Below are 47,034 nucleotides of genomic sequence, written 5' to 3'. Positions count from 1 at the left end.
TAATGGCATCTAACTTTTCTTCTAAAGTAAATTTAGACATAGAAAAACTGCACCTCCAATTATTAGATTTTGTCTAACAATTGGGGTGCAGTTCATTTTTTGAGAAGTGGTTTTTATTATGAGCATATGAGGCAAGTGAGGATTTTTCTAGTAAATAATTGACCAAAATAGTAAAAGGTGAGAATTGACGCCCACCTTTTTAGAATTATTTTGCATCTTTTTTATTCGATTTTTGGTTTTTATCGTGATTCGTTGCATTGTTTTTATTTTTCACTTTTGAGTCAAATTCTTCTGCAATTTCTGCCGTGTTGTCTTCTGGATTATCTCGATGACTTGTCGTGTTTCTGTGTAAATGTGCGTATGTTTCAAACGGATTATGAGTGCGCGCGTTCATCGTTTCTTTGCTATTTTTACTCATGGCCATTCACCTCCTAAAATGTAATGTGTGCAGGTGTTGGAGAATTATGCTTTTAAGGTAAATGAAATATTAGATAAAATAGGCATTTACATAATCTTGGGGATTTGTTATAGTTATCCTCAAGAATAAAACTATATATTGTGTTTGTTTTTATTGGTACTACTACATGTAGTTTAATAGGGAAGTTCGGTGTAAATCCGGCGCTGTCCCCGCAACTGTAAAGCTGACGAAGATTCATGTCCACTGTGTCGATGCATGGGAAGGGAATCAGAGAATGAAGCAAAGCCAGGAGACCTGCCAAGTAAAAACAGATCCAACATTTCTTCGGGGATTGAGAGATGGAGACGTATCCATTTTCAATCCTCACGTTTCCATTTTTAGGCTATCTCTTTTTTGAAGAGGTAGCCTTTTTATTATGTATGTGAAGTGCCAGGCACCAAAAAGGAGGAAAAAACATGAAACTTTATACAAAAACAGTGTGTCCAAAATGTCTATGGGTAAAATCAGAGCTAGAACGAGCTGGAATTCAATATGAGATGATTAATATCGACCAAAATGAACAAGCAAAAGAACAAATAATTGAGGCAGGTTATTTTTCAGTCCCAGTACTTGAAATAAATCACCAGCTTATTGGCGAGGTTGAACAGATCTTAGCAAAAATTGAGTTGGTTGCCCAATGATTGCGTATGCAAGCCGAACAGGAAACGTTCAATATATTGTTTCCCAATTACAAGCAGATAACATTGAAATAACGGAAAATTTGATGCTATGTCAACCATTTTTACTCATTACGTATACTGATCAATTAGGTGAAGTGCCAATTAAAGTATCTCAATTTTTAAAAAACAATTATTCATGGTGCCAAGGGGTAGTGGCAAGTGGAAATCTCAATTTTGGCTCCCAATATTTCGGAGGTGCTGGAGATAAGATTGCAAACACGTATAACATTCCCCTAGTACGCAAAGTAGATTTACGCGGGTTCAAAGCAGATTATAAGGCAATCCAACAGTTTTATGAAACGAGGGTAATACATGAAAACGTACTTGAAATTAAATAATGATGTGTTAAATCGTTATAGTACAACAGGTCAATTAGATTTAGATAAGGATCGTGAAGCGACAAGACGGTATTTTTTAGAATATGTGAATGTGCGCCTTCGCTATTTTATTGATATAGAAGAAAAGATTCGTTATTTAGTCGATGAAGGCTATTACGAAAAAGAATTTATTGAGCTTTATGATATGGAATTTATAAAACAACTATACAAAAAGGCATATGATTATCATTTTCGATTTCCGTCCTTTATGAGTGCGAGTAAATTTTACGACAGCTATGCCATGAAAAGCCGTGACGGACAAGAAATTTTAGAAAAATATGAAGACCGCGTTGTGATTATTGCATTATATCTTGCGAGAGGGAATCAAGAGCTTGCAAAACGAGCAGTAGAGGCAATTATGGAAGCGTATCAACCTGCAACGCCAACCGCATTAAATAGTGGAAAGAAAGCGCGCGGTGAGCTCGTTTCATGTTTTAAATTATCAATGGAGGACACGATGAATTCGATTGCAGAGAACATTGGCTATTGTTTAGAGCTATCACGGCTTGGTGGGGGAGTCGGTGTCAATTTAACAGACTTACGACCACTAGGCGACCCGATTAAAGGAATTTTAAATCGTGCAAGTGGTGTGATGCCTGTTGCAAAACTTTTAGAGAATTCTTTTTCTTACAGCAATCAGTTAGGCCAGCGAAATGGTTCTGGCGTTGTTTACTTAAATATCTTCCATGCGGATATTGAAAACTTTATTTCCAGTAAAAAGCCAAACGCAGACGATAAAATTCGCCTTGCCACGTTATCAACAGGAATTATCATACCGAGTATTTTCTTTGAGCTAATGAAGCGAGATAAGGACATTGTATTATTTAGTCCATATGACATTTATAAAGAGTATGGGCAACGAATGTCGGAAATGTCCATTTCAGAAATGTATTATGAGTTATTAGATAATCGGAACATCCGCAAAATTAAACGATTAAATGCACGGAAACTGTACACAGAAATTAAGAAAGCCCAATTTGAATCGGGTTATCCATTCGAAATCTTTGATGATAATGTGAATGACGTCCATCCATTAAAAGGATTGGGGCGTGTTAGTATGTCAAACCTGTGTTAATTACTAGCACCTTCTACAGGAAATTGTAGTCGAATAACCTCGTTAAACGGGAAAACTCTTGAATAATTCAAGACAATCTACCGTGCTAAAAATTGTAAATTATTATAAACTGGGAACAAAACATTAAAGGAGGTGGCAATATGATGGTTGATATTGAAAATAAGTATTTTGGATTTATATATGAAACAACTAATACAATAGATTCCAAAAAATATATTGGTAAGTGTATTTTTGGAAGAATAAATAATTGGAAAACATATCTAGGTTCAGGTGTATATTTAAAAAGAGCAATTAAAAAATATAGGAAAGAAAATTTCAAAAGAGAAATACTATTCCTAGCGTTAGATAACGAAGAACTAAACGAACTCGAAGAATTGGTTATTGATCTTAGCAATGCAGTTAGCTCTAATAAATATTACAATCTTAAAAAGACAGCTATAGGCGGAGATATCTTTACAGATCATCCTGAAAAAGAGCGAATTAGAAAAATGAGAAGAGAGCAAATGTCAGGAAAAGGTAATCATCAATATGGAAAAACAAAAACAAAAAAGATGATTAATAGCGTAAAGGAAGCCAATTCTAAAAAAGTAATTGTAAATCAGATAGTTTATGATAGCGTAACTGCTTATTCGAATGAGTTTAACATATCAATAACAACAGTTTGCTATCGATTAAACAGTCCCTACTACGAAGACTACCTATACTTAGATGAAGCCATGAATCCAATATCAAAAAAAACAAAAAGAATAGAGGATAAAAAACATTCCAGAGCAAGAAAAAGATTTGTTGTTAATGGCGTAGAATTCAATACTATAAGAGAAGGGATAAAACTATTAAAAATTGGCACCAAAACTTTAAGAGATAGGTTGAATAGTGATGACTACCCAGAATATTACTATTTATAATAATTTACGACTAAAGCCTAACGACTATCGAAAGCACATTAAGTAAATTAATGGAAGCGAGTAGAGTACACTGCAAGCGATTGGCAGTGGAAAAGCGAGGTATCCTAACAGTTTAAGCTGAGGATAATGATATAGTCTATCCTATATGGTGACATATAGCAGTTCATTAGAGAACGCATATAAGAGTAGCGTCTTGTGTGGAATATGAGAGACAGAGATCATGCAATATCAGAAGAAAAGCATCATTACCGATATGGATCAACCAAATGAATATGGGTTTGATGTGTCATGTAATTTAGGTTCCATTGATATTCATAACGCAACCAAAACAGAAAACTTTGAAGGATTAATTGATACAGCGATGCGTCTATTAACAAATGTCTCGATTATGACGCACATTACCAATGTTCCTTCTGTTGCCAAAGCAAATGACTCCATGCACTCTGTTGGCTTAGGGGTGATGAACGCACATGGCCACTTAGTAACACAAGGTATTGAATACGGCTCAGAGGAATCAATACAGTTTATTGACCATTTTATGGAAGCCTTAAACTACTTCTCACTAAAAGCTTCAATGTTAATAGCAAAAGAAAAAGGTGAAAGTTTCTATGGCTTTAAGAAGAGTGAATATGCAAATGGTCACTATTTTGATCGCTATATCACAAAAGAAGATGTTGGACCAAGTGAGATCGTTCGTAAAGCATTAGGTAATGTGCCGATCATCACGCAAACGATGTGGCAAAAATTAAAACTCGATGTTATGAAACACGGTATCTTTTCGGCATATCGTTTAGCAGTTGCGCCGACGGGATCAATTAGCTACACAAGATCATGCACAGCGAGTTTGTCCGCAATCACTGAAAAGGTAGAAGTACGTGACTACGCGGACAGCCGCACCATTTACCCAATGCCGTTTTTAACAAATGAAAATAAGCATCTTTATACAGAAGCTTACGATATGGATATATTTAAAATGATTGATTTCTATGCAGCGGCACAAAAACATGTGGACCAAGGCATCTCGATGACACTTTACGTAACCGACCAATGGACAACCGAACAACTTGCAAAGGTCTATATCTATGCATGGATGAAAGGGATTAAATCGGTTTATTACGTACGCCAACGATTACAAACGCTTGAGGAGTGTGTCGCATGTTCAATTTAGAAAAAACGTATGAAGCCATTAACTGGAATCGTCCAACAAGCGATTTAGCGAACGTTTTTTGGGAGCAACAATGGAAACAGATATGGTTTCCAGAAGAGATTGCCGTATCAAAAGACTTAAAACAATGGAAAGACTTCGAGCATCAAGATACGTATAAGAAAGTATTTGGTGGCCTGACGCTTTTAGATACAGTACAAACCAATATCGGGATGAATGAAATTGCAAAATTCACACCAGATCTACAAGAGAAAGCCGTTTTGACAGTCTTTGGTGCATTTGAAGCCATTCACGCCAAATCGTACTCGTATATCTTTACAACATTGTGTACAAACGAAGAGATTGATGGGATTTTTGAGTGGGTCAAGAAGAATGAGTTCTTGCAATATAAAGCGAATAAAATTGGTGAAGTCTATTCTTCTATTAAAGAAGATGATCCAGAGACACTTTGGAAAGCGATGTTTGCGTCTGTTATGCTCGAATCGTTCTTGTTCTATTCAGGATTTTTCTATCCACTTTATTTAGGGGGACAAGGCACGCTTCGAAACAGTTCAGAAGTGATATCTCTTATACTTCGTGATGAAGCAATTCACGGAGTAGCAGTCGGGTTTTTTGCGCAAAATCTTTTTAAGAACTTCTCTACAGAAAAACAAGACGAATTAAAAGTATGGGGCTATGAATTACTGCTAGATTTATATCAAAATGAAATGAAATATACAGATGATTTATATGCGGAGACAGGATTAAGTCCCGAAGTAAAGGCCTATATTCGATATAATGCGAATAAAGCACTGATGAATCTTGGGCTTGATATGATGTTCCCGGAAGAAGAAATCAATCCAATCGTGATGAATGGTATTCGTAACGAGGGATCGACACATGATTTCTTTTCTACTAAAGGCTCCTCCTATTCTTTGGCAAAAGTAGCCCCAATCACGGATGAGACATTTAAATTTAATTTCTAAATCGATGAGGGTGATTTCAAAGTGAAATCGCCCTTATTTCATTATGCGCCATTGTAGGCTAATATAGTAAGAAAACAATAGAGAGGGTGCAGTAAATGATTGAGCTGAAAAATTTTTCGATTGGATTACCGAAAAGTATAAAATATGACGACAATAAGGAAGTCACTACGGCTATTTGTAAAGATTCGGTTGAGCAAGCCTTTTTAGCAAAAGAAGGCTTTGTCGGGGATGGCGTTGCGGACCTAAAACATCACGGTGGACCGGATCGTGCAGTATGTGTATACCCATACGAACATTACGCACTCTGGGAAAAAGAGTTTGGGCATCCGCTACCTTCTTCCACATTTGGTGAAAATATTACCGTAACCAATATGTTAGAATCGGATGTTTGTGTAGGAGATATTTATCAATTAGGTGATGCTGTTATTCAAATTACACAAGCGCGTGTCCCGTGCAGTACAATCACGAAGCGTACAGGTATAAAAAACTTAATGAAACGAATGATAGAGACAGGGTATACAGGTTACTTGTGTCGAGTAATACAAGAAGGCATGGTACAAAAAGACGTAAAAATCTCTTTAATAAAAAAACATCCTGCCCAAGTTTCTATTTCCTACTGCAATGAAATCTACTATCGTCATCCTAAAGATAGTGAGGGATTAAAGAAAATCTTATCTGTCGATGAACTAGCAGACGAATGGAAAGAGGATTTATCGAAACGATTAGGAAAATTAGAAAGTGAGCAGCGATGATCCGACTAACGAAAGAACAACAACAAAAAATGATTCAAGACATTCAACAATTTTTTCAAAACGAATTTGATCAAGAGTATTCCGAATTTGACGGACAAAGAGTATTACATTTTATAAAAGAAGCACTGGCGCCTCATATTTATAACGCAGCCATTGCGGATGTGAAATACGTATTTGAGCAACAATTCGCCAATTTTGAAGAGGAAATTAGTAGTCTAGAACGCCCGATAAGAAGATAAAATTTTGTGAAGCATTACTTGTTTGGTAATGCTTTTATTAATTTCTCCCCCTTACTTTCTCTCTAAGATTGTTTGATTGTCTTCAAATAAACTTAAAAAAACGTCAACGATTTCAGGATCGAACTGAGTGCCTTTATTTTTTCGTATTTCATTTAACGTATAATTTAAATCTAATTCGTTTCGATAAACCCGTTTAGACGTCATTGCGTCAAAAGTATCCGCAACAGCGACTATACGGGCAAATAATGGGATATCTGTTCCTTTAAGACCTTTTGGATAGCCCTTTCCATCAAATCTTTCGTGATGGTATAACACGATATCTAAAACCCCATTTTTATGAAACGTAGCAATATGTTGAATCATCTTATGACCGATCACTGGATGACTTTTAATGATGTGATATTCTTCATCTGTTAATTTCTCATTTTTCGTTAATATATGTTCAGGTATTCCGATTTTGCCGATATCATGTAGCAATGCACCTTTCCGAATTATATCGCAATAATCTTTTGGTAAATTCATTTTTTGGGCAATCAGAACAGAGTATTTCGCTACATTTTCGGAATGATGCCTTGTATAAGGATCTCTTGAATCTAGTGCATTGGCCAGCGTTGTCGTTAGTTCTAAATGATGTTCTCTAACTTTTTGGATGTATTTCATAAGTCCAGCTGAAATGAATGTGATGAAAAGGTAAGTAAATACATGGATTAAATAAATACTAATTCTTGAATGTGAATCAGGGATAAGAATATATCTGCATGTTACCACAAGGATTGTGAGGACAATTAACAAAAGTGGTTTATTATAAAATCCAATTCCTAGCAATATGACAGATAAAATATATAAAGTGTAAAGTTTACCATCTCCATTTAGAATGAACTGATTTATGATCGAGCTAAATAGTAATATAACAACAAAAGCAATACGGAAATAGATTGGCTTATCTAACCACCTAGTAAATAGTTGGTCCACTCTCGAACCTCCATTTCGTTTAAAACAATCAGATTATAATACGTTCGGATCAATCATTCTGCTATAAGAGGAAAAACTAATAAAGAAACTAGCGATAGTATTAACAAAAATGAGTGAAAAAACAGCACAAATAGGGGATTTATTTAGAAAAAGTGTAGATAATGAGTGGGAAAAGTAATAGGAAATAGGTAGAACTAGGAAAGGGGCGTTATGATTTGAAAATTGAGATCGGTAATGGAATCGACTTTATCGGTGACATTCATGCTTGCTACGATGAATTTATGATATTACTTGAAAAGCTTGGCTATCAAAAAAATGCGAATGGATTATATGCGCATCCAAAGGGACGGAAACTCGTTTCTTTAGGGGATGTGATGAGCCGTGGACCACAATCTATTCAATGTATGGAATTTTTCTATGCCCATGTAGAGGCGGGGCTTGCTTATATGATTGATAGTAATCATGGATGGAAAATTGCGCGGTGGTTAGACGGTCGAAAAGTACAACTACGCCATGGCGACGAAAATGTCGAGCGAGAGTTTAAAGACTACGAAAAGCAGCATGGAAAAAAAGAAACGAACACTTTAAAAGAAAAGTTGAAAAATTTATTACTGCATGCACCGTCCCATTATATTTTTACGATGGATGGGGAAGATCAAGTTGTTTGTGCCCATGCAGGTATACGAGATGATTATGTTGGAAAAGAAAATAACAAAATTAAAGATTTTTGCCGCTATGGAGACGTGGCGGGAATGGACGAAAGGGGGAAACCGATTCGAAGAGAATGGTATAAACAACATGAAGGAGACTTGCTCATTGTATGGGGGCATGATCCAAAACCGGAACCACTCATAATCAATAATACCATTAATATAGATCAAGGATTGGTATTCGGTGGAAAGTTAACGTGTTATCGATATCCAGAAAATGAATTTGTTTTTGTTAAGGCAAACAAAAATTATTCTGGTAAAATCGGAGCAGACAATCCGATACAAAAATAAGCAAAGGGTCAACGGAATCCGTCATTGGATACTTGACCCTTTCATTTTTATACTTCTTTCACAATAGTACGAGCAACACGGTCGTGGGGAAGTAGAGCCCCATCTTCTTGTTCAAAATCTTGTCGTTTTAATAGATAGTCAAAAGTACTTACAATATCTCGGTAAACCATTCGTTTTGTAATTTGTTGACAAGTAAGTGGAGAGCCATCCTCATTTTGTAGAGCGAGTTTAGCTGCTTTATATCCAATGGTTTGTCCACCTTTACGTATTTGCGCATATTCTAGTCCCCATAACACAGCAGTAGGAGTTACTAGATGATGAAAGGCTTCATTTTTAATTTTTTTCCGTAATACATATTCCACGCCAGCAGTAACAACTCCTGATATAGCTAAATCAATTATAAAAGCTTTTGTTCTTTTTTTTGTGATGGATTTCATTGTGACGCCTCCTCTCTCATTTTTACGTAGTATCCTGAAAAAAAGTTTCATAAAATGAACAAGCTCTTGTAACCTTTTTCCTTCCAAGCGAGTCTAATAAATGGGATAAATTCTATTATTGTTTTATACTGTAAAAATTTAATTACGGTACGATATAAAAAGAGTATTTTTGGGGGGGAGATGAATGGATCGAGACTTAATTATCCAAATTGCATCTGAAAACTTAAAATTAATCCGCATTGAACAACAGTTTACACAAAATAAAATGGCAGAAATTTTAGGGATATCGAAAAAATGCCTTGTTCAAATTGAAAAGGGAAAAGCACTTGCGAATTGGACAACAGCAATCGCAATATGTGCATTGTTCCAACAAAGTCCAACTTTGCAATCACAAATGGGTGGTGACCCTTTAGAAAACGTAGAACTTACCATACATGACGTTATTATTCGACCTAATGAAAAAACCTTTGGCGGTGTGATTTGGTGGAGAAATGTAAATAAGCACTGTGGCTTTAAGTTGCAACAAAATTTACTTAGTAAACATTTTCGAATTTTAGATGATGAAAACTATCGACTGTTAAGTACCTTTGATTCAAAAGTGGCGAAGGAAAAGTGGCAAGACATAGTAAGAAAACTATAACGATACATAATTTTTAGTTTAGGGGTGAGGTTTGTGTTGAAAAACTTTACTGATGATCAAATCCAATTTATCTTAGGTGAGATTCAAAATTATTATTTAAATGAACGTAATGAAAAAATTTCAACAAACGAAGCAAATAAGGTCCTTGAGTTTTTTAACTATTCCATTGCACCCTTTTTTTATAATGCCATTTTAAACGATGTCATTGAACTTGTAGAAAGACAATATAGTCAGTTAAGTGGAGAAATTGTCAATTTGCAAAAAATGAGTATGAAAGAAACCATTAAAAATTAATAGGAAAGAAACTTCCTTTCAAGTGCTAAGAAAGGAAGTTTTTTATTGCAATGCGATAGAAAATCATTTTGGAATGGTATTAACTTTCTGACTCCTTTTCAAATTGAAATGAAAAGAAGAGGCCGATGAGTAAAATGATGCTTACAGTCGAAAAGGCAATAAATGCATTTCCATAATCCATTAATTTCGTTGTTAGTATGGGCCCAATACTTGCTCCGACGAATAATATAAACGCATTGAATAGGATCGCAGTTCCTCTTTGCGTTGCGGCCCGTTCGTTAATGAGTGACATATTAATCGGAATGACAAGAGCAATACTCGCAACGAAAAATAAGCTAAACATTATAACCAAAAGGGGACTATTACTTAATCCCATAATAAATAATGAAAGGGCGGCCAGCAACATACTCGCCTTTACACTTCGAATGGTACCAAAACGATTTGTTATTTGTTTAGAAAAAATACTCGCCACAATGGCAAGTAATCCAACAGCACGAACGGTCAAAATTTGATTTTCTGTAAAGTAAAAGGGGGCATTCGATAAAATTTGACCTAAAATGGTATACATACCAATCAGAGAGAAGAGTAATGTAAACGTGATAAAGAAGGATATGCATAGTTGTTTATTAAAAAATAATTTTTTTATGTTAAAAAAGTTTAAAATTATCGAATTTTGATGTTTAGTGGAAGTTTCTTTGGGTAAATAAAGAATGGTAAGGATGGCGGTCGCGAGATAGAGTATTGCTAAAATAATATAAATCCATTTATGACCATAATAATAGTAAATAATCGATCCAAATACTTGGGCGACTATATTCGAAATTAAAAAACCGGACGTGATAAAACTAATTGCGCGCAATCGCTGATCAGGTGGAAAAACTTCGCCAACATAGACGAGAGAAATCGGTACAAATGCGGCAGCACCAATTGCTTGTAAAATACGAAAAACGATTAAGACTTCATATTGAACAAGAAAAGCGCAAATAAATGTTGCGATTGTCAGTATACATATCCCGATGATGAGGAAAATCTTTCTTCCGAATTGATCAGACAAAGGACCGTAGAGTAAACAACAAATACCGTAACAAAGAGCAAAAGAACTCCCAATCCAAATCGCTTTGGTTTCGCTAATGTGATAGGTTGTCATCCATTCTTCAGTTAATGGTATAGGAAAATACATACTCATTAAGATGATAAAACCAGCCCAAGTTAAAATGAACGTTAGTAGTGGATAAGAGGGTGAATTTTTTTTAAGAATCGACATGTACAGATCAATCCTTTTAATTTATTCACGTACATATCAGTTTATTAAATATAAATTATAGCTATGACAAAAATTAGCTAAGCAAAGAAGATTGCTTAGCTGAATGTATAATGAAAGAAAATAAGTTCAGGATTAGGCAGCTTGTAGAGAATATATATTTAATAAAGCATCTAGTTCTTGGCTACAATTAACTGTTTCAGGATGGGTGAATCCAAGATTGTGCGCTTTCTTGTACATGTCTTTTCTTTTCATCTCGATTAATAATTTTAGTACATGTTTATAAAATTTACTTTTCATTATTTTCTCCTCCAAGATTTTGTATAATAGTAAATTTTTTGTTTGGTATTTGTTGTGACTGATGTAATTTTAAATCATTAGAACTAAAAAAAATGTCGGTTCGTGGTCAAAAAATGGAAATTCACAAATTTGTCACAAATTAAAATACCAAAATGACCAATATTACAAAACGATTACAAATGAAAATATATTAGGTCTAAAAATATAGGTGCATCAAGGTTTTTGTGAATTTAAAATTAATCAAGACTTGTTTTTTATTGAAACAATTTAAGATGAATGTATGTTAACGGTTGCGGTGGTGATGTCGAACCGCTATCGAAAAATGACGAATTTTCCCAGTTGTTAAAATACTTTAAGTCGACAAGGTGGAATTAATAAGAGTCTGAATATTCGATTTTAACCACCTCTACTTGATATATTGATATAATTTTTAAATGCAAAAAAGTGCGTTGCTGTGATGCAAACACACTTTTTTTTACTTTATATAAATAATGTGGTTAAAATTAATGAAAGATAAAGGCAGTGAAACGAAGGCTAATCGCCTAAAAAAGCATGGCGATTAGTAAATGTTTTTCTTAACGAAAGAAAACTTCAATAATTTTTATGATCGATTAACGCAGTTCGATTCGTGATGTTAATCCTAAGCAGTGGTTTATGATGTAAATGACAGAATTGCTGGACATGAAAATTGAGATAAAGCAACCGTTGCCTCATTTTTGTTTTCAAATTGAAACATGCGATAAGAATTTTGTTCAAACACAGTTATAACCCACATTATAGGATCTCCTCCAAAATTTTGTTAATTGTTACAAAACACATTAGTACTATATAAACTGTGTTTATGTGTTATGTACCAACTGTGAATTCATTGTACCTCTAAAGAAATGGAAATAAAAGACCAAATTTGTCAATTCACACATTGTTCATTTTGACGACGTTTTCATAAAATTTTACAAAAAATTATGGAACCTACACATTGTAGATTCCATTTAGATAGTTACTTTATAGTTGGCTCGTTATTTTTTAAAGACATCATCGGATGACATCCAGTTAATAAATTGTCGATAATTATAATAGATTTTCCCATTTAATTCGATTTTTGGCGCATCTGGATATTTTGTAATTAAATCTTGAAATGCCTCTTTACTTAAATTTACATAAGTATGTAATTCTTTTTCCTCGATTAAGAAAAAATCGTATGAACTTTCTTTCGGATGATGCATGTGTTTTAAACCATTGCCAATAAAATAACCCATTATAGCGATTCCAACCGCTAGCCAAAAAAGGTCACTATCCATACAGATCACCTCCATCAATTGTCTTTCAATATTCTACGGGGATAAGTAGTACAAAGTTTCATTCCTGAAAAAATAGGGCAATTCATTTGTTAAAACAAGTTCCATAGATTCCTTGTTCCGCTTGACATCGTCGTCTCGCGTCTTGAAATCAAAACGGGTTGTACACTTATTTTAATCTTGTTCAATTCATAAACTGTAATGTGCTCTGGAGCAGGGATTTCATAATTCATTCTAGGAATAATGGATATTCCTACTCCTCGACTTACTAAGGATACGACCATCGTAATATCTTTACATTCTATGATCGTTTCAGGCGTAACATTATGCAGATTAAAAGATTTTAAAGTGTTTTCAAATGTCGAATAAATGTTATGATTATGATTAATAGATTAAGAGAGAAGGAAAATTATGAATCATATAGATATTACAATGAAGCGAATCGTTTTATATGTAATCGGTTTGTTTTTTTTAGCGCTAGGTGTAGGGTTTTCAATTCAAGCAGCACTTGGTGTATCCCCAGTATCTTCTTTAGCGTATGCCTTCGCACTTACCACTGGATTATCTGTTGGTATCATGACTATTGTAGCAAATATTTTATTTATCATTTTGCAAGCCATCTTAAAAAAACGAATTCAATATAAAGAATATGGCATTCAATTACTCGTTACGTTTTTATTTGGATTTTACATGGACTTATCTTTATATCTCGTACGATTATTACCAATACCAGAAACTTTATGGGCACGTTGGATCTTTTTAATTATTAGTTTATTCGTCGTATCAATTGGGTTATTAGGGTACTTCAATGCAAAATTGCCGTTAATGCCCTATGATGCATTGACGTTTGTGATTAGTGAAAGATTTCAACTACAATTTACGAAGGCGAAAATTACAAGCGATTTAGTAAATGTTTGTGTCGCCGGGTTAATCTGTTTAATTTTTATTCATGCCTTTGGATCAATTGGAATTGGAACACTTGTGGCAGCCTATTTTATCGGAAAAATATTGGGCTTTTTCATGGCACGATTCCAGGAGCCACTAAAAAATTGGGTCAATAAATCAAAACAAGAAGAAAGCACAAATCTTTTATAAGGTTTGTGTTTTTATATTAAGAGAAATCTTGTGAACTTATATATCAGTGGGGGATGAAGAAGCCCCACTGATTGAAGTTCCTTTTTATTTTTCACCATACTGTTCGATTATTTCTTCCATTTTTTCTCCCAGTATCGTCAATTCATCCACTTTCTTTGTGAAATTAAGTTTTAGTTGTGAAAAATCAGTATCTTCCTTATTTGAGGGGGAATTATATAATAAGTTAAATGTATCATCAAAAAGTATTAATTGTTCTATTATATTGTCTTTTAATAGAAGAGCTGGCTCGTAATGTAATTCCTCTAAGAGCAGATCCTCCTGAGCATCTTCAATTTTCCCTTGTAAAGTTATATTTTCTTCTCGACCTCCTTCCGAAAAATACCACTGTGTAAATGTTTGGTTATCCAACGCATCCACTACTTCATTAAAATGATGAAACGAGTCTTCGGAAAGTTGGAAAAATGTATCATCAAGATCTTCTATAAATGCCTTAAACTCCTGTTGTTCTTGATTAAATTGCGAAAAATCCCCAAAAAATATGAGATACACAACAATTACAAAAATAATGCCAATTGCAAAGATTCTTTTCATATGATTGCTCCCTTAAACGTGCATATTAAAAAGAATGTGTAATCCACCGCATATCATTCATCACATAAAACTACCAATTTCCAATCTGTTAAAAAGTTATGTGGTTAGGAAATTCATTTAAATAATCATATGTTTTTCATTTTTGGACAATCTAATAGGTACAAAATGGAGGTGACGTCATTGATTATTGAAAGGTCGTTTAATTGGAGAGAAGATTTTATTGAACGCTTTAACAATGATGGTCCATGGGATAGCTGGACTCTATATAAAATGAGTTACGATATTGAGAAAATGAATTTAATTCCTGAGTTTTCAGGACTTCAAGCTCCGAAATTTTTAACAAATTTAACCATTTTACCTCATCAAATTGAAGCGGCTCAAACGGTCATTGAAAAAATGAATGGGAAAGCTATTTTAGCCGATGAGGTTGGTCTAGGGAAAACAATCGAAGCTGGTTTAATAATGAAAGAATACATGATTCGAGGACTTGTGAAAAAAGCGTTAATACTAGTTCCTGCATCACTGCAAAATCAATGGGTAACGGAGCTAAATATGCGCTTTTTCATCCCAGCCATAGCTTACAGAAAAAATACACCGATTGAACAATATGATGTGGTTGTTATGAGTATGGATACGGCCAAGAAAAACCCACATCGAGAAAAAATTTATGAGCAAGATTATGACATGATCATCATTGATGAAGCGCACAAATTAAAAAACCATAAAACCCAAATCTATGAATTTGTTCAAAGCTTGAAGAAAAAGTTTTGTCTATTATTAACGGCAACACCGATTCAAAATGATGTGTTTGAAATTTTTTATCTCGTCTCCTTATTAAAACCTGGCCATTTAGGCAATTACGAATCGTTCCAAGAATCTTTTGCAGCTACGAAACGAAGCATAGAAGGAGAAAAATATTTAAAAGAGCTTGTCAATCAAGTAATGGTCAGAAATCGTAGACAAGATACGGGAATTGAATGGACAAATCGGAAAGTACAAACTATCCCGATTCAATTTACGAAAGAAGAACGGGAAATTTATGATATGCTCTGCGACTTAAAAGAGGTTTCTTCAGTGTTTTCTAGCTCCTTCACTATGGTGACTCTACTAAAAGAAATGTGTAGTAGTAAGGAAGCGACTTTTTTAACATTAAATAAAATGCTTCAAAAATGCATTACAAAAGAAGAAATAGACTATATCGAACTGATTATTGATAAATTAATGAAGCTAGAAATTAATGCGAAAGCGGAAAAAGCACTTGAGATTATCGAAAAAGCAAATGATAAAGTAATCATTTTTACAGAATATCGAGCAACACAAGCCTACTTGCAATGGTACTTATATACAAAAGGGATCACAAGTGTGTTGTTTAACGGGAAATTCAGTAAAAGTAAACGAGACTGGATGAAACAACTGTTTAAAGAACAGGCGCAAGTATTAATTGCCACAGAGTCGGGTGGGGAGGGGATTAACCTTCAATTTTGTCATCATGTCATCAACTACGATTTACCATGGAATCCGATGAAGCTTGAACAACGAATTGGGCGTGTTCACCGTCTAGGTCAGGAAGAAGACGTTCACATTTATAATTTGGCCATTGAAAATACGATCGAACAAAAGATATTAGATTTATTAAACGAGAAAATTGATGTATTTGAAAAAGTCGTTGGGGATTTAGATGACATCCTAACAAATCGAGCACAAGCTTAAATAGGCGTGTTGAAAGGAGGAATAAAGAATGTATGCAACACAAATTCATGACTATTTGCGAACTTTTTTCAACGAGACGAATTGTCAAATTGTTGCAGATGAAGGACATCAACTCACAGTGCAATTAACGATTGATATGGACAAAAAAATTATGAGTCGTCCTTTTTACTGGCAGTATATTGAGGCAACAAACAGCGAACCAAATCCTGCGCAGCTAACGTTAATTACCGACCGAACTAAAATACAAAATCAATTTATTGGAGAAGTGATTCATTTTGGTTCAGGTAGGTTGTCACAAATTTTTAAAGCAACAAAAGAGCTAGGTTCGTTCGTTCAAATGTATGAACAAGTTGAACCGAGAGAAGGCGTACAATCGACTTTAACGCCATACTTTTGTGTCAATTACAAAGTTTCTTATTATTGTGACCGGACAAAGGAGAAAATCTATTCTTTAGGCGTTAACTTAATGAATGGCGACATAGAAGATCATTTCCATGAATCTATTTGCCAGCTAAAATTAGCAGATAAAAAGCCGGAACAAGCATTTTGCATACCCTATATTATTAAACCAAATCGAGCATTAGAGCGTTTAGACTTAATGATTCAAAATATTATAAATCAAGACGATCATTCATGGGCTGAAGAGGCCAATAAACGATTGGAAAAAGAAGTAGAAATACTAAATTACTTTTATGAAGATAATGAAGATCGACCAGAAAGCTATGAAATCGAGATGAGAGGGTTACAAGAACGATTTAATCCAAAAATAAAAGTGGAGATTATTAACGGTGGCTTGTTTTATTTGCAATAGAGATAAAAATGGGTGGTTTATGGGAGTGTCTCGTTTACTGAGATACTCCCTTTATTATCCTATACATAGTAGCAATTGATCATTCATTTTTTGTGAATTATATGAGGGGATTGGTATTGAAAGTGATACTAAAATAACAAAATTGATTTCTTTTATGACAATAAAATGATAAATTAATACAACATCATCTGAATTTTTAATATTAGAAGGGTAGATAAACAATGCCTAAGCATAAAGGGATCAAACTTCGATATATCATTAGCATTTTAGTGTTATTTGCAATAATATCTACTACTTTTGTTAATATGTATACCTCGAATTTACTATTTCAAGAAACTTTATCGGAAAAGTATTTAAATAAAAATTATGAATATGCCCAAAAAATTGCCTATGATACTACTTTGTTAATTGATGAGTTAGAAAAAAATATTAAAAATTTAGCCTCAACAATTGGCAGTGAAGATTTTGATCAAGCTTATATGGATCAATGGCTTTTAGCGAACGGCAACTCATTCAATTCAATTTTTTCCACAGATGAAAAAGGAGTACTCCTTTGGTTAAGTCCTATAGAGGCTGGAGGTGACTTGATTAAACCTGGGACAAATCTATCTTCAGATAAATTAATTGAGAAAGCATTATTGCAAAAAAGGCCATTTGTTTCTCATCCCTACTTATCTCAGACAGGAAGATTATTACTATTAATCTCCTATCCGATTTTTAATGGGGAAGGACAATATAAAGGGACAGCCAATGGGACAATTTATATGGAAGATTCTAGTTCGTTAAATGAACTATTAAAAAGTCATGCTATTCAGGATAATTCTTCAAGCTTTGTTGTAGATAATTCTGGGAAAATTATTTTTCACACGGATCCATCAAATATTAATGTGAATGTTTCTGAATATCCAATCATGGATATTATTATGTCCGAAGAAAGTGGAAGTACAAAATTTGTTGGAAATTTAGGAATAGAGTACTTTACGGGCTATGCTTATATGCCATCTACAGATTGGGTTGTAGTCTCACAAACTCCTGCGTCTATAATGGATCAACCATTGCAAGATTTATTTAAAAAAATGATATTCCATACACTACCATTAATTATTATTATATTAGTGATATCCTTTTTCATTACCAATCGTTTATCTAATTCCATTACGAAGCTAGCTGAATACTCCCGTAATTCCATAAAAGATGGAAAGGTACACGAAGTACGACAAAAGATTACACTGAATTCCTATGTAAAAGAGGTAATTCAGCTTTACCATGATATTCAAGAACATATTCTATTTCTGACAGAACAAAACCAAAAAGACGGTTTAACAGGCATTGGAAATCGTCGTATGTTTGATTCACAAATAAAGGATTGGGTTGATTCCAAAACGACCTTTGCATTAATCATACTCGATATCGATTTCTTTAAAAAAGTAAATGATACGTATGGTCATTTAGTCGGGGATGATGTCATTAAATATCTCGCTCATTTCTTACAAGAACAATGTGGAAAAGAAGATCGCAGTTTCCGTTACGGAGGGGAAGAGTTTATCCTGTTATTAAAGGATATAACACTTGATCAAGCCTATGAAAGAGCAGAGAATATACGTAAATATATAGCCGAAACAAACAGCCCAACTGGTAAGCCAATTAATATTTCACTTGGAATTACAGTTTTAAATGAAAATGATACCCATCCTAAACAGATTATTGAGCGGGCAGATACGGCTTTATACTATTCAAAGCAACACGGACGAAATCAAGCTACACTCTATGAAAATATATAGGATGTAAAATTAAACCGTATCTTTTTAATAAGAGATGCGGTTTTTCGCCGTATAACAAATCTACTTTTTATTAGAGATATTAACAAAAAAATAGTATATTCCAAAGGGAAAAAATGTTAAATTATGTCTAATAACATAAAAAGGAAGATTACTGTGTTCAAACAAAATGGAATGAAGCTTCGTTATGTAATCAGTCTATTAGTCCTCATCGTAATTTTACTGACGACATTTGTTAATTGGTATTCGTCTAATCTACTTTTTCAAGAAACATTAGCCGAAAAATATTTAAATAAAAATTACGAATATGCTCAAAAAATGTCCCTGGATACAAGTGTTCTAATAGACGATATGAGAATTAGTTTACTGAACTTAGCAAAAACCATTGGTACAGAAAACTTTACACAAGAAGATATGGATAAATGGATTAGAGCGAACAGTAGTTATTTTAATTCTATTTTTTCAGCAGATGATATGGGTGTCGTCCAAATGATGAGTCCACTCGATGCAGGAAAATCAATCATGATCGGGATGGAAATTGAAGATGACATGATGAAACAATTCTTGAAAGAAAAGAAGCCAATTGTTTCAAATCCTTACATATCACAAGCCGGTAATTATCTCATCCTAATAAGCCACCCGATATTTGATGAAACAGGAACGTACAAAGGTCTTGTTGCAGGTACGGTGTATATTCATGGTGATAATTCCCTTATGAGACTTTTAGCCAAACATGATTTACTTGATGATTCCTCTAGCTTTGTAGTAGATCAAAATGGGATGATTATTTTCCATAAAGATCCCTCCAAAGTAAATACGCAATTAGATAATCAAGTCATTCTAAACAAATTAACAAATAAAAAAGGTGGTTCCATTCAGAGTTCAGATAACGCGGGGAATGACTATTTCACAGGATATGCGTATATGCCAAATACCGGATGGGGAATTGTTTCACAAACACCCGTCACAATAATGAACCAACCATTAAAAGAGTTATCCATTAAAATGATCGTAAATTCATTGCCATTACTAATTATTTTACTTGTCCTTACAGTGTTAGTAGCGAACCGAATCGCATCCCCCTTAACAAGATTGGCAGAATTTTCACGACAGTCGATTACAAAAGGAAATACACATGAAACAACGAATAAAATTCATATCAAATCGAAAATAACTGAAGTGAAACAACTCTATTACGATATTCAAGAACACTTACAAATCCTAACCGACCAAAATCAAAAAGATGGTCTAACTGGATTAGCAAACAGAAGAACTTTTGATTCACAAATAAAAGAATGGGTGGATCATCAAATACCGTTTTCTTTAATTATGTTAGATATCGATCGTTTTAAAAAAGTGAATGATACATATGGTCATTTAGTAGGAGACGATGTACTGAAATTTTTAGCAAAGCTGTTACAAGAAAGTTGTCGTACGAATGATCGTTGTTTCCGCTATGGTGGCGAAGAGTTCATCATTTTATTAAAAAATATTGATGCTAATCAAGCTTACGATATAGCTGAAAGATTAAGAATTAAAATCGAACAAACAGTTAGTCCGACAGGCGAACCGATTAACATTTCGCTTGGAATCACGTCCTTTAAAGAGAACGACATCCATCCAACGCCAATTATCGAACGAGCCGATACCGCGTTATACCATTCAAAAGAAACTGGGCGAAATAAAACAACTGTATATGAGCAAATCAAAAGCTTAAAATAACTGATCCAAACCGTATCCATTGTGATGCGGTTTTTATTTTTTAAATAGTGAATGAACCGAAGAACATTTGGCTAATTTGATAAAAAAGAGTATTTAAAGGAGAAGGCACTATGAGAAAAAACTACATCTATGCGTATGTAACGCTCGCTGTTGTTCTTGCACTTGTTGTTTATTATACAATGGATACAACAGAACAAGCACCGGTTGAGAATGAAGAACAACTGACAGTTAAAGACGTTTATTGGTCATATGATGGAGAAAGCGGACCAAATGAATGGGTGAATGTAGATGCAGCCTATGAAGCTTGTGGTCGTGGAGAATTACAATCGCCTATTAATATTGAAATTTCCAATGTTGTAGAGGAAAAAGTTGGTGAAGATATCCAGTTGAAATATGAGGAAGAGTTATTTTCAATTGAAAACAACGGTCATACAATTGAAGCCAATTCAACATCTACGGATAATTCCATGATTATTAATAATAAAGAATATAAATTAACAGGAATTCATTTCCACTCACCAAGTGAGCACCAATTAAACGGTCAATATTTTGATATGGAAGCACATCTATTCCATGAATCAGAAAAAGGTGAATTGGCTGTTATTGGCTTGTTTATTGAAAGTGGAGAAGAGAATGAAGTGCTAGCAGAAATTTGGGATAAAATGCCGGTAGATGGGAAAAAAGCGGTTCAAGTATTAAATAACCCAATTAATTTACAACAACTTCTTCCTGAAGATAAAAGTGTATACCAATATGTAGGCTCCCTGACAACACCACCGTGTACAGAAGGGGTGAATTGGTTTGTATTAGAAGATCCAATTACGATGTCCAATGAGCAAATTAATCAGTTTAGCTCAATTTTCTTACAAAACAACCGTCCTATTCAAAACATTAATAATCGTGACGTATTTAAGATTGATTTAAATTAAATTAAAGCGATTAAGGTGCAAATGACACCTTAATCGCTTTTCTTAAATATAAATATAAATTATTGGATTTTGACCAGTGTCTAGCTACAGGCGCTAGCTCCTCGGAAACTTCGACTTCCTCCTACGCATGCAAGCATGCTTGTCGGAAGTCTCCAGTTTCTTTCGGAGCTGGGCGAGCGCCTTTCGCTTTTCTTAATGAAAAGCATCTTTATTAAAAACTTCGATATCAATTAAACGAGCACCCGCTTTATGAAGTAATTGCTCTATATCCTTTATCGTGTTCGAATTTGCGCCTTTTGCTAAAGTAACGATTACTCTTCGTAAATAGTAGTTGTCATCATCAATCGCAAACACACCATGAATAGCAGATTTTTTCTTAATCATTGATAATATTTTTGCTAAAATGCCTTCTGTATCAGGTAGCGCGATGGTTAACGCACAACTACCCGTCTTATACCCCCATGCCTCTTCAAGTAATTCAAATACTTTGGAATGGGTTAAGATTCCTACGAGATTTCGCTCTTCGTCAAGGACAGCAAGATAGGGGAGTCGTTTGATGGAGAAGAATATTTCAAAAAATGAACTCTCTTCATTAATTGTTCCATCTTCATCTAGTTTTAGCTCTGAAATGGGTAAATCATCTGATCCATGCTCTAACTTATGTTCAAGTATTGTCACTTTGTATGCATTGCCAATAAACTTCTTCTCCGCTTCATCGAGAATAGGAATACATCGAAAACCGGATGTATTTAATTTGTCAAGCACTGTTGCTATGCTATCGGTTTCCTTACACCAGACAACATCATTTTTCTTTACATAGCGCTGTTTCACAATCATAAATTTTCGTCCCTTCCAACTTCGACCCATTTCACATTCAAAGGATATGTATGAGGATTTGTGAAAATGGACACATGATTTTTAGTCTACTTATAGAATATGACTGATTCCGATTAGTTATGCCTAAGTCTGACAGTATAATTTAAAACAAAATGCGAAAAATAAGCTGACACATGAAAGTCAATTTTTCGTGTTCACGTCATGATAAATAAAAGGAGGTAATTCTTAATGGGACTTGTTTATAGATTGGCATTGGTGCTCGTTATTATCGGCGCCATTAACTGGGGGTTAATTGGTTTATTCCAATTTAACTTAGTAGCCGCGTTATTTGGGGAAAATTCAGCGCTTTCACGTATTGTTTATAGTCTTGTTGGATTAAGCGGACTTCTAACTATTCCTTTATTATTTAAAGCGTTTGAAGAGGAAGACGTGGTTGTAGAAGAAACTCGTCATAGCAATGCCTTTACTAATACAAATTACCAAACAGAATTTGGTGAGGAAGCGGATTTCTCTGAAGTACAAAAAGAGCATTCACAGGAAACAAATAGTGAAGACAAAAATAACATGGTTTAAAAAAGCGTGAAAAAAGGCGACAAATTGTTCGCCTTTTTTCATGTTATATTTTTGATAATTTTAATAATCCGCTGAACTTCTTCATTTGCTAATGTTGGATAAATTGGCAAGGAAACGGTTTGCTGTGTCCATTGATAAGCATTCGGAAACAATGTCGGTAAGCCAAGTAAATGTTCTTCTTTTAAAGGAATAACAGCGTTTACATGTTGACTTTTTAGTGCATTTATTACTTTCGATTGCTGCTGTGTTAGCATGATGGCGCGGTATGGTACTTGTTGGGAGTTCTCAGCGGATTGCAACAAAGATAAATTTGCATCTTCATATTGTTGGAAAATTTCTTGCCGTCTTTTAATAAAATAAGGTAACTGTTTTAATTGTATAAGGCCGATTGCACCTTGTACATCGGTCATTTGAAAGTTAAAACGAATTTTTGCGTCATGTCTTTGATCGAAAAGTAAATAATCTCGGATAAATTGGATGATGGAATGATTTTTCGAAACAACCATTCCGCCTTGGCCACCCGAAGTAATGAGCTTTGTCGCATAAAAGGAAAAGATCCCGATATCGCCTTGTAGTCCAACTGGAACACCGTTCACGCTTGCACCTAGAGCTTGAGCACAATCCTCAATGATTTGAATAGAAGATGGTCGATTTGAAAGGTTGACAGGTAAACCGTACATATGTGGAATGATGGCGATATCAATTGCTTCTGTGGAAAGGTGATTGATGTCGATGTTTGGGGACTTTTCTTCACTATCAATGAGTATCGAGTTGCCACCAGCTAGTGCGGTTGCATTACGTAAGGCAGCACATGTATGAGCAGGATAGGCGACATTTTTCCCCTGCGCTTCAAGTGCCAATAGAGAAAGAAAAAGGGCGGCGCTTCCACTTGAAACAGCAACAGCACAACCCATTGGTAAACCTAATACACGACACATTTCATTTTCAAAAGCTTCGACTGCTTTTCCTTGTGCTACCCAACCAGAGCGTAATACTTGAAGGGCAGCTTTTTCTTCTTTTTTTCCTAGAGTCGGTCGATTATGTGGAGTCATACGTTGCTCTCCACTTTGCATTATAATCACTTCCTCCTCGTATTTTATAAAATATGGGACCGTAGAATGTAAAATTTTTCAGCATAGGGGACTCCGATTTCAAGACCACGCATTTCTGCCCACTTTTTAACGCTTTCTGGTGAAATCAAGTGATTCGATGAGCGTTGCTGTGATTTGTGTTTTAAGAAAGCATTGACTTTTCGATCAATCGTCTGTGTTAAATCTAAATAAAGCTCGCCGGTATTCCAAAATTTCCGATACTGCCATGAAATAAGTGGATATTCATACATCGCAATTAATTTAATAAATTGTGTTGGTTTTGGTCTTAATGCTGCAAAACATGCTTCAAATAGCACGAGATGATCTTGGTGATAACTTGGAAGAGGGATAAATACCATTGTTGGTTTGAAATGGTCTAATATTTGATCTAGCTTCATAATTATTTCCCTTTTTGGGATTGTATCGAGTAAAGAGTCTTTATCTTTATAAATGACTTCAAAATCGTGGCATCCTAAATCAGCTAAAGCATTTTGTAATTCTATGATTCTCGTTTGGGCTGTCACTTTTTCACCACTATGGGGATGGATGATATCTCCAACGGCACCAACAACTACTTTCACTTCATTTTGGAAACGTCTTGCTTTTTCAATTAATCCACCACACCCTAGTACTTCATCATCGGCATGGGGAGCTACAATTAATATTTTTTCTTTTCCTGTTGTAAGCATGATTTCACCTCCTTAATATGAGTCTCTAACCGTTCCGACTACTTCTAATTAGTTCAAGTGTCGAGGGACCGCAATTAAATAGCATATCGATAATCGATAAATTAGGTATAAATTCTCCCCAACGTTGCAAGTAGCGCGGATGATTAAACTGTTGATAAATTAATTCAATTTGGTGTTCCTTAAATAATAGGGGGTCATTATAAATGCGAGCCCCTTCACCTGACAAATAAGTGGTGCCTTTTAGGTGAGAAACAATATTTACATTTCGTGTATTTCGTTGTCCAAAATTGATGTGCAAGCTCGACTCTTTCACTAATTTGGTAGAAATATTTAATAAGGAAACAATATGTTCGATTATAGTAATATTCAAATCTGATAAGTGGGACCATTGTTGCTGAAAAATCTGTTCGAATCCATCTTTGTAAAGAGACCAATAGGGGGATTTTTTATAGTTTGCTTCTATTGCTTTCCAGTGCTGATGTTGCCAATTCGTTTCTTGTGCAATGAGTAATTCGTTAATAGGGTATTCCTTATTTTTAAGTGGTACAGACAAAGTAAGAGGTCCTGAGGGCGTTTTAATCTTGTTTCGATGGACAAACCCACTTTTGGAATGACGCGCTGTATCTAACAAAACGAAACTATCCACTTGATCTAACTTATCGAAAAACCCAATCCAAGGTAAATAGTTTGGTTGATGGATCGCAATTTTCATAGTCAATGCCTTTCATTTGATGTGTTTTCATACTATTGATCTAACTTTTGAATTCATTCGTACCGGTTCGCTTCATTTTATTCCATCCTACTCGGTTTCCTTTCAGTGCTTGAATGATGGATTTCCAAGTAACATAAGCGAGTAAATAGCGGTAGGCAAATCTTTGCACAAATACCCATACAAGCGGTTTCTTACTTTCTTTTTCTAAAAAGAAGGCAATAAATGAATTCATAAAATCTGCGACATAAAAAAGAAGTGTAAAGAGAAAGATCAATCTAGGGCCTGAAAAAATAGAAATAATGAAAAGGATGTCAATGATAGGGGATGTCAGTATTAATAAATAGGAGAAAGCTAAACTCGGAATAGCAAAATACTTTAATGCTTTATTTTTGGACTGTAAGATATTTTTCCGATGTTTCCAGGCAGTTTGAAGTACGCCATATGACCACCGATTTCGTTGCTTTAGAAAATCCTTTACTTTATGCGGGCACTCTTCATAGGACATTGCATCATGTTCATAAACAATTTTATAGCCAGCTTGTAAAATCCGTAATGTTAATTCCGTATCCTCGGCTAACGTATCATGATGATAATAGCCAACTTCCTCAATTACGCTTTTCCGCCAAGCACTATTTGATCCAGGAACAACTGTAATGGCATTTATTTCTTCAAAAGAGCGCTTATCTAAATTGTTCGCCGTTACATATTCGATATGTTGCCAGATCGTCAGTGGATTGATTCGATTACCAATTTTACAATTACCCGAGACGGCAGCGACTTGTGGATCTGAAAAATTTTTTGCAAGATGCGCGATGGTTGTTTTTGTGAACATCGTGTCCGCATCAATTGTAATCACAATTTTTCCTTTTGCTTGTCTAATACCTAAATTCAGGGCAGATGCTTTTCCACCGTTTTCTTTTTGAAGAAGTTTGACTTTGGGATTTCTTTTAAACTTTTGTTGAATGATTGACACCGTTTCATCCGTTGAACCATCATCCACAATAATAATTTCCTTTACTGGATAATTGCTTTGTAGAATGGAATCAATCGTTTTTGTAATAACAACGGCCTCATTATAAACAGGAACAATAACAGAAACAGAGGGACGAAAAGGGAGTAAATACAGCTGGTGAATCTTTTTAAATTGTTGAATGATTTGTTTTCTTCTTTTTTGTCGAAATGCAAAATAAAATAGCACGAACATTCGTACAAAACCAACAATAATCGTAAGAAATAAATATAGAATGTAGCTAGTTAAAATGATTTTATAAGTAGTGACAATCCCTTTGTACAAGAGGGGAGTAGAAATGATTCCGTATAGGTTCAACCAATATAGAATGAAAATGAGTAAAGTAATCAGAAGGAATGAAAGAGAAATAAGCTTAATTCTTTTCCAGCGTAATCCAGTTGGATCATCAAATATCATATCTTTTTCACCTAACCCTTATGAGTATTGTATGCCCTTGTACGAATTTCTTATAGTACAACTAGCTCAAATGAGAGTGGTAAAAAATGAAAAAGGTTCGTCCTTTGTATAGACGAACCTTAAAATTATTTCGTTAATAAATCATACTTTTTAGGGAATGGGACACCTAGTTCTTCAAATTGTACCTTTGCTTCTTCCACGCGCACTTTTATTTTTGTTTTTACTTCTTCATCTAGCTTATCAAAGTGTTCACGCATCGGATGTTTTGGCATTTCGACTCCAAGTTCTTTTAACTGTTTTTTACCCTCTTCTTCCGTAATGGAACCATCTTTCATTTGTTTAAAGATCTCTTTTGCACGGCTTTTCTTTTCTTCATCTAAATTTTCGAAAACCTTACATTCTTTTTCTGGAACATTTACCCCGAGCTTTGTTAATTTTTGATCTGCTTCTTCTTTTGTTAGATTCCCTTTTTCAAGTTCAATCACAATCTCTTTTACTTGTTGTTTCGTCTTTTCGTCTAACTTTTCAAGAAACTCGTGTTTTCCTTTATGGTGTTCGGGTACTTTTAATCCCCATTTCTCTAAATCTGCTTTGAGGGAACTTAGTACTTCATCAACCTGTTGTTTTTTCGTATCATCTAATTTCTCATATTCATCATGGAAATGGTGCTCGTTCGCATAGGATGTAGGAGAGAAACTACCTAACATTCCTAATGTCAGTATAGTCGTGAGGAAATAAAATAAAAGCTTTTTGTTTTGTTTCATAGTACATGCACTCCTTTATATTCATAGTTGCAGATTGAGTATGGAAAGATCAATTTCACCACCCTGTATCTTTTCCTAACTATATCGTTCCCGATTTTTTTAAATTGATAACTTTAGGATTGTTTTGGATTAAATTGACATGTTTCTGGTGAAAATAGGTAGTAGTTTCCATATTTTAGAAGGGGTGATAAAATGGCATTTTTAGCAATGACAATCGTCGTCATGGGGATTGTCGCTACGTTGTTATACTATATTGGCATAAAGGTTTCGTACAGTTACATACTATATACACCATCGATTACTTTAAGTATTGGTGTTTGTCTTTATATAGGAAAACTCTTCACAATAAATTATCCAGTGGAAGGGTTGCCCATTGTGTTTGATATTTTAATATTAAGTATATTGTGTGCCGTTTGGATATTTGCAATCGTAGAAGCGTTCATAATTGATGTGTTTGAGCAAGGAAAAGAAATGAAAGCAGATGCAAAATATTTGTTATCACAAGCATCTTCCTACAATATTCGATGGATGATGGAGAAGATTGCTTCAAATCGAATAGTAGCAAAGTGGATCAAGTCCTTTTTAATTAAATTCCCATTGAAACTAGAGGACAATCGAAACGAGAATAATTGGTAAATTCGAGGTGTGAAAACTTGAAAACAGCAGTCTTTTTAGATCGAGATGGCGTTATAAATGAAGTACTAACGAACCGAGTAAAGTTTGTGAATAAAAAAAGTGATTTATATTTTTTGCCCGGCGTACAAGAGGCAATTAAAAAACTAAACGCTTTTTTTGATTATATTTTTGTCGTGACAAACCAAGGTGGCGTCGGTCTTGGCTTTATGAAAGAAGCTCAACTGGTGAAGATTCATGAACATATGGTGGACGAACTTAAAAAAGAAGGGGCCATCATAGACGATGTTGCGTATTGTGCTCATAAACCGAAAGCAGGGTGCGAATGTCGAAAACCCGGCAGTAAAATGATTGAAGATCTTGCCAAAAAATATGATGTAGACCTTTCAAAATCGTATATGGTAGGGGATACGGATACCGATATCATAGCGGGAAAGAAGGCAGGGACAAAGTGTGTATACCTGGGAGAAAGCGATCAGTTGGCGGACGCCATTTTTCCGGATTTGGCACAGGCTGCGGATTGGATTATTGAAGATTGTCAAAAGGAATAGCACCATACAAAAACACCATTGCGAGTAAAACAATGGTGTTTTTGTGCGTTACCGACGCTTCTTCTTATCCAATGCGCTCACAACGGCTTGTTTTTTAACAACCTCTAACTCAACGAATACATGATATTTGTTCGGCGCTACTTCATTGACAGCCAATATGTTCGCTTTCCGTCCTTTTATTTTGATCTGTGAACCTTGAGCTGGCACTTGATTTAAAAGCTGATTTAACAATAGATTTTTCTTTTCAAAATAGTGAACCGCATACATTCACGCTTCTCTCCTCATCCATAAGTTACTTCATTTTATGTTGAGGGGAGGAATATAGAATGGAAAAAAGATCGTTTGTATGGAAATCGTTATTATACAACGGTTTCTTTATAATATTTGTTTAATGTCATTAACGCGCTGCCCATTCGCTCGTCTTGTGGCATGATGACACGTTTCACACCAGCCTCTGTTAATACTTTGCCTGTTACTTTTCCCACTGATAGAGCGACTACATCCTGTTCAAATGCAGCAAGCAACGCCTCTTTTTGTTGGTGTTGTTCGGCATATTGGAAGAAATATTTCACTTGAGGTGTACTTGTGAAACTAACTGCATCCACTTTCTTTGTAAGCACTTCTTGTAATAATTGTTCCAGCACTTCTGTTTGTGGTGGAATATGTTGATAAGGCAAAATTTCTTGCACTGTGTTGGAACGCTCGATTAACCAGTCTACGAGTTCTGAGTGAGGATCCCCATATAACTGTACGGCAATGTTAAGGTTGGATAAATGCTGCTCCTCTAATTGCCGAATTAATCCTTCGATACTGCCGTCATCATCACGGACAAGAGGCGTTAATCCACGTTTTTTCAATGCATTGGCCGTTTTATAGCCTCGAATAGCAATTTTCACCTGTTGTAATGCCGAAAGTAATGCATCGTCTAATTCGCTATCTTTTGCGATTTCAAACAATTTTTCAAATCCAATCCCTGTTGTGAAAATGGCCCATTGAAACTGCCCATTAATAATTTTATGTATTTCAGGTTCAATCTGTTCGGCATCAAAGAAAACCGTTCCTTGTGCGGGACGATGAACAGCTGAACCTCCTAGTTGCTCGATGATAGCCGTTTGTTCTTCAATTTTTCTGGTGCCAAGTAAAGCGATCTTTTTCTTTTCTAAACCAGCCATTGTCGTACCTCCTATAAATTTGTTAATTCTATTTTAGCAAATCTAGGCAACTATTAGCCAACCGGTGGGAGATATTAGCCAAATAGAGTGAAATATTAGTCAAATAGAGCCTAATATTAGCCAAACTTCCAAATAAAATAAAAAAATCCGCTCATTAAGAGCAGATTTTAGTAAGGAAAGCTCTATCTTCAAATGACAAAATCCACTTCCTTTGAAACCCACAATTCTTGGAGAATGATGCGAATCGTATGCATATGATAATTTGCATGATCTAAAATATCCATGTAAAAATCATTATTTTTCTCCAAGTAACAAGTAGGATTGTTGTTCACATCATAGGAAAACTCAATTGACCTTTTTCCAAAATTGACTAGCTCCGCAACTTGAGGTGACTTCAGGCAATCTAATAAATAGTTTAATTTAAAGAGCTCTAATTCTTTTTGATATTCCTGTTCTTTTGACTTCGTTGGGATGATCTGTAATTCAAAGATTCTTGTTTCCACTTGAGCTAATAACTTCGCAACATATTCTTTCGTTAGTGTTTGGTTTTCCGATAACTTATAAACGACTGGGGCAGCAGGGTAAACATGTTCTTCAAAGGCTAGTTGTAGGAATGTTTCGTAGGCAGCTTTATAATCCATTCATATCACCTCTTGGAAAGATAGTTAATAGATTATATGCTAGAAAATTAGATTCATTAGTTTTTTCTCCTTCTTCTATTATTTACCATATTCATTGTAGTACTTTTCTAACAGGTTATTAAATTTCTCATATTCTGAATTCACTACATTCATTTGATTGATAAATTGCTCATTCATCGTTACACCTTTCAATTCTAGTGTACTTTTGGCCAAATTGGCGGCTTCAATTAAATGCTCATACATGATAAGTAACTGCTGTTGTAGTTCCTTTGTTTCATCCATGTTCTTGTGAGACGAAACAATTTCCATATCCTTTTCTAGTTCAGTTATAAGTTGATTGATTACTTGTATGTGACTAGAAGAATCGGTAGCACTAATCCCATTATTATAACTTTCAACGAGGTTGTTATAATGGGGCACGAGCTTGTTATTATATTGGTCAATCAGCCAGTTAAGTTCGTTATAGATGGAATTGTTCGAAAAAAAGGGTAAAGTGGAACTTCCAGCTACATAATCTCCTAAACCAACTTGTTCCGCTACATCTATAAAGCTTTTATTTGTAAGCGTGTATTGTGGGACGAACAATAAACCAAATAAACCAAGTGTAATAGCAATCGTCTTAAAAATACTCGTAAATGTTCGTTCTTTAACGCTTCTGCCAGTTAGGAAAACCATTCCAAGAAGCATCCCACCAAGAAGCCCCCCTAAATGCCCTGTAATGGAAATTCCGGGAACGATATACGTGACAATGACGTTGATCGCAACCAAACTAATGACCGTTTGTGTAATTGATTTCGTAATTTCTGGATGTTTTTTCACAATTAATGCAATATAAATGCCTAGTAAACCAAATGCTGCACCAGAAGCACCACTCGATAACGCATTGCTTTGAAAAATAAGTGTCACCAAGCTAGCAAAGATGCCTGTTAAGTTAAAAAGTAAAACAAATTTGAACGTCCCATAGATTTTTTCAAGGAAAGGGGCACTAATTAAAATGACGAATACGTTCGATAATAAATGAAACATTCCACCTAAATGTTGATAGGTTGAAGTGAGTAAATAAGGAAATTCAGACCAGTCTTTGTTTCCCGAATATAGGGCGCCAAAGTTTTTAGCAGTCTCGGCATCACTCGGTCCGTTTCCTATAACATAAGTTAACAAATGCAAGACGATCATGAAAAATAGAATGGTTGACGTCGCAGGATTGTTCTGGACAAATTCTTTTATACTGCGTTCTTCAATAGCTTTCATAACTCACCTCGAGTAATAAAATTTAATAAATCGTAACATAAATACAAGATGAATACTTTGTTCCTTCAAGAACTCTATAAGGAAAATACCTTATTCATTAAACTAATATAGTATTTTTGTTCACACGTAGTAGAACTAGGTCTAGTAGAACAATAGAAATGTATATGGTAAAATATAGATAGCACGTTGTAAAGTAGGTGATTGGACATCTATGAAGTTAAACTCATTAGGAAAGTTAGGAAATAAATTACTAAATTCTATTTTTATATCAGCATTATTAATTATCGTCATCGTTATTACATTTACCATTTTTATTCGCGTTTCATTAGATGTTAATATTAAAGGACAGCGATCTTTAGACGATCTCGAAGTATTAACAAATCAACTCTATCAAGCGCTTATAGACCAAGAAACAGGACAACGAGGGTACAGTCTTACGAAGGATGAGTCGTTTCTTGAGCCGTATTATATAGGGGGTCAACAGTTTCACGAAAGTTCCGATGAGTTAATTCAGTTATCTACTCATTTTCCCACTTTACATAAGCAAGCAAAACTATTAGTAGCAGAAGGGCAAGATTGGCATAATCTATACGGAGACCCCTTTGTCGCATTAGCTGAAAAAGGGGAGCTACCAAACTTACTGGTATCCGTTGAAGCAAAACATTTAATCGATGAATTCCGAGTAACTTATAAAGAATTTACAGTGATGATTGATGCAGAGCGAACAATTGTTAGAAACACAATGAAAACGCGCATTAATTCAACTTTATTTGGGTTAGTGTTTTTTATTATATTTATTATATTAATTAACTTACTTGTTAACTTTAGAATATTAAAATCTGTTATAAAACCGATTATCAAATTAAGTAATAATGTGAAGTCATATACAGAACATGATTTTACAAAGGTTGTACCGACATATAACAAACAAGATGAATTGTATGATTTAATTCAAAACGTTGATATTATGCGTACTGAATTGTCATCAAGTATTCAAACATTAGAAGAAAAAGTTAACTTCGATGGGTTAACAGGACTTTATAATAGAAGATATTTTAATGAAACAATGTTAAAAGAATGGGCGATTGCTAAAGAAAAGCATTTCCCGATTTCCATTATTTTATTTGATATTGATTTTTATAAAAATTTTAATGATACATATGGTCACTTAGCAGGAGACGAATGTTTAAAGACGATTGCTACTTGTCTAAAAAACTTTAATGATGAGCCAGTTCGTTTTGTTGCACGATTCGGTGGAGAAGAGTTTGTTGTGTTCCTTCAAGGGCAAGATGAACATCAAGCCATGCAACTAGCAGAAGAAATTCGTAAGGCCGTAGAAAATTTAAAAATTCCCCACAGTAAATCGGAAGTGCATGACTATGTGACGATTAGTATGGGGGTCGCAACAGTCATTCCAACTGATTATATAAAATCAACCAAAATTTTTAACATGGCAGACCAAGCAATGTATGAGTCAAAAAATAATGGTCGAAATCGCGTAACAAAGTACGAAAAAGTTGTAAGTTACCAATGATGAAAAATACACAATGCTGCTTTGTTTTTACAAGGTGGCATTTTCTTATAAAAGGACAAAGAGCGTAAAATAAAGGGGCAACTATGGTGAAAGCAATTAATCTATTATCCTTATTGAGTGCTAGATACGATTTGAGCTATACAAATTTTACAAAGTATATCCAACAATTTGGGATGAATCCGAAAATTCGATTAAGCGAACTAGACGACTTAAAATCGTTGGTAGACGAAATGCAAAAGAATACAAGTAATTATAATATATATAATAACTTTTATTACGGTTTTATGATTAATCGGATTGGAAAAGAATTTGATTTGTTGCGGATTGGTCAAAGTAGTGTCGTGAATATTGAACTAAAGCGTGAGAGCAATGAAGAAAAAATCACCCGGCAACTTTTGCAAAATGACTATTATTTAAAATTTCTAGATAAAGAAGTCCATAACTTTACGTTTGTCTCGTCTACGAAAAAATTATATATGTTAATGGATAACCATGTAATCAAGGAAGTACAAATGGACAGACTCATCGAGCGGCTTGAGGAACAACAACTAATTCATATTGAAGATTTGGATGATGTATTTGACCCATCCAACTATTTAGTTTCACCTTTTAATTCACCGCATAGTTTTATGAAGGATAAATATTTCCTCAGTGCCCAACAAAGTACATATAAGCGTGAAATATTAAATTTAATCCCAACCGATCAAACAAATTTTATTGTCATTGAAGGCGGACCAGGTACAGGGAAATCGCTACTAACTTACGATATAGCAAAAGAATATATGAAGAATTCCAAAAAGGTTCTTATTTTTAACTGTGGTAGGCTCAATAAAGGACATGAACAACTTATTGCCGAGTATAATTGGCCGATTGAGCCGATTAGTAATTTTAACAAAGCAAAACAATTAACCTATGATTTTTCTCAATATGATGTCATTATTTTCGATGAAGCTCAAGCATTATATAAAAATAAATTTATTAAAGTAGTAGAGCTCATTAAAGATTTAAAAATTAAATGTATTTTTTCTTTAGACCCAGACCGAGTGCTAACTAATTTTGAAATGAACAATAATATTCCAAAACTAATCCAAGAAAAATTGAATCCAGTAACTTATGAATTAACGACAATTATTCGCCATAATAAAGAAATTCACTCATTTATTAATAATATGTTCGATCTAGCACGACCTACTGATGTACAAAAATTTCCGAATGTCACATTACAATATTTTTCTTCTAAAACGGCGACAAAAAACTATTTGCAGTATTTGCGCGGTGAAGGGTGGAAAATTATTGATTATAGCCGTTCAAATTATATTGAAAATCCAGATAATGATCATTCAAAAAAAGGCTACAGAAAAGACATCCATGGGATTGAGTTTGACCATGTAGTGGCAGTAATAGATGGATTGTTTTATTACAAAACAAATGGAAAACTTGCCGCAAAAACGGTAGGAAAAAAACTAAATGATCAACCGGTTAAGATGTTATACCAAAATATTATACGAACGAGGAAAAAGCTGCACTTAGTTGTTGTACAAAATACGGAAGTGTTAAATAAATTATTAAAAATACTTAATTCGTAGTAGAAGTGCGAGTATTCTAATGGATTTCGCGAGTATTTCTGTAAAAAGCGCGAGTAAATTGGTCGAATTCGCGAGTATTTACAGATTTTAACAATTGTTGGAGTTTCACTGTTACTAAGCACTTTTCAAATATGTTATAGTAATATGGATATTTAGTCACGGAAGGTTAGAATGGTGCGAGCAATATTCGAATCCAAAACGTAACTGATTGGAGGGTGTATGCTACATGGATACGAAATCGCGAATCATCGAAGTAGCTACAAACCTTTTTCAAAAGAAAGGGTATATTGGTGTAGGTTTAAATGAGATATTAAAGGAATGTAACATTTCAAAAGGATCACTTTATCATCACTTCCCAAATGGAAAAGAAGAATTACTCATTACGTGTCTTCAATCGTTAAATGAAGCCATTACGGAAGATATTGAGGGGATTTATCATCGTTATGCGACAACAAAAGAAGCAACAAACGTGATGGTCGAACAATTAATTGAAAAGTTTGAAAGAGAAGGTACACTAACGGGATACACGTTTAGTAGCATTGTTAGTGAAATGGCAGCTTTGAGTGACCCGGTGAGAGAGGCTTGCGCGGGGTTGTATAAAAAAATGCAAGATATTTATTACCATAAGCTCGTTGCAGATGGTCTTTCAAACGACAAAGCATACGCCTATGCCTTGATGATGACAGCATCTATTGAGGGTGCTATGATGTTATGTTTAACCCAAAATTCAGCAGAACCATTAAAAGTACTATTAAAGATGTTACCGAATCTTATAGAAAAATAATTTTTACATAACAAAAGCAGAGCTGTTTAAATAAACGGTCTCTGCTTTTTGGCGTTAGTAATCCCCGGTGTTCAGGAGGGGGTTCTTCTATGGCTTTAAAATCACCTTTATACAGTCGTCTTGTTTCGTATCAAAGATTTCGTACCCGTGTTTTGCTTTTTCTAAAGGCAGTACATGGGTAACAATATCACTCGGATCCACTTTTCCATCGGCAATTAACTGGTAAATATGGGGCATGTAATGGATGACGGGTGCTTGCCCAGTACGTATGTTCACATTGCGTTGGAAAATATCTCCTAATGGGAAGCCGTTATATCGGGCGCCATAAACACCTGTAATTTGGATCGTACCACCTTTACGAACAGCTTGGCTGGCAATGACTAATGCGCCCATTGCACCACCTTGTAATTTCAGCCCACTTGCGAGAAACTCTAACGGTGTCATCTTACCACTCATACCAACACAGTCAATGACCACATCAGCGCCACCTTTTGTGATTTCTTTTAAATATTCGCCGCAATTTTCATGATCCTCAAAATTGACAATTTCCACATTATTTGTTTTTTTCGCATGTTTTAACCGATAGCCAACATAGTCCACGGCAATAACTCTTTTCGCACCTTTTAACCATGAGAATTTTTGTGCAAGTAAGCCAACAGGACCACAACCGAGAACGACAACTGTATCACCAGCTTTTACGCCAGCATTGTCGACACTCCAATAAGCCGTTGTAGCTGCATCGGCTAGTAAAATTAAACTTTCATCTTTCACTTCACTATTTTCGGGGATTACAAACGGGGTAAAGTTTGCATAAGGTACACGCATATATTCGGCTTGTCCTCCTGGAAATCCACCTGTTGTATCGGAGTACCCAAAATAAGCCCCCATTTCTCCGTTATCGTTGGCATTGTCACATTGGCTTTCTAACTCATGTGTGCAGTACCAACATTGACCACATGCGACATTAAAGGGGATGATAACACGGTCTCCTTTCTTTACCTTCGTAACTTCCTTCCCAACCTCTTCAACAATGCCCATTGGTTCATGGCCGATGACATAATCTTCACCTATGTTTGGAATCATACCGTGAAGTAAATGTAGATCGGAACCACAAATAGCTGTAGACGTTAATCGAATAATAATATCGTCCGCTTTTTTAATTTTTGGGTCTTTTACTTCCTTCACCTGTACGTTTTTGATTCCTTGAAAAGTTACAGCCTTCATTTACATCTCACCTAACTTCCTTTTATTTTTTGGGTGGTGTTGGAAACAATCCTTTACGGTTCATATTTTTTGGAAACAGATCCAATTTTGCGATGCTAATAGCGTTTCCTGCAGATTTTATATCCATTTCCTTTTGATGACTTAATTCATAAGGCTTTAGCCATTCTTTTTTCATCATCAATTCAGATGTTTCGAAATAGAGGTCAAGTAACACATCGAGTTGTGTTCGTAATATTTTTCTTAACGCGGGAGAAGCCGTTTCTGTTAATGCGATTGATAATGTTCGCACCCCTGTTTTGAGTGAAAGTAATAACTCTAAAGCAACTCCGGAGTCCGTAAGTTCAGGCATATTGATCGAATTAATGGGATCTAAATAATCTTCCATGGTCATACCTCCAAATTAATATTCGAGCTCAGATTTTTCATATAGCTTGATCATTGCTTCTAGTGCAGGTGTTGATAGTTTCACATTTTTGTCTAATAACGCTCTTAAATCGTCATCGAACACAACACCTTGACTCAACTTGGATTTTAATAAGCTGGTCGTCATAAAGTTGATGACCTCATGAAATTCCATCGTTTCGTGAAGGGCTAATTTCTTCTCAAACATTAGGGAAACCTCCTTAAACATTCTTTAAAAAGAGTTCCCGTTACAATGGGGAACTATTCAATTAAAAGGAAAGAGTTTCAATAGGACCATTCATTCGGCTTTTGAGTTAACCTAAATTAAAAATAGGTTGACATAAGTGAAGGCAATCTTTTAAGATAACGTTGTAATACAAATTTTTGAAGAGGTGTTAAATTTGGCTACTGAAACGATTCATTCAAAAACGAGATTAAAAACCGTTGAACTCGTGTATTGTGGTATATTTGCAACCTTAATGATGATCGGGGCAAATATTACGTCCTTTGCACCATTTATGGTTGTAGGGGGGGTCCCAATCACATTGCAAGCATTTTTTGCCATTCTAGCAGGGCTAATCTTAGGAAGTAGATTAGGTGCTATATCTATCACGGTTTATATGTTAGTAGGGTTAGCTGGAGCACCGGTATTTGCGAGATTTAGTGGAGGCTTTTCTCAAATTTTAAGTCCAACATTCGGCTTTATTGTGACGTTTATTTTAGTTGCATTTGTTGTTGGGAAAATTGTTGAACATAAATCTTCTAAGCGATGGTATGTAGGTGCGGCGTTAATCGGAACGGCCATTAGTTATATCGCTGGAACAAACTGGATGTATGGCGCTTATATGTTATGGTTTGGGGCACCAGAAGGATTTTCTTATGGAATGGCTTGGGCTTGGATGATGGCACCATTACCGAAAGATTTAATATTAGCAGTATTTGCAGGTGTATTTGGCTATCGACTACAAAACATATTGAAAGTGGGAAAGTAACATGAATTACGAAGCATTAGCAACACAAGTTTTAGAAGGATACGAACTAACGAATGAAGATGCATTAGCGATACTAAATAGTCCTGATGAAGATTTATTACAGCTACTTCACGCAGCCTATAAAATTCGAAAAAATTATTTTGGTAATAAAGTAAAATTAAATATGATTATTAATACAAAATCAGGTCTTTGCCCAGAAAATTGTGGCTACTGTTCTCAGTCGATTGTTTCCAAAGCACCTGTTGAGAAATATGCGATGATGAAACAAGAAGAGATTGTGGCAGGAGCAGAACGTGCGGCATCATTAAATGTTGGAACGTATTGCATCGTGGCGAGTGGTCGCGGTCCAGTAAATAAAGAGATTGATATTGTCGTAGATGCAGTAAAGGAAATTAAAGGGAAACACGAGGATATGACGATTTGCGCATGTCTAGGAATTTTAAAGCCAGAGCAAGCACAACGATTAAAAGAAGCGGGTGTAGATCGCTATAATCACAATATCAATACATCAGCAGATCATCATGAAAAGATTACGACTTCTCATACGTATGCAGATCGTGTCAATACAGTCGAATTAGCGAAACAATCGGGTATTTCACCTTGTTCTGGGGTCATTATTGGCATGCGTGAAACAAAAGAAGATGTAGTGAATATGGCCAAAAGTTTACGCGCACTGGATGCCGATTCGATTCCAGTAAACTTTTTAAATGCCATTGACGGGACACCTTTAGAAGGGACAAAGGAATTAAATCCAAGATATTGTTTAAAAGTGCTAAGTTTATTCCGTTTCGTAAACCCTACAAAAGAAATACGTGTTTCAGGTGGGCGCGAAGTGAATCTTGGTACATTGCAACCACTAAGTTTATATGCAGCGAACTCTATTTTCCTTGGCGATTACTTAACAACAGAAGGACAACCAGGGGAACAAGATAAAAAAATGCTAGAAGACTTAGGATTTGAAATCGATTTAGAACCACTTAAACGGGAACAAGTACAAAGCTGTTAAAAACATGAGAGCATTGTAGATGGTAATTATCTACAATGCTCTTAATATTTCATATCAAAAGTAATTCGACGGTAGTTTATTAAACATAAAAAAATGTTATTTGCCCCTACTTTACTAATCCATTTTCGTATTATAAAGAGAGATAAAAAACTTTATAACGTAATAGAAAGTAGGAATATCGTTGAAACAATCAAACTTATCAGTAATTATTACTGGAAATGGAGAAAATGATTTAGAAAGTATGAAAATACAACTTAGTGAAGCGAATAAGTTGAAAGGTTTAAAAGAAATAATTTTTCTAAGTGAGTGTAATAAGGAAGTTCATAGGTTTGCTATACGTAAAGGAGTTCGGGTCCTTAAGCTTGGTTCTAAAATATTGAACCATAAAAAGCGGGTTATGGGAGCAAAAATAGCAAAGGGTGATGTATTATTATTCTTGGACACTTCTTTAGTAATCAAAGCATCTGAACTGGAATCTATGGTTTCGGTAATACAAAGTAAAAAGGCTGACCTAGCGATTAGTACTTATACTTCATCCCCTAAAGCAGGGATTTTTAATTCTGAGATAGTAGAGCATATTCACAATATTGTAGCTAATCGTAGAGATCTAGAATGTGCCTCACTGTACTATGTTCCATTTGTTATTAGTAAAGAAGCGTTAAAGGATATAGGAATAGAAAGTTTTGCAGTTCCCTCATTAGCGAAATTGATTGCAGTTGACAAAGGATTAAAAATAGAAGTATTTCGCATATCAACCGGAAGTAATAGTAAATTCAACAGTGTAGATATTGATGGCGAGTGTGACATTCTATTAGAAGAAAGTATGCAGTCACTATCTTATTGGTTGAGTAGAACCGATAAAAGAGGTAAATACACTAATTTGGAAAGAAGATTAGACATTTTAAAAGATCAAGAAGGAAAAAATCAATATTTTCATTTAGGAGTAACTGCAATTATTGCTGCTTCAAATGAAGAAGATACAATTGGTCCTGTAATTAGAAATGCTTTTAATGCAGGGGTAAGTCAAGTAGTTGTTGTTGATAACGGTTCAACTGATAATACTGCAAAAATTGCAAAGAAAGCTGGAGCAAAAATAGTGTCCATTCCATATCGGATAGGGCATGACGTAGGAAGAGCAGTCGGTGTGATGTATTATCCTTCTAGTTATTATTTATTTTTAGATGCTGATTTAGTTATTGCATCCGAAAGCCTTAAACCATTTATAACGGCTATCACTAAAAATGGCGTGGACGTAGCTTTAAATAATTTAAGTTCAATGCTAGGGATATACGAAAAGTGGGATGAAGTGACATGGTCGAAATATTTTTTGAATCACGCTTTAAATAGAGATGATTTAGATGTGAATACGCTAACAGCTATACCTAACGCTCTTAGCAATAGAGCAGTAGAAATAATAGGACCTGAGAACCTCGCAATTCCAACAGTAGCGATGGTAAGAGCGATACTGGCTGGATTGAATGTTAAAGCTGTAAAGGAAGTAGATGTAATTAGTAATAATAAAGTAAGAAATGAATATCATCGTACTAAAAAAGGCAATTTAACAGAACAACTTATAATAGGAGATATGTGTCAGGGGTTATACGAGCTGATACTTCATAAATACGGTAGAGTACATTAATTATATTTCTATCCATTTTGGAAGGTCCGCTATCCAAATAAATGTTTCACCATCCCGTTCTTTATCTTTAAAATAGCCGATTAATTTACCAGTGTTAGTTGCCTCAATATAAGTAATGCCAGCAACAGCTCCTCCTGGTTCTTTCGTGTAATCCCATAATACGTAATAATCAAACCCATCCTTTGTTGCAGTTAATAAACCACGTGGGGATTCTGAAGGAAGGTATGCAACATTATCTTTTGTAATAAATCTTCCAGTTGCATCAACTTTAACTCCAATTTTATCTAGGAAATACGCCTCATGGATGTGAAACTTTAAAGCTCCTGCTGATAAACGGGGTGTTGGTTTATCAAGGCGCATATAGCCAAGTCCTTTTGGATCATCTATTCCAAAAATTAAACAATTAGGAAGAACAGCTAAATCGGTGAATTGAACTGGTGACTCACCGATCGACCAAAGACTTTCCCAATCTGCTCCCCAATTATCAGTGAACCATACATTTTGTTTTTCAGGACCGTCTCCACATAATACCCATATTCTACTTTCGAACGGATCTAGTTTAATACCATGAAAATGCCAAGAATCAATAGTAGGTGCTTTAAAAATTGCTTCCCACTTTTCACCGCCATCTCGAGATAGATATACATTGAGTGTTTGTGATGCTTTTCTAGGTTGAATAATATAGGGGGCAAATAAAATGATATCATCATAGATTTCAAGCCCCCAAAAGCTGTTTGCATCCGAGAACGTATCTAAAGTAGTTACTTTTCTTAAATTGCGTTCATCTTTCCCACTTTTCCAAACTTGAAGACCTTTTTTTCCATCAAGATTATTCCCTATAACAAGCAATTCGCCCATTGATAGTTTTTTGATTCGTGTTACATTTCCATCTGTAAAAGGGGTTTGGATTAAATCCCAGGTCACGCCGAGGTCTTGGGATTTATATAAATTTCTTCCCCCATATGCATATACAATGCTATCTGGTGTCACATGTGCGATTTCTTTTCCTGCGGTTGATCTAATTATTGGATTTAGCCTAGCTGGCATTGGTGCGTAACGCTTAGTGCTGCGACGACCTTCATATTGTAAGTGAATATTTGCTGTAAATTTTAATTTAACTGTTAAGTCCTGTTTTTTATAAAAATCTTTTACAAAGCGTATATGTGTTGCGTGTTGAATGTCGGCAAAAAAAATACCAGGAATTATAATATACTCCTGAGGTATACCACCATAAATTGGGCGAACCCACATTGGATTCCATGTTAAACCGCCATCACTAGAATATTCAAAATGAATTATTGGAGAATTCTGATTTGGAAATGTTTGTACATTTAAAATGGCAATGCGATTAGATGTTTCTATCATTTCACCGCTATGCATTTTGATATAGGACACATGTTTTCCCCCCTTTATTTTCTTGAAATCATTGAATTATATGTCCATTACGCACGGAAAATTTACTTAAATTGGAATGCAGTGAAAGTTGTCATGTAGAGTGAGATAGTAAAAACTACTCATAAACAAATACGGAATACCACCATCGTTTATTGTACAAATGGCGATGAAAAAGTTTATCGCGTATATACTGAAATGGTGTTGAATAAAATAATTTGTATATGATTTACAGGAACTGGGGGGAGATTTTGCTGAAACATCTATCTGGTTTGAATGAAAATCAGAAACGAGAAAATTTAAAAATTCAGCCTGTACGTATAACACCCATTACTCCTTTAACAACTAAGCCTCCACTGGTGACAACAACGCCAAAACCACCAGTGACAACAACGCCAAAACCACCAGTGACAACAACACCGAAACCACCAGTAACAACAACGCCAAAACCACCAGTAACAACAACGCCAAAACCACCAGTGACAACAACGCCAAAACCACCAGTGACAACAACGCCGAAACCACCAGTAACAACAACACCGAAACCACCAGTAACAACAACACCAAAACCGCCAAAACCAAAACCAAAACCAAAACCAAAACCAAAACCCCAAAACCAAAACCAAAACCAAAACCAAAACCAAAACCAAAACCAAAACCAAAACCAAAACCAAAACCAAAACCAAAACCAAAACCAAAACCAAAGTAACATAGCAAGTTACTATTGAGGGGGGAGGTACTTTGCGAAGAGCAATTGTAGTATTTGTAGAAGACAAAAGGGATTTAATAGTTCAGTTTATGTGTCTCTATACGTCACTTAAATTTATCAACAATAAAGATACGGATATTGTTGTGTTTGGGACGGAGGAGGCACTTGAAAAAATCCCAGACGATTGTTTAAAATACACATTTGTACCTCCATCAAAACCTGAGGAATTTAATAATTACCCCTATATTAATTCCCTTTGTTGCTTATTAGGTAATGAGGCTGACGTATTAGATAAATATGACTTCATTCTTCGGAGTGATGTAGATACCTTCTTAACGCCTTCATGGAATGAATTTTTTCCTGAAAAATACACAGTCGGTAAGGGGGCATATGTTTTTACAGATGAAGTGAAAGAAAAGATTACTAGTATATCAAATCAACTAAAATTAAATCATCGTGGACTCCATAATTTAGGGTCTACACACTATGGAAAACCAAATCAGATTCGTAGTGTGTGTAAATTAGCAGTGGAAGTTGCAGAACATCTTTTAACGACTGAGTTTAGATATACAGAGGGTGAATGGCCAGGTTGGTACCGTGGTGTGACAACGATGTATAGTTGTGAAATTGCAATGAACCATTTAGTTTCAGATATAAAGGTGGAGGCTGGAAAATTAGATTTTGATAGTACTTCTCAAAATTTTACTACTGGGCATCCACACATACACTGTTGGCATACCGATGAGTTGTTTTCAAAGTTTCAATTTAGCGATGGAAATTATGATCACATTCAGAGGAACCAACTCAAAATAGAATATGTTCGAGATTATTGTTTATATATAGCTTTATTATCAAAAGAAATCGTGTATTAAAATAGGGAAATGAAAGGACTAAAATATGGAATTAAAACCTTATGTTTCAGTAATTATTCCTGCTAAGAATGAGGGGATTTTATTAAAAAATACGGTAGATTCTTTTTTTAGTATAAAAACCACATATACAGTAGAAATTGTCATTGTTGATGATGGTTCAACGGATGACTGCGCGGAATTCATTCATAATTATCCAGAAAAAGATAAAATAAAACTCATTAAAGCAGAAGGATTAGGATCAGCAATGGCAAGAAATCTCGGGGCAGAAAGTGCAAGTGGTGATTTCTTTATTTTTTGTGATGCACATTTAGCTTTTGAGGATTTTTGGGTTGAAAATCTACTTAATCCGATCTTGAGTGGGGAAGCAGATGCAGTAAATCCAGGAATTGCAGATTCTACTAATCCAGACAGTATAGGGTTTGGCTATAGCTGGAATCATAATCTAGAACCTAAGTGGAATGCTGACAAACATAAACCATTTTTTTCACCTCTACTTGCAGGTGGTTGTTTAGCTATATCGAAAAAGGTGTTTTTTGATGTAGATGGTTTTGAAAAAAGTTTTAAGGTGTGGGGAAGAGAAGACGAAGAATTTTCGATAAAATTGTGGTTATTCGGATATCGTTGTATTGTTCTACCTAGTGTTAAAATTCAACATTACTTTAGACCATCTAATCCGCCTTTTAAAATTACATGGGATGACGTAGATTGGAATTTCTTACGTATGGCCTATAGTCATTTTAGTGAGGAACGCATTGTAAAATGTAAAAGTTTAATAAAATATTCTAACCCTACAGAAATAGAAGAAAAATTATTAAAAGGTGATATTTTAGAACAACGAGAGCGTTATAGAAAAAGAAGAAAATTTGATGACAATTGGTTTATGGAAAAGTTTAATATTCCTTTTTAATTTAATCCTGTCAAAATAATTTCAATAGATACTAAAAAATGACTTCGATACTCAGAGAAGTTATTTTTTAATTATGCTATTTCAATCCTGATTGGTGCGGGTTTTTTGGGGAAATTCCTAGCATTAAGCCGTATTCCAATGTATTTAACAAATGTCGTTGGGGGATTAGATGTTTCGCCATATTTAATTTTAGCATTAATCCTTGCTGTTTACTTTATTCTAGGAATGTTCTTAGAAGGTATTGCTATCATGGTGTTAACATTGCCAATAGTTTATCCGTTAATTACACAACTTGGGTTTGATGGTTTATGGTTTGGAATTATTATGATTATGCTAATTAATATCGGGGTTTTAACGCCACCTTTAGGCTTAAGTGTTTATATCATAAGCGGGGTTGTGAAGGATGTGTCGATTGAGAAAATCTTTAAAGGCGTAATACCTTCTATTATAACTATGGCCATTGCAACGATCATTTTAATTATTTTCCCAGAAATTGTTACGTTTTTACCGAACTTTGTAAAAGATTAAAATGTAAATTCAAAAAGTCCCCTTTAATTAATATATTTTCTGCTTGGGTTTTACTACATAGAACTCAAGCCTTTTTTATGCTTTCTTACCGACCTTCTATTATCTATATTAGGATTCCAATATTTATAGTATAAATCGCTATTTAATATATATAAGAATAGAGCTATCCAATTTATGAACAGCTCCATTTATAATAATTTAACCTAAACTGTATTAATTTCATCAAGCTCACCGCAGCAAATACAATTTCGTCCGTTATGTTTTGCTTGATATAGCGCCTTATCACAACTTACATATAAACTTTCGATTTTTGTCTCTTTATCTGGTACAACCGTAATCACACCGACACTGATAGAATATTTTTCAGAAACCCCCGCAATTTCTGCTTTTGAAAGATAGTTCGTAATTTGTTCTACCTTTTCCACGGATTCCTTTTCAGTTAGTTCTGGTAATAGAATCGCAAACTCATCGCCACCGTAACGGCCAAACAAATCTTGCGGTTCAAGAAGTTGTTGGATTCGCTTTGATAGATCTTGCAAAATACGGTCCCCAGCATCATGACCATAGCCGTCATTGAATTTTTTAAAGTGATCGACGTCAAATAAAATATAGGATAATGGCTTATTGTCCTTGGCGCATTTCGAAATGATTTCCTTTGCTTGATCCACAAAAGTTCTTCGGTTTAACGTATGGGTTAAGTCATCGTAATAAGCCATTCGAACAAGCTCCTGATCTGCACGTTCCTTTAATACGAGAATAAATCCTGTATTCCCTAAGATCATGACTAAATACAATGCTAAAAAAGAGAAAGTCTGGATTAATCCGGGTGTAAACAATCCCATTTGTTGATCGGAAGTAAAAGCCGCAATTGCTCTAAGAAGTAAAGAGAAAGAAACAATACAATAGAAGAAGCCCATTATTTTCATTAATAATGTCGATTTTTTATCTCTCATTAAGCGGAAGGCAGGTAATAGGACAAGAACAGTAGTCCCAAGCGATGCACATACAATACGAATGTTTTCATAGTTATAAAATACGAGAATTAAGTGAAAACAGGCAATAAAGAAAATCGTTAAGCCAATATAGACTTTTTTTATCGTCGCATTAAAGTGATTAACTAATTTTAATATGGCAATGGATTCAAGGGCTGAACCAATAAAGAGTAATGTATTGGCAATGGAAATGGTGAAAATATCTGAAATCCCACCTCGAAGTGTTAACAATAACCATGCTACCGCCTGAATACATTTAGCGAGAAAAAATATATTAAATGTAGAATCTCTTGAATGATTGCGCCAATACGCAATAATAAGCGCTACTGTAAACACATGACCAACTACTAAACTAATTAAAATTGTCTTCATATCTAACAATAAATTCATTGAATCACCTATCTTAAGGCAGTACTTTTTTCTTATTATAATCCCATTAAACATAAAAGGAAATAACAATATCCCGTGTTAACTAGTGTATGAATATTGTGTTTTTCGTCATATTGGATTTATACAGTTCTTTAGGCTTAGAAAATAGTTATTTTTACAATAGTTGCATAATAAAACCGCCATTCACAATGTGAACTGCACCCCAATTGTTAGACAAAATCTAATAATTGGAGGTGCAGTTTTTCTATGTCTAAATTTACTTTAGAAGAAAAGTTAGATGCCATTA

At 34.8% G+C, this 47,034-nt stretch carries 53 protein-coding genes, 1 pseudogene and 1 riboswitch; of the genes and pseudogenes, 29 read left to right on the top strand and 25 right to left on the bottom strand.

Annotated features, from left to right (window positions below; translation table 11 throughout):
• Nucleotides 1–205: 205 nt before the first annotated feature.
• Nucleotides 206–418, bottom strand: coding sequence for a hypothetical protein (locus EK386_RS16685; protein ID WP_126660314.1), 213 nt, complete (start codon nt 416–418; stop codon nt 206–208).
• A 137-nt stretch (nt 419–555) separates the two neighbouring features.
• A riboswitch (cobalamin riboswitch) is annotated at nt 556–735 on the top strand.
• 138 nt (nt 736–873) lie between these two features.
• On the opposite strand from EK386_RS16685, the gene EK386_RS16680 reads away from it, so the two are divergent.
• The 8 genes and pseudogenes from EK386_RS16680 (at nt 874) to EK386_RS16645 (ending at nt 6,615) form a co-directional block, all read left to right on the top strand.
• Nucleotides 874–1,098: a glutaredoxin family protein gene (locus tag EK386_RS16680; protein ID WP_126660313.1), complete on the top strand. Its 225-nt coding sequence runs from the start codon at nt 874–876 to the stop codon at nt 1,096–1,098.
• On the top strand, nt 1,095–1,475 hold the full coding sequence (gene nrdI, locus EK386_RS16675) for a class Ib ribonucleoside-diphosphate reductase assembly flavoprotein NrdI (protein ID WP_126660312.1): 381 nt from the start codon (nt 1,095–1,097) through the stop codon (nt 1,473–1,475). Before EK386_RS16680 ends, nrdI begins: the two co-directional genes overlap by 4 nt.
• A pseudogene (locus tag EK386_RS16670) lies at nt 1,450–2,586 on the top strand (ribonucleotide reductase barrel domain-containing protein); the annotation flags it as partial. The gene nrdI and the pseudogene EK386_RS16670, both read left to right, overlap by 26 nt.
• Nucleotides 2,587–2,729: 143 nt before the next feature.
• A complete protein-coding gene (locus tag EK386_RS16665) occupies nt 2,730–3,494 on the top strand; it encodes a hypothetical protein (RefSeq protein ID WP_126660311.1) in 765 nt (254 codons plus the stop codon).
• A gap of 220 nt (nt 3,495–3,714) precedes the next feature.
• The gene (locus EK386_RS16660) at nt 3,715–4,662 is read left to right on the top strand and encodes a ribonucleotide reductase barrel domain-containing protein (RefSeq protein ID WP_126660310.1); all 948 of its coding nucleotides are present in this window, start codon (nt 3,715–3,717) and stop codon (nt 4,660–4,662) included.
• Nucleotides 4,650–5,624, top strand: a complete 975-nt coding sequence (gene nrdF / locus EK386_RS16655) for a class 1b ribonucleoside-diphosphate reductase subunit beta (RefSeq protein ID WP_126660309.1) — start codon at nt 4,650–4,652, stop codon at nt 5,622–5,624. The genes EK386_RS16660 and nrdF overlap by 13 nt, the downstream gene beginning before the upstream one ends.
• Before the next feature lie 95 nt (nt 5,625–5,719).
• Complete coding sequence (locus tag EK386_RS16650; RefSeq protein WP_126660308.1) at nt 5,720–6,376, top strand: MOSC domain-containing protein; 657 nt, start codon at nt 5,720–5,722, stop codon at nt 6,374–6,376.
• Nucleotides 6,373–6,615, top strand: coding sequence for a DUF2164 domain-containing protein (locus EK386_RS16645; protein WP_126660307.1), 243 nt, complete (start codon nt 6,373–6,375; stop codon nt 6,613–6,615). The genes EK386_RS16650 and EK386_RS16645 overlap by 4 nt, the downstream gene beginning before the upstream one ends.
• 51 nt (nt 6,616–6,666) lie before the next feature.
• Here EK386_RS16645 and EK386_RS16640 read toward each other — a convergent pair whose 3' ends face one another.
• Nucleotides 6,667–7,587, bottom strand: coding sequence for an HD-GYP domain-containing protein (locus tag EK386_RS16640; RefSeq protein WP_126660306.1), 921 nt, complete (start codon nt 7,585–7,587; stop codon nt 6,667–6,669).
• 215 nt (nt 7,588–7,802) lie between these two features.
• On the opposite strand from EK386_RS16640, the gene prpE reads away from it, so the two are divergent.
• Nucleotides 7,803–8,588 (top strand): bis(5'-nucleosyl)-tetraphosphatase PrpE, encoded by a 786-nt coding sequence (gene prpE, locus EK386_RS16635; protein WP_126660305.1) that lies wholly within the window; start codon nt 7,803–7,805, stop codon nt 8,586–8,588.
• 47 nt (nt 8,589–8,635) lie between these two features.
• Here prpE and EK386_RS16630 read toward each other — a convergent pair whose 3' ends face one another.
• Nucleotides 8,636–9,025, bottom strand: a complete 390-nt coding sequence (locus EK386_RS16630; protein WP_126660304.1) for an RDD family protein — start codon at nt 9,023–9,025, stop codon at nt 8,636–8,638.
• A gap of 184 nt (nt 9,026–9,209) precedes the next feature.
• On the opposite strand from EK386_RS16630, the gene EK386_RS16625 reads away from it, so the two are divergent.
• Together EK386_RS16625 and EK386_RS16620 are read left to right on the top strand one after the other, a co-directional pair.
• Nucleotides 9,210–9,665, top strand: coding sequence for a helix-turn-helix transcriptional regulator (locus tag EK386_RS16625; RefSeq protein ID WP_126660303.1), 456 nt, complete (start codon nt 9,210–9,212; stop codon nt 9,663–9,665).
• A 33-nt stretch (nt 9,666–9,698) separates the two neighbouring features.
• Complete coding sequence (locus tag EK386_RS16620) at nt 9,699–9,959, top strand: DUF2164 family protein (protein ID WP_158674455.1); 261 nt, start codon at nt 9,699–9,701, stop codon at nt 9,957–9,959.
• Nucleotides 9,960–10,038: 79 nt separating this feature from the next.
• On the opposite strand, the gene EK386_RS16615 is transcribed toward EK386_RS16620, so the two are convergent.
• The 5 genes from EK386_RS16615 to EK386_RS20665 form a co-directional block, all read right to left on the bottom strand.
• Nucleotides 10,039–11,223, bottom strand: coding sequence for an MFS transporter (locus EK386_RS16615; protein WP_126660301.1), 1,185 nt, complete (start codon nt 11,221–11,223; stop codon nt 10,039–10,041).
• Nucleotides 11,224–11,355: 132 nt separating this feature from the next.
• Nucleotides 11,356–11,520 carry an aspartyl-phosphate phosphatase Spo0E family protein gene (locus EK386_RS16610; protein WP_126660300.1) on the bottom strand — a complete coding sequence of 55 codons (165 nt, stop codon included), beginning with the start codon at nt 11,518–11,520 and terminating at the stop codon, nt 11,356–11,358.
• Between the two features lie 652 nt (nt 11,521–12,172).
• Nucleotides 12,173–12,295: a hypothetical protein gene (locus EK386_RS20630; protein ID WP_255507919.1), complete on the bottom strand. Its 123-nt coding sequence runs from the start codon at nt 12,293–12,295 to the stop codon at nt 12,173–12,175.
• 241 nt (nt 12,296–12,536) lie between these two features.
• Nucleotides 12,537–12,818 carry a DNA-binding protein gene (locus EK386_RS16605; RefSeq protein ID WP_126660299.1) on the bottom strand — a complete coding sequence of 94 codons (282 nt, stop codon included), beginning with the start codon at nt 12,816–12,818 and terminating at the stop codon, nt 12,537–12,539.
• An 89-nt stretch (nt 12,819–12,907) separates the two neighbouring features.
• A complete protein-coding gene (locus tag EK386_RS20665) occupies nt 12,908–13,186 on the bottom strand; it encodes a LysR family transcriptional regulator substrate-binding protein (protein ID WP_369333527.1) in 279 nt (92 codons plus the stop codon).
• A 40-nt stretch (nt 13,187–13,226) separates the two neighbouring features.
• On the opposite strand from EK386_RS20665, the gene EK386_RS16595 reads away from it, so the two are divergent.
• Nucleotides 13,227–13,910 (top strand): YczE/YyaS/YitT family protein, encoded by a 684-nt coding sequence (locus EK386_RS16595; RefSeq protein WP_126660298.1) that lies wholly within the window; start codon nt 13,227–13,229, stop codon nt 13,908–13,910.
• Between the two features lie 84 nt (nt 13,911–13,994).
• Here the strand turns inward: EK386_RS16595 and EK386_RS16590 are convergent, their stop codons facing one another.
• A complete protein-coding gene (locus EK386_RS16590; RefSeq protein ID WP_126660297.1) occupies nt 13,995–14,501 on the bottom strand; it encodes a hypothetical protein in 507 nt (168 codons plus the stop codon).
• 165 nt (nt 14,502–14,666) lie between these two features.
• Here EK386_RS16590 and EK386_RS16585 point away from each other — a divergent pair, with 165 nt between their 5' ends.
• The 5 genes from EK386_RS16585 (at nt 14,667) to EK386_RS16565 (ending at nt 21,451) form a co-directional block, all read left to right on the top strand.
• Nucleotides 14,667–16,211 carry a DEAD/DEAH box helicase gene (locus EK386_RS16585; protein ID WP_126660296.1) on the top strand — a complete coding sequence of 515 codons (1,545 nt, stop codon included), beginning with the start codon at nt 14,667–14,669 and terminating at the stop codon, nt 16,209–16,211.
• A gap of 28 nt (nt 16,212–16,239) precedes the next feature.
• The gene (locus EK386_RS16580; RefSeq protein WP_126660295.1) at nt 16,240–17,022 is read left to right on the top strand and encodes a YqhG family protein; all 783 of its coding nucleotides are present in this window, start codon (nt 16,240–16,242) and stop codon (nt 17,020–17,022) included.
• A gap of 221 nt (nt 17,023–17,243) precedes the next feature.
• Entirely contained in the window at nt 17,244–18,803 is a 1,560-nt protein-coding gene (locus EK386_RS16575; protein WP_126660294.1) for a sensor domain-containing diguanylate cyclase, read from the top strand.
• A 153-nt stretch (nt 18,804–18,956) separates the two neighbouring features.
• Nucleotides 18,957–20,522, top strand: coding sequence for a sensor domain-containing diguanylate cyclase (locus tag EK386_RS16570; protein ID WP_158674454.1), 1,566 nt, complete (start codon nt 18,957–18,959; stop codon nt 20,520–20,522).
• 110 nt (nt 20,523–20,632) lie between these two features.
• Nucleotides 20,633–21,451, top strand: coding sequence for a carbonic anhydrase (locus EK386_RS16565; RefSeq protein WP_126660292.1), 819 nt, complete (start codon nt 20,633–20,635; stop codon nt 21,449–21,451).
• A 192-nt stretch (nt 21,452–21,643) separates the two neighbouring features.
• Here the strand turns inward: EK386_RS16565 and cbpA are convergent, their stop codons facing one another.
• Nucleotides 21,644–22,288 (bottom strand): cyclic di-AMP binding protein CbpA, encoded by a 645-nt coding sequence (gene cbpA, locus EK386_RS16560; protein WP_126660291.1) that lies wholly within the window; start codon nt 22,286–22,288, stop codon nt 21,644–21,646.
• 228 nt (nt 22,289–22,516) lie between these two features.
• Between cbpA and EK386_RS16555 the strand changes: the two genes are divergently transcribed.
• Nucleotides 22,517–22,861, top strand: coding sequence for a DUF378 domain-containing protein (locus tag EK386_RS16555; protein ID WP_126660290.1), 345 nt, complete (start codon nt 22,517–22,519; stop codon nt 22,859–22,861).
• 38 nt (nt 22,862–22,899) lie between these two features.
• On the opposite strand, the gene EK386_RS16550 is transcribed toward EK386_RS16555, so the two are convergent.
• The 5 genes from EK386_RS16550 to EK386_RS16530 all read right to left on the bottom strand — a co-directional run bounded on the left by EK386_RS16550 (nt 22,900) and on the right by EK386_RS16530 (nt 27,543).
• Nucleotides 22,900–23,934: a DegT/DnrJ/EryC1/StrS family aminotransferase gene (locus tag EK386_RS16550; RefSeq protein ID WP_126660289.1), complete on the bottom strand. Its 1,035-nt coding sequence runs from the start codon at nt 23,932–23,934 to the stop codon at nt 22,900–22,902.
• Nucleotides 23,935–23,957: 23 nt separating this feature from the next.
• Nucleotides 23,958–24,641: a PIG-L deacetylase family protein gene (locus EK386_RS16545; RefSeq protein ID WP_126660288.1), complete on the bottom strand. Its 684-nt coding sequence runs from the start codon at nt 24,639–24,641 to the stop codon at nt 23,958–23,960.
• 25 nt (nt 24,642–24,666) lie between these two features.
• On the bottom strand, nt 24,667–25,353 hold the full coding sequence (locus EK386_RS16540) for a WbqC family protein (RefSeq protein ID WP_126660287.1): 687 nt from the start codon (nt 25,351–25,353) through the stop codon (nt 24,667–24,669).
• 40 nt (nt 25,354–25,393) lie between these two features.
• Nucleotides 25,394–26,779: a glycosyltransferase family 2 protein gene (locus EK386_RS16535; protein WP_126660286.1), complete on the bottom strand. Its 1,386-nt coding sequence runs from the start codon at nt 26,777–26,779 to the stop codon at nt 25,394–25,396.
• A 125-nt stretch (nt 26,780–26,904) separates the two neighbouring features.
• Entirely contained in the window at nt 26,905–27,543 is a 639-nt protein-coding gene (locus EK386_RS16530) for a hypothetical protein (protein ID WP_126660285.1), read from the bottom strand.
• A 192-nt stretch (nt 27,544–27,735) separates the two neighbouring features.
• Here EK386_RS16530 and EK386_RS16525 point away from each other — a divergent pair, with 192 nt between their 5' ends.
• Entirely contained in the window at nt 27,736–28,179 is a 444-nt protein-coding gene (locus EK386_RS16525; protein WP_126660284.1) for a hypothetical protein, read from the top strand.
• 17 nt (nt 28,180–28,196) lie between these two features.
• Nucleotides 28,197–28,727, top strand: a complete 531-nt coding sequence (locus EK386_RS16520) for a D-glycero-alpha-D-manno-heptose-1,7-bisphosphate 7-phosphatase (protein ID WP_126660283.1) — start codon at nt 28,197–28,199, stop codon at nt 28,725–28,727.
• Nucleotides 28,728–28,775: 48 nt separating this feature from the next.
• On the opposite strand, the gene EK386_RS16515 is transcribed toward EK386_RS16520, so the two are convergent.
• From EK386_RS16515 to EK386_RS16500, 4 genes are all read right to left on the bottom strand, one after another.
• Complete coding sequence (locus EK386_RS16515) at nt 28,776–28,994, bottom strand: hypothetical protein (RefSeq protein ID WP_126660282.1); 219 nt, start codon at nt 28,992–28,994, stop codon at nt 28,776–28,778.
• A 92-nt stretch (nt 28,995–29,086) separates the two neighbouring features.
• A complete protein-coding gene (locus tag EK386_RS16510; protein WP_126660281.1) occupies nt 29,087–29,899 on the bottom strand; it encodes a uroporphyrinogen-III synthase in 813 nt (270 codons plus the stop codon).
• Between the two features lie 188 nt (nt 29,900–30,087).
• Nucleotides 30,088–30,540 (bottom strand): hypothetical protein, encoded by a 453-nt coding sequence (locus tag EK386_RS16505; protein WP_126660280.1) that lies wholly within the window; start codon nt 30,538–30,540, stop codon nt 30,088–30,090.
• A gap of 78 nt (nt 30,541–30,618) precedes the next feature.
• Nucleotides 30,619–31,791 carry a rhomboid family intramembrane serine protease gene (locus EK386_RS16500; protein WP_126660279.1) on the bottom strand — a complete coding sequence of 391 codons (1,173 nt, stop codon included), beginning with the start codon at nt 31,789–31,791 and terminating at the stop codon, nt 30,619–30,621.
• A 211-nt stretch (nt 31,792–32,002) separates the two neighbouring features.
• Between EK386_RS16500 and EK386_RS16495 the strand changes: the two genes are divergently transcribed.
• The 3 genes from EK386_RS16495 (at nt 32,003) to EK386_RS16485 (ending at nt 35,695) form a co-directional block, all read left to right on the top strand.
• Nucleotides 32,003–33,325 (top strand): diguanylate cyclase domain-containing protein, encoded by a 1,323-nt coding sequence (locus EK386_RS16495; protein WP_126660278.1) that lies wholly within the window; start codon nt 32,003–32,005, stop codon nt 33,323–33,325.
• A gap of 83 nt (nt 33,326–33,408) precedes the next feature.
• A complete protein-coding gene (locus EK386_RS16490) occupies nt 33,409–34,911 on the top strand; it encodes an ATP-binding protein (RefSeq protein WP_246027704.1) in 1,503 nt (500 codons plus the stop codon).
• Nucleotides 34,912–35,137: 226 nt separating this feature from the next.
• A complete protein-coding gene (locus tag EK386_RS16485) occupies nt 35,138–35,695 on the top strand; it encodes a TetR/AcrR family transcriptional regulator (protein WP_126660277.1) in 558 nt (185 codons plus the stop codon).
• 87 nt (nt 35,696–35,782) lie between these two features.
• Here the strand turns inward: EK386_RS16485 and EK386_RS16480 are convergent, their stop codons facing one another.
• Genes EK386_RS16480 through EK386_RS16470 form a run of 3 tightly spaced genes read right to left on the bottom strand, consistent with a single transcriptional unit; the run spans nt 35,783 to nt 37,529 of the window.
• Complete coding sequence (locus tag EK386_RS16480) at nt 35,783–36,919, bottom strand: zinc-dependent alcohol dehydrogenase (RefSeq protein ID WP_126660276.1); 1,137 nt, start codon at nt 36,917–36,919, stop codon at nt 35,783–35,785.
• A 22-nt stretch (nt 36,920–36,941) separates the two neighbouring features.
• A complete protein-coding gene (locus tag EK386_RS16475) occupies nt 36,942–37,304 on the bottom strand; it encodes a spore coat protein (protein ID WP_126660275.1) in 363 nt (120 codons plus the stop codon).
• Between the two features lie 15 nt (nt 37,305–37,319).
• Entirely contained in the window at nt 37,320–37,529 is a 210-nt protein-coding gene (locus EK386_RS16470) for a spore coat protein (RefSeq protein ID WP_126660274.1), read from the bottom strand.
• A 193-nt stretch (nt 37,530–37,722) separates the two neighbouring features.
• Here EK386_RS16470 and EK386_RS16465 point away from each other — a divergent pair, with 193 nt between their 5' ends.
• The 3 genes from EK386_RS16465 (at nt 37,723) to EK386_RS16455 (ending at nt 40,958) form a co-directional block, all read left to right on the top strand.
• Entirely contained in the window at nt 37,723–38,313 is a 591-nt protein-coding gene (locus tag EK386_RS16465; protein ID WP_246027703.1) for a biotin transporter BioY, read from the top strand.
• Between the two features lies 1 nt (nt 38,314).
• On the top strand, nt 38,315–39,319 hold the full coding sequence (bioB, locus tag EK386_RS16460) for a biotin synthase BioB (RefSeq protein WP_126660273.1): 1,005 nt from the start codon (nt 38,315–38,317) through the stop codon (nt 39,317–39,319).
• Nucleotides 39,320–39,500: 181 nt separating this feature from the next.
• Nucleotides 39,501–40,958, top strand: coding sequence for a glycosyltransferase family 2 protein (locus EK386_RS16455; protein ID WP_126660272.1), 1,458 nt, complete (start codon nt 39,501–39,503; stop codon nt 40,956–40,958).
• On the opposite strand, the gene EK386_RS16450 is transcribed toward EK386_RS16455, so the two are convergent.
• Nucleotides 40,959–42,353 (bottom strand): WD40/YVTN/BNR-like repeat-containing protein, encoded by a 1,395-nt coding sequence (locus EK386_RS16450; RefSeq protein WP_126660271.1) that lies wholly within the window; start codon nt 42,351–42,353, stop codon nt 40,959–40,961. It abuts the gene before it with no gap.
• 304 nt (nt 42,354–42,657) lie between these two features.
• Nucleotides 42,658–43,062, bottom strand: a complete 405-nt coding sequence (locus EK386_RS20340; protein ID WP_179966052.1) for a hypothetical protein — start codon at nt 43,060–43,062, stop codon at nt 42,658–42,660.
• Nucleotides 43,063–43,091: 29 nt separating this feature from the next.
• Between EK386_RS20340 and EK386_RS16440 the strand changes: the two genes are divergently transcribed.
• The 3 genes from EK386_RS16440 (at nt 43,092) to EK386_RS16430 (ending at nt 45,366) form a co-directional block, all read left to right on the top strand.
• Nucleotides 43,092–43,931 (top strand): DUF7164 domain-containing protein, encoded by an 840-nt coding sequence (locus EK386_RS16440; RefSeq protein WP_126660270.1) that lies wholly within the window; start codon nt 43,092–43,094, stop codon nt 43,929–43,931.
• A gap of 25 nt (nt 43,932–43,956) precedes the next feature.
• Nucleotides 43,957–44,838 (top strand): glycosyltransferase, encoded by an 882-nt coding sequence (locus tag EK386_RS16435; RefSeq protein ID WP_126660269.1) that lies wholly within the window; start codon nt 43,957–43,959, stop codon nt 44,836–44,838.
• Between the two features lie 78 nt (nt 44,839–44,916).
• Nucleotides 44,917–45,366, top strand: coding sequence for a TRAP transporter large permease subunit (locus tag EK386_RS16430; RefSeq protein ID WP_439331243.1), 450 nt, complete (start codon nt 44,917–44,919; stop codon nt 45,364–45,366).
• 203 nt (nt 45,367–45,569) lie between these two features.
• Here EK386_RS16430 and EK386_RS16425 read toward each other — a convergent pair whose 3' ends face one another.
• Nucleotides 45,570–46,748 carry a GGDEF domain-containing protein gene (locus tag EK386_RS16425; protein ID WP_158674453.1) on the bottom strand — a complete coding sequence of 393 codons (1,179 nt, stop codon included), beginning with the start codon at nt 46,746–46,748 and terminating at the stop codon, nt 45,570–45,572.
• Nucleotides 46,749–47,034: the final 286 nt, after the last annotated feature.

This window comes from Lysinibacillus antri, assembly GCF_003977595.1.
Classification (GTDB): Bacteria; Bacillota; Bacilli; order Bacillales_A; family Planococcaceae; genus Ureibacillus; species Ureibacillus antri.
This window is presented reverse-complemented; position numbering and strand designations above follow the sequence as displayed.

Bases quoted from the DNA above. Each gene is read 5' to 3' on its own strand.
- EK386_RS16680 (WP_126660313.1), top strand. From the start codon at position 874: ATGAAACTTTATACAAAAACAGTGTGTCCAAAATGTCTATGGGTAAAA.
- EK386_RS16485 (WP_126660277.1), top strand. From the start codon at position 35,138: ATGGATACGAAATCGCGAATCATCGAAGTAGCTACAAACCTTTTTCAA.
- EK386_RS16580 (WP_126660295.1), top strand. From the start codon at position 16,240: ATGTATGCAACACAAATTCATGACTATTTGCGAACTTTTTTCAACGAG.
- EK386_RS16605 (WP_126660299.1), bottom strand. From the start codon at position 12,818: ATGGATAGTGACCTTTTTTGGCTAGCGGTTGGAATCGCTATAATGGGT.
- EK386_RS16625 (WP_126660303.1), top strand. From the start codon at position 9,210: ATGGATCGAGACTTAATTATCCAAATTGCATCTGAAAACTTAAAATTA.
- EK386_RS16500 (WP_126660279.1), bottom strand. From the start codon at position 31,791: ATGAAAGCTATTGAAGAACGCAGTATAAAAGAATTTGTCCAGAACAAT.
- EK386_RS20340 (WP_179966052.1), bottom strand. From the start codon at position 43,062: ATGTTACTTTGGTTTTGGTTTTGGTTTTGGTTTTGGTTTTGGTTTTGG.
- EK386_RS16630 (WP_126660304.1), bottom strand. From the start codon at position 9,025: ATGAAATCCATCACAAAAAAAAGAACAAAAGCTTTTATAATTGATTTA.
- bioB (WP_126660273.1), top strand. From the start codon at position 38,315: ATGAATTACGAAGCATTAGCAACACAAGTTTTAGAAGGATACGAACTA.
- EK386_RS16540 (WP_126660287.1), bottom strand. From the start codon at position 25,353: ATGAAAATTGCGATCCATCAACCAAACTATTTACCTTGGATTGGGTTT.
- nrdI (WP_126660312.1), top strand. From the start codon at position 1,095: ATGATTGCGTATGCAAGCCGAACAGGAAACGTTCAATATATTGTTTCC.
- EK386_RS16535 (WP_126660286.1), bottom strand. From the start codon at position 26,779: ATGATATTTGATGATCCAACTGGATTACGCTGGAAAAGAATTAAGCTT.
- EK386_RS20630 (WP_255507919.1), bottom strand. From the start codon at position 12,295: ATGTGGGTTATAACTGTGTTTGAACAAAATTCTTATCGCATGTTTCAA.
- EK386_RS16575 (WP_126660294.1), top strand. From the start codon at position 17,244: ATGCCTAAGCATAAAGGGATCAAACTTCGATATATCATTAGCATTTTA.
- EK386_RS16495 (WP_126660278.1), top strand. From the start codon at position 32,003: ATGAAGTTAAACTCATTAGGAAAGTTAGGAAATAAATTACTAAATTCT.
- EK386_RS16550 (WP_126660289.1), bottom strand. From the start codon at position 23,934: ATGCAAAGTGGAGAGCAACGTATGACTCCACATAATCGACCGACTCTA.
- EK386_RS16545 (WP_126660288.1), bottom strand. From the start codon at position 24,641: ATGCTTACAACAGGAAAAGAAAAAATATTAATTGTAGCTCCCCATGCC.
- EK386_RS16475 (WP_126660275.1), bottom strand. From the start codon at position 37,304: ATGGAAGATTATTTAGATCCCATTAATTCGATCAATATGCCTGAACTT.
- EK386_RS16615 (WP_126660301.1), bottom strand. From the start codon at position 11,223: ATGTCGATTCTTAAAAAAAATTCACCCTCTTATCCACTACTAACGTTC.
- EK386_RS16470 (WP_126660274.1), bottom strand. From the start codon at position 37,529: ATGTTTGAGAAGAAATTAGCCCTTCACGAAACGATGGAATTTCATGAG.
- cbpA (WP_126660291.1), bottom strand. From the start codon at position 22,288: ATGATTGTGAAACAGCGCTATGTAAAGAAAAATGATGTTGTCTGGTGT.
- EK386_RS16685 (WP_126660314.1), bottom strand. From the start codon at position 418: ATGAGTAAAAATAGCAAAGAAACGATGAACGCGCGCACTCATAATCCG.
- nrdF (WP_126660309.1), top strand. From the start codon at position 4,650: ATGTTCAATTTAGAAAAAACGTATGAAGCCATTAACTGGAATCGTCCA.
- EK386_RS16665 (WP_126660311.1), top strand. From the start codon at position 2,730: ATGATGGTTGATATTGAAAATAAGTATTTTGGATTTATATATGAAACA.
- EK386_RS16435 (WP_126660269.1), top strand. From the start codon at position 43,957: ATGGAATTAAAACCTTATGTTTCAGTAATTATTCCTGCTAAGAATGAG.
- EK386_RS16650 (WP_126660308.1), top strand. From the start codon at position 5,720: ATGATTGAGCTGAAAAATTTTTCGATTGGATTACCGAAAAGTATAAAA.
- EK386_RS16490 (WP_246027704.1), top strand. From the start codon at position 33,409: ATGGTGAAAGCAATTAATCTATTATCCTTATTGAGTGCTAGATACGAT.
- EK386_RS16565 (WP_126660292.1), top strand. From the start codon at position 20,633: ATGAGAAAAAACTACATCTATGCGTATGTAACGCTCGCTGTTGTTCTT.
- EK386_RS16525 (WP_126660284.1), top strand. From the start codon at position 27,736: ATGGCATTTTTAGCAATGACAATCGTCGTCATGGGGATTGTCGCTACG.
- EK386_RS16510 (WP_126660281.1), bottom strand. From the start codon at position 29,899: ATGGCTGGTTTAGAAAAGAAAAAGATCGCTTTACTTGGCACCAGAAAA.
- EK386_RS16555 (WP_126660290.1), top strand. From the start codon at position 22,517: ATGGGACTTGTTTATAGATTGGCATTGGTGCTCGTTATTATCGGCGCC.
- EK386_RS16645 (WP_126660307.1), top strand. From the start codon at position 6,373: ATGATCCGACTAACGAAAGAACAACAACAAAAAATGATTCAAGACATT.
- EK386_RS16425 (WP_158674453.1), bottom strand. From the start codon at position 46,748: ATGAATTTATTGTTAGATATGAAGACAATTTTAATTAGTTTAGTAGTT.
- EK386_RS16595 (WP_126660298.1), top strand. From the start codon at position 13,227: ATGAATCATATAGATATTACAATGAAGCGAATCGTTTTATATGTAATC.
- EK386_RS16480 (WP_126660276.1), bottom strand. From the start codon at position 36,919: ATGAAGGCTGTAACTTTTCAAGGAATCAAAAACGTACAGGTGAAGGAA.
- EK386_RS16585 (WP_126660296.1), top strand. From the start codon at position 14,667: ATGGAGGTGACGTCATTGATTATTGAAAGGTCGTTTAATTGGAGAGAA.
- EK386_RS16660 (WP_126660310.1), top strand. From the start codon at position 3,715: ATGCAATATCAGAAGAAAAGCATCATTACCGATATGGATCAACCAAAT.
- EK386_RS16515 (WP_126660282.1), bottom strand. From the start codon at position 28,994: ATGTATGCGGTTCACTATTTTGAAAAGAAAAATCTATTGTTAAATCAG.
- EK386_RS16590 (WP_126660297.1), bottom strand. From the start codon at position 14,501: ATGAAAAGAATCTTTGCAATTGGCATTATTTTTGTAATTGTTGTGTAT.
- EK386_RS16505 (WP_126660280.1), bottom strand. From the start codon at position 30,540: ATGGATTATAAAGCTGCCTACGAAACATTCCTACAACTAGCCTTTGAA.
- EK386_RS16530 (WP_126660285.1), bottom strand. From the start codon at position 27,543: ATGAAACAAAACAAAAAGCTTTTATTTTATTTCCTCACGACTATACTG.
- EK386_RS16610 (WP_126660300.1), bottom strand. From the start codon at position 11,520: ATGAAAAGTAAATTTTATAAACATGTACTAAAATTATTAATCGAGATG.